General features: G+C 37.3%; 48 protein-coding genes and 1 pseudogene (2 of these 49 running past the window's edge). 20 read left to right on the top strand and 29 right to left on the bottom strand.

Annotated features, from left to right (window positions below; translation table 11 throughout):
• From EHQ24_RS09170 to EHQ24_RS09145, 6 genes are all read left to right on the top strand, one after another.
• A protein-coding gene (locus tag EHQ24_RS09170; protein ID WP_135601362.1) for an ABC transporter permease crosses the window boundary here: on the top strand, positions 1-266 show its end. It extends 1,681 nt beyond the left edge of the window; 266 of the gene's 1,947 nt are visible here — the last part of the coding sequence; its start codon lies beyond the left edge, outside the window; it ends in the stop codon at positions 264-266.
• Positions 263-889 carry a TetR/AcrR family transcriptional regulator gene (locus tag EHQ24_RS09165; protein ID WP_135601361.1) on the top strand — a complete coding sequence of 209 codons (627 nt, stop codon included), beginning with the start codon at positions 263-265 and terminating at the stop codon, positions 887-889. The genes EHQ24_RS09170 and EHQ24_RS09165 overlap by 4 nt, the downstream gene beginning before the upstream one ends.
• Positions 890-966: 77 nt before the next feature.
• Positions 967-2,940, top strand: coding sequence for a right-handed parallel beta-helix repeat-containing protein (locus tag EHQ24_RS09160; RefSeq protein WP_135601360.1), 1,974 nt, complete (start codon positions 967-969; stop codon positions 2,938-2,940).
• A gap of 15 nt (positions 2,941-2,955) precedes the next feature.
• Positions 2,956-3,267 (top strand): PLDc N-terminal domain-containing protein, encoded by a 312-nt coding sequence (locus EHQ24_RS09155; protein WP_135601359.1) that lies wholly within the window; start codon positions 2,956-2,958, stop codon positions 3,265-3,267.
• Positions 3,268-3,286: 19 nt separating this feature from the next.
• Positions 3,287-4,354, top strand: coding sequence for a multicopper oxidase domain-containing protein (locus tag EHQ24_RS09150; RefSeq protein ID WP_135601358.1), 1,068 nt, complete (start codon positions 3,287-3,289; stop codon positions 4,352-4,354).
• A 23-nt stretch (positions 4,355-4,377) separates the two neighbouring features.
• Positions 4,378-4,902, top strand: a complete 525-nt coding sequence (locus tag EHQ24_RS09145) for an SCO family protein (protein ID WP_425270090.1) — start codon at positions 4,378-4,380, stop codon at positions 4,900-4,902.
• Here the strand turns inward: EHQ24_RS09145 and EHQ24_RS09140 are convergent.
• The 11 genes and pseudogenes from EHQ24_RS09140 to EHQ24_RS09090 form a co-directional block, all read right to left on the bottom strand.
• The gene (locus EHQ24_RS09140; protein ID WP_135601356.1) at positions 4,880-6,796 is read right to left on the bottom strand and encodes a sensor histidine kinase; all 1,917 of its coding nucleotides are present in this window, start codon (positions 6,794-6,796) and stop codon (positions 4,880-4,882) included. The genes EHQ24_RS09145 and EHQ24_RS09140 overlap by 23 nt on opposite strands.
• A gap of 9 nt (positions 6,797-6,805) precedes the next feature.
• Positions 6,806-7,285 (bottom strand): annotated as a pseudogene (locus EHQ24_RS09135) (energy transducer TonB); the annotation flags it as partial.
• A gap of 170 nt (positions 7,286-7,455) precedes the next feature.
• Positions 7,456-7,857 (bottom strand): ExbD/TolR family protein, encoded by a 402-nt coding sequence (locus EHQ24_RS09130; RefSeq protein WP_135601354.1) that lies wholly within the window; start codon positions 7,855-7,857, stop codon positions 7,456-7,458.
• A 2-nt stretch (positions 7,858-7,859) separates the two neighbouring features.
• Positions 7,860-8,474 (bottom strand): MotA/TolQ/ExbB proton channel family protein, encoded by a 615-nt coding sequence (locus tag EHQ24_RS09125; protein ID WP_135601353.1) that lies wholly within the window; start codon positions 8,472-8,474, stop codon positions 7,860-7,862.
• 1 nt (position 8,475) lies between these two features.
• Positions 8,476-8,979, bottom strand: coding sequence for a hypothetical protein (locus EHQ24_RS09120; protein ID WP_135601352.1), 504 nt, complete (start codon positions 8,977-8,979; stop codon positions 8,476-8,478).
• Positions 8,979-11,495, bottom strand: a complete 2,517-nt coding sequence (locus tag EHQ24_RS09115) for a TonB-dependent receptor plug domain-containing protein (protein ID WP_135601351.1) — start codon at positions 11,493-11,495, stop codon at positions 8,979-8,981. Before EHQ24_RS09115 ends, EHQ24_RS09120 begins: the two co-directional genes overlap by 1 nt.
• Positions 11,467-11,808, bottom strand: coding sequence for a hypothetical protein (locus EHQ24_RS09110; protein ID WP_135601350.1), 342 nt, complete (start codon positions 11,806-11,808; stop codon positions 11,467-11,469). The genes EHQ24_RS09115 and EHQ24_RS09110 overlap by 29 nt, the downstream gene beginning before the upstream one ends.
• Positions 11,805-12,194, bottom strand: coding sequence for a hypothetical protein (locus EHQ24_RS09105; RefSeq protein WP_244310361.1), 390 nt, complete (start codon positions 12,192-12,194; stop codon positions 11,805-11,807). Before EHQ24_RS09105 ends, EHQ24_RS09110 begins: the two co-directional genes overlap by 4 nt.
• Before the next feature lie 8 nt (positions 12,195-12,202).
• Positions 12,203-12,574 (bottom strand): LIC20211 family lipoprotein, encoded by a 372-nt coding sequence (locus EHQ24_RS09100; protein WP_135601349.1) that lies wholly within the window; start codon positions 12,572-12,574, stop codon positions 12,203-12,205.
• A gap of 127 nt (positions 12,575-12,701) precedes the next feature.
• A complete protein-coding gene (locus EHQ24_RS09095; protein ID WP_135601348.1) occupies positions 12,702-13,439 on the bottom strand; it encodes a LytR/AlgR family response regulator transcription factor in 738 nt (245 codons plus the stop codon).
• 9 nt (positions 13,440-13,448) lie between these two features.
• Complete coding sequence (locus EHQ24_RS09090; protein WP_135601347.1) at positions 13,449-15,374, bottom strand: PP2C family protein-serine/threonine phosphatase; 1,926 nt, start codon at positions 15,372-15,374, stop codon at positions 13,449-13,451.
• A 91-nt stretch (positions 15,375-15,465) separates the two neighbouring features.
• On the opposite strand from EHQ24_RS09090, the gene EHQ24_RS09085 reads away from it, so the two are divergent.
• From EHQ24_RS09085 to ahpF, 3 genes are all read left to right on the top strand, one after another.
• Positions 15,466-16,383 carry a hydrogen peroxide-inducible genes activator gene (locus tag EHQ24_RS09085; RefSeq protein WP_135601346.1) on the top strand — a complete coding sequence of 306 codons (918 nt, stop codon included), beginning with the start codon at positions 15,466-15,468 and terminating at the stop codon, positions 16,381-16,383.
• A gap of 107 nt (positions 16,384-16,490) precedes the next feature.
• Positions 16,491-17,054 carry an alkyl hydroperoxide reductase subunit C gene (gene ahpC / locus EHQ24_RS09080; RefSeq protein WP_002973446.1) on the top strand — a complete coding sequence of 188 codons (564 nt, stop codon included), beginning with the start codon at positions 16,491-16,493 and terminating at the stop codon, positions 17,052-17,054.
• Positions 17,055-17,098: 44 nt separating this feature from the next.
• A complete protein-coding gene (gene ahpF / locus EHQ24_RS09075; protein ID WP_135601345.1) occupies positions 17,099-18,658 on the top strand; it encodes an alkyl hydroperoxide reductase subunit F in 1,560 nt (519 codons plus the stop codon).
• On the opposite strand, the gene EHQ24_RS09070 is transcribed toward ahpF, so the two are convergent.
• The gene (locus EHQ24_RS09070; protein WP_135601344.1) at positions 18,644-21,019 is read right to left on the bottom strand and encodes a PAS domain-containing protein; all 2,376 of its coding nucleotides are present in this window, start codon (positions 21,017-21,019) and stop codon (positions 18,644-18,646) included. The genes ahpF and EHQ24_RS09070 overlap by 15 nt on opposite strands.
• Before the next feature lie 43 nt (positions 21,020-21,062).
• Positions 21,063-21,491: a hypothetical protein gene (locus tag EHQ24_RS09065; RefSeq protein WP_244310360.1), complete on the bottom strand. Its 429-nt coding sequence runs from the start codon at positions 21,489-21,491 to the stop codon at positions 21,063-21,065.
• A gap of 152 nt (positions 21,492-21,643) precedes the next feature.
• Between EHQ24_RS09065 and EHQ24_RS09060 the strand changes: the two genes are divergently transcribed.
• The 3 genes from EHQ24_RS09060 to EHQ24_RS09050 are packed head-to-tail and all read left to right on the top strand — an operon-like array spanning position 21,644 to position 30,541.
• Positions 21,644-26,713 (top strand): alpha-2-macroglobulin family protein, encoded by a 5,070-nt coding sequence (locus EHQ24_RS09060; RefSeq protein WP_135601343.1) that lies wholly within the window; start codon positions 21,644-21,646, stop codon positions 26,711-26,713.
• Entirely contained in the window at positions 26,710-28,899 is a 2,190-nt protein-coding gene (locus EHQ24_RS09055; protein WP_135601342.1) for a transglycosylase domain-containing protein, read from the top strand. Before EHQ24_RS09060 ends, EHQ24_RS09055 begins: the two co-directional genes overlap by 4 nt.
• Positions 28,886-30,541 carry a sulfatase-like hydrolase/transferase gene (locus tag EHQ24_RS09050; protein WP_244310359.1) on the top strand — a complete coding sequence of 552 codons (1,656 nt, stop codon included), beginning with the start codon at positions 28,886-28,888 and terminating at the stop codon, positions 30,539-30,541. Before EHQ24_RS09055 ends, EHQ24_RS09050 begins: the two co-directional genes overlap by 14 nt.
• Here the strand turns inward: EHQ24_RS09050 and EHQ24_RS09045 are convergent.
• Positions 30,538-31,209 carry a TetR/AcrR family transcriptional regulator gene (locus EHQ24_RS09045; RefSeq protein WP_135601341.1) on the bottom strand — a complete coding sequence of 224 codons (672 nt, stop codon included), beginning with the start codon at positions 31,207-31,209 and terminating at the stop codon, positions 30,538-30,540. The genes EHQ24_RS09050 and EHQ24_RS09045 overlap by 4 nt on opposite strands.
• 233 nt (positions 31,210-31,442) lie before the next feature.
• Between EHQ24_RS09045 and EHQ24_RS09040 the strand changes: the two genes are divergently transcribed.
• On the top strand, positions 31,443-31,853 hold the full coding sequence (locus EHQ24_RS09040; RefSeq protein ID WP_167483071.1) for a DUF5329 family protein: 411 nt from the start codon (positions 31,443-31,445) through the stop codon (positions 31,851-31,853).
• A 285-nt stretch (positions 31,854-32,138) separates the two neighbouring features.
• On the opposite strand, the gene EHQ24_RS09035 is transcribed toward EHQ24_RS09040, so the two are convergent.
• Positions 32,139-32,987 (bottom strand): NmrA family NAD(P)-binding protein, encoded by an 849-nt coding sequence (locus EHQ24_RS09035; RefSeq protein ID WP_135601340.1) that lies wholly within the window; start codon positions 32,985-32,987, stop codon positions 32,139-32,141.
• 146 nt (positions 32,988-33,133) lie between these two features.
• On the opposite strand from EHQ24_RS09035, the gene EHQ24_RS09030 reads away from it, so the two are divergent.
• Positions 33,134-34,030 carry an AraC family transcriptional regulator gene (locus EHQ24_RS09030; RefSeq protein WP_135601339.1) on the top strand — a complete coding sequence of 299 codons (897 nt, stop codon included), beginning with the start codon at positions 33,134-33,136 and terminating at the stop codon, positions 34,028-34,030.
• Here the strand turns inward: EHQ24_RS09030 and EHQ24_RS09025 are convergent.
• The 5 genes from EHQ24_RS09025 to EHQ24_RS09005 all read right to left on the bottom strand — a co-directional run bounded on the left by EHQ24_RS09025 (position 33,998) and on the right by EHQ24_RS09005 (position 40,563).
• Positions 33,998-34,867, bottom strand: coding sequence for an RNA polymerase sigma factor (locus tag EHQ24_RS09025; protein ID WP_135601338.1), 870 nt, complete (start codon positions 34,865-34,867; stop codon positions 33,998-34,000). The two genes, EHQ24_RS09030 and EHQ24_RS09025, sit on opposite strands and share 33 nt — an antisense overlap.
• Positions 34,867-35,241, bottom strand: a complete 375-nt coding sequence (locus EHQ24_RS09020; protein ID WP_135601337.1) for a DUF1304 domain-containing protein — start codon at positions 35,239-35,241, stop codon at positions 34,867-34,869. Before EHQ24_RS09020 ends, EHQ24_RS09025 begins: the two co-directional genes overlap by 1 nt.
• 114 nt (positions 35,242-35,355) lie before the next feature.
• Entirely contained in the window at positions 35,356-36,813 is a 1,458-nt protein-coding gene (locus EHQ24_RS09015) for a hypothetical protein (RefSeq protein WP_135601336.1), read from the bottom strand.
• 388 nt (positions 36,814-37,201) lie between these two features.
• Positions 37,202-38,818: a hypothetical protein gene (locus tag EHQ24_RS09010; RefSeq protein ID WP_135601335.1), complete on the bottom strand. Its 1,617-nt coding sequence runs from the start codon at positions 38,816-38,818 to the stop codon at positions 37,202-37,204.
• Between the two features lie 314 nt (positions 38,819-39,132).
• Positions 39,133-40,563 (bottom strand): glycogen/starch synthase, encoded by a 1,431-nt coding sequence (locus tag EHQ24_RS09005; RefSeq protein ID WP_135601334.1) that lies wholly within the window; start codon positions 40,561-40,563, stop codon positions 39,133-39,135.
• Between the two features lie 70 nt (positions 40,564-40,633).
• Between EHQ24_RS09005 and pckA the strand changes: the two genes are divergently transcribed.
• A complete protein-coding gene (pckA, locus tag EHQ24_RS09000) occupies positions 40,634-42,226 on the top strand; it encodes a phosphoenolpyruvate carboxykinase (ATP) (protein ID WP_135601333.1) in 1,593 nt (530 codons plus the stop codon).
• Between the two features lie 105 nt (positions 42,227-42,331).
• Here pckA and EHQ24_RS08995 read toward each other — a convergent pair whose 3' ends face one another.
• The 3 genes from EHQ24_RS08995 to EHQ24_RS08985 form a co-directional block, all read right to left on the bottom strand.
• Positions 42,332-42,748, bottom strand: a complete 417-nt coding sequence (locus tag EHQ24_RS08995) for a DUF1761 domain-containing protein (protein WP_135601332.1) — start codon at positions 42,746-42,748, stop codon at positions 42,332-42,334.
• Positions 42,749-42,837: 89 nt separating this feature from the next.
• Entirely contained in the window at positions 42,838-43,602 is a 765-nt protein-coding gene (locus EHQ24_RS08990; protein WP_135601331.1) for a helix-turn-helix transcriptional regulator, read from the bottom strand.
• Positions 43,603-43,667: 65 nt separating this feature from the next.
• Positions 43,668-44,582 carry a hypothetical protein gene (locus EHQ24_RS08985; RefSeq protein WP_135601330.1) on the bottom strand — a complete coding sequence of 305 codons (915 nt, stop codon included), beginning with the start codon at positions 44,580-44,582 and terminating at the stop codon, positions 43,668-43,670.
• A gap of 352 nt (positions 44,583-44,934) precedes the next feature.
• Between EHQ24_RS08985 and EHQ24_RS08980 the strand changes: the two genes are divergently transcribed.
• The 5 genes from EHQ24_RS08980 to EHQ24_RS08960 all read left to right on the top strand — a co-directional run bounded on the left by EHQ24_RS08980 (position 44,935) and on the right by EHQ24_RS08960 (position 50,305).
• Positions 44,935-45,549 (top strand): TetR/AcrR family transcriptional regulator, encoded by a 615-nt coding sequence (locus tag EHQ24_RS08980; RefSeq protein WP_244310358.1) that lies wholly within the window; start codon positions 44,935-44,937, stop codon positions 45,547-45,549.
• 239 nt (positions 45,550-45,788) lie between these two features.
• Positions 45,789-47,399, top strand: coding sequence for a bifunctional 3-(3-hydroxy-phenyl)propionate/3-hydroxycinnamic acid hydroxylase (locus EHQ24_RS08975; RefSeq protein WP_135601329.1), 1,611 nt, complete (start codon positions 45,789-45,791; stop codon positions 47,397-47,399).
• Positions 47,396-48,517, top strand: coding sequence for a VOC family protein (locus EHQ24_RS08970; RefSeq protein WP_135601328.1), 1,122 nt, complete (start codon positions 47,396-47,398; stop codon positions 48,515-48,517). Before EHQ24_RS08975 ends, EHQ24_RS08970 begins: the two co-directional genes overlap by 4 nt.
• Before the next feature lie 16 nt (positions 48,518-48,533).
• Positions 48,534-49,484 (top strand): fumarylacetoacetate hydrolase family protein, encoded by a 951-nt coding sequence (locus EHQ24_RS08965; RefSeq protein WP_135601327.1) that lies wholly within the window; start codon positions 48,534-48,536, stop codon positions 49,482-49,484.
• Entirely contained in the window at positions 49,481-50,305 is an 825-nt protein-coding gene (locus EHQ24_RS08960) for an SDR family oxidoreductase (RefSeq protein ID WP_135601326.1), read from the top strand. Before EHQ24_RS08965 ends, EHQ24_RS08960 begins: the two co-directional genes overlap by 4 nt.
• Positions 50,306-50,315: 10 nt before the next feature.
• Here EHQ24_RS08960 and EHQ24_RS08955 read toward each other — a convergent pair whose 3' ends face one another.
• The 6 genes from EHQ24_RS08955 to EHQ24_RS08930 all read right to left on the bottom strand — a co-directional run.
• Positions 50,316-50,957 carry a nuclear transport factor 2 family protein gene (locus EHQ24_RS08955; protein ID WP_135601325.1) on the bottom strand — a complete coding sequence of 214 codons (642 nt, stop codon included), beginning with the start codon at positions 50,955-50,957 and terminating at the stop codon, positions 50,316-50,318.
• Positions 50,958-51,063: 106 nt separating this feature from the next.
• On the bottom strand, positions 51,064-52,149 hold the full coding sequence (locus EHQ24_RS08950) for an MBL fold metallo-hydrolase (RefSeq protein ID WP_167483070.1): 1,086 nt from the start codon (positions 52,147-52,149) through the stop codon (positions 51,064-51,066).
• A 147-nt stretch (positions 52,150-52,296) separates the two neighbouring features.
• A complete protein-coding gene (locus EHQ24_RS08945) occupies positions 52,297-55,671 on the bottom strand; it encodes a chitobiase/beta-hexosaminidase C-terminal domain-containing protein (RefSeq protein WP_135601323.1) in 3,375 nt (1,124 codons plus the stop codon).
• A gap of 293 nt (positions 55,672-55,964) precedes the next feature.
• The gene (locus EHQ24_RS08940) at positions 55,965-56,489 is read right to left on the bottom strand and encodes an RDD family protein (RefSeq protein ID WP_135601322.1); all 525 of its coding nucleotides are present in this window, start codon (positions 56,487-56,489) and stop codon (positions 55,965-55,967) included.
• Positions 56,490-56,629: 140 nt separating this feature from the next.
• A complete protein-coding gene (locus tag EHQ24_RS08935) occupies positions 56,630-57,136 on the bottom strand; it encodes a DUF1993 domain-containing protein (protein ID WP_425270089.1) in 507 nt (168 codons plus the stop codon).
• A gap of 59 nt (positions 57,137-57,195) precedes the next feature.
• Positions 57,196-57,671, bottom strand: partial view of a hypothetical protein gene (locus EHQ24_RS08930; protein ID WP_208725746.1) — the 3' portion only. The gene runs 463 nt beyond the window's last position; 476 of the gene's 939 nt are visible here — the last part of the coding sequence; its start codon lies beyond the right edge, outside the window; it ends in the stop codon at positions 57,196-57,198.

The raw sequence follows: 57,671 nt of genomic DNA, 5'->3' as shown, positions 1-57,671 counted from the left end.
CCCTTGGTGCTCGTGAGTCCGACATTCGTATGCAATTTTTAATCGAATCTACTTTGACAAGTTTGACTGGAGGGATTGTTGGACTTGTATTTGGAATCCTTGCTGTCATTTTTTTGCAGGAATACTTCGGTTGGACTATTGTTTTATCCTTTCCTTCTATTGGATTTGCTTTTCTATTTTCCATATCGATCGGAATACTTTTTGGCTGGTGGCCTTCCGAGTATGCTGCTAAACTTAGTCCGATTGTAGCTTTACGATCTGAATGAACATCAAACTGAATCCAAGAAAAGTTCCGCAGCAAAAACGTTCCAAGGAAAGGTATCAAAAAATTGTAGATACCGCCATTGAGCTATTAGGAGAAGTTGGGTATGACGATCTGACGACTGATTTAATTGCAGAAAGAAGTGGGATCTCTGTTGGTTCTATCTATCAATTTTTTCCGAATAAAGAATCCATCATTTACTCACATGCAGAGTCCTGTTATTTTATCCTTCATGATTCTTTTTTTAAACTTTTGGATGAAGAACTGAAAAAGAAAAAAAAATTCTCCCCTGATTTTATTGCGTTCACTTTGTCCGCATTTGAACAAGCATTCAATGAAGTGAAAGGGTATCGTTTGATTAACTCCATTTTGTATACAAACCAAGCATTGTTACAATTGGATATTGAAAGTAATGAACGTTTTGCCAAGTCGCTTGCGGAAAAAGTGATCCTCCAGCTCTTCCCAAAAGTGGATAAAAAATTCGCATACTACCGCGCCCTGATGATCGTAGAAACAGTGGACTCTGTATTTAAAATTGCTCAAAGAAAGGAAAAACCATCTGAAAAAAAGGCAGTCCTCTCGGAACTGAACAATCTTTTGTTTGTATATTTTTCCTCTTTCCTTTGAATTCCCATTGACAAAGTTTTAACACAGTTGTAGAATTCTCGAAATGTGAGGAAGTCCTCATGTTCTGGGAAATACCTATGCAAAAGACAAAAAAGATTCTATTAGGAATCTTCCTTACGGGATTCATAACGTTTGGTATGAATCATTGTAATTCGGAAGATCCGGCCAATTCGGCGTTTGTCCACGTTACCATGATGGACAATGCCTTTCACCCGCCTGTCATTCGCACATTCAAAGGCGGTAAAATTCGATTTGTGAACGAAGGAAACAATCCTCACAATGCCATATCCATCACCAAGGATTGGACAACAGAAAAAACATTTGGCAACTTAGCGATGTTCCGCGGTGCCCATACAGATGTGTTTTTTCCGGAAGAAGGTGTTTACCCTTATTTTTGTTCCTTCCATGCTTCTCCTGATGGTAAAATTGGAATGACTGGTGTTGCTGTGATTGGAGATGCCGCTTACAATCCACAAACAAACATAGCTAAATCAAAAATATCCAAGAAGTGGTCAGGAGTGACTCGAAAAGTTCCATCTCAATACAAAACCATTCAAAATGCTGTGGACGCAGCGTCACCTGGGGATCTTGTATTAGTTGCAAAAGGAATTTATAAAGAAGAAGTAACTGTTACCACTCCTTCGATTGTGATTCGTGGAGAAGACCGTAATGAAACCATCATTGACGGTGAATTCTTGCGTGGTAATGGAATTATGGTTGTGGGTGCTGATGGTGTGGCTGTTGAAAACCTTACCACCAGAAATGCAACACTCAATGGTGTTTATTGGACGGGTGTAAAAGGATATCGCGGATCATATCTAACTGCATACAATAACGGTGATTATGGTATTTATGCTTTTGATTCCGAAGATGGACTTATGGAACATTCGTATGCTTCTGGATCTCCTGATTCGGGATTTTACATCGGACAGTGTAATCCATGTAATGCGATTATAAATGATGTAATTTCAGAGAACAATGCACTTGGTTATTCGGGAACCAATTCAAGTGGAAACTTGTATTTGTTATCTTCTATTTGGAGAAAAAACCAATTGGGAATTGGACCAAATACATTGGATCGCGAGTTACTTCCTCCACAAAAGCAGATTGTGGTCAAAAAGAATATTGTTTATGATAACAACAATACCAATGCTCCTTCCAAAAAATTAGAATACCCATCCATTGGAAATGGTATCGCACTTCTTGGGGCACTTGAAAATCTTGTGGAAGACAATTTAGTTTTTAACCACAACAATTATGGTATTTTAGTCACCATGAATATCGATGAAAATATTTGGATCTCCAATAACAACGTCGTGAGGAACAACAAGGTTTACCATTCCGGTCGCGGAGACATTGCTCTCAGTGGGCCTGTGAATGTGGGGAACTGTTTTGAAGGCAATTCTTATGGAGTTTCGAGCCCACCGCTATTAGAATCACTTCAGTCTTGTTCTGGACTTCGTTATCCACATATAGGTGATATGTCGTCTAGTATTGGTTTGCTAGCTTTATTTGTTCAGGCGAACCTTCGTGAATTTGTATTAGGTTCTTATAAAAACCAACCCATTCCTCCGGCACAATCCAATATGCCAAAGGAAAGTTTGGAATCTATAATTCCTGCACATGATGTCTTTGAATCAAACAAAGGATTGATTGATACAGCGGAACTACCGAAACTCAGCCAAGTGGAATTTGACGCAGCAACTAACAAAATGTATACTTCTGGTTGGAGAGTCCATTTCCCGGGAACATTAAAAACATGGTATTTCCATATCATGGGTTATTTGTTGCCGTTTGCTATTTTTGCCGCTTGGACAGGACTTGCCATGTTGGATCGATTCTCCGCTAAAGGTGCAAAACTAGATTTTTACTTTTGGTTGGTATTACTCGTTCCTTTTATTGGTTCTTTGGTATATTTGTATTCAAAGGAATCCAAAATTTCACGAGTGGTTCGAAATACCGTAGTCATTGGTGGAATTTTACTTTTTTTAACAATACTAGCTTATGCTGGCTATGCGATGACGGCAGTAACAGAACCGTCTTTAACTTAATATAGGAGTTTATTTATGGAAACAACATTTGCAACCCCAAGTTTTTGGACATACTTTATCGGATCTTACGCGTATTACCTCCCCTTTGTTTTAACAATGGTTTGGGCACCTTTGGCTTTGTTTGGACTTTCTAAACAAAATGGAATGGATACTACAAAACAAATCATTTGGTCTCTGGTAATTTTAGTAGTTCCTGTGGTTGGGCCAGCAGTATATTTGTTAGTTGCTGACACCGAGTATGAGAAAAAATTCAAACAAACAGCAGTCGGCGGCGGCCTAGGTGTTTTGGTTCTTGTTTGGGTTTTGAGTTTAATTTCTCACATTTAGTTTTTAAGAGAGTTTGATTATGGATCGGAAGAGTTTTTTAACTGCATTAGGATTTGGAATTACGGGACTTGTTGGATCTCTTTTTGGATCCATAAAATTCAATTCTCGTAACTCTGATGAAATTTGTGGACCTTCCGATTCTAATTCTTCAAGTGCTGTGAACTTTGGAGTGGTGACCACTCCCACAGTCAGTGATAATTACCAAAATTCGATTGGGGCAGGTGGGAGTTTACGTGGAACCAATACTTATGGAAGTATGGCACACCCACCATTTTTCATCAAAGAAGAATACACCGAACGGTTTTACTATCCACCTAACTATAAAAATTCGAACTCGAAAGTGAAAGATTTTAACCTCAATCTTTTTCCTTTGAGTATGAATATTGCTCATAATGTAAATTATCCTGCTTGGACATTTGATGGTTTAGTTCCAGGCCCAGTGCTTCGTGCCAACTTAGGAGATACACTTCGGATCCATGTTAAAAATTCAAGTCCCGATCCTCATTCTTTACATTTTCATGGAACACACGATCCTATGGAAGATGGTTGGGAACCAATCCCGGCTTTTGGAGAAAGAACCTATCAGATAGAAGCGGGGCCAGTGGGCCTTCATCCTTACCATTGCCATGTGCCACCACTCATGGTTCATACCGCCAAAGGTTTGTATGGTGCTCTTCTAGTAGACCCTCCTACCAAAAGACCACCTGCTCATGAATTTGTTCTGACATTTTCTGGATGGGATACAAAAGGTAAAGGGCGAAACGATTATTATACATGGAATGGAATCGCAGGAATTTATGATCGTTATCCGATGAAAGTTCCTGTGGGGGAACGCGTTCGGTTTTATATCCAGAATATGATGGAAAGAGAACCCATCATTACCTTCCATTTACATGCTCAAACATTTGATATCATTCGTAGTTTAGGAACAACGGTTCCTGATGGACATTCTGATGTGGTTTCGATTGGACAAACAGAACGTGTTGTGATTGAATTTGTGCTTAAGAAAAAAGGTCGTTATATGTTCCATCCACACCAAACACATATGGCTGAAAATGGAGGAATGGGTTGGATCGTCGCCGTATAACAATTTTTAGCTTAATATTTTTGATGAGTTTGGGATTGTGTTGTCAATCCAAAGAAGATAAAATCAAAGAAGAATGGAAACATTTATCCTTTGTAAGACCAGATGGAAGTGTACTCGAACCTAAGTTTTGGTCTGAAAAAAAATCTGTATTGTATTTTGGTTTTTCACATTGTCCCGATATGTGTCCTTTGGCTTTGACAAATTTTGGAAGGGCTTCGCTGATTCTCGGTGAAAAATCAAATCGGTTCCGATTTATTTTTGTTACCTTAGATCCGGAAAGAGATTCTCCTTCTACTTTAAAAAACTACATACAAAACTTCCCTGGTAAAAATTTAACTGCACTTTCTCCCAATGCTGAATCATTAATAAAACTAACAGATTTGTTTGGGATTGTTAGAGAAAAAGTAGGGACTGGAAATAATTACAGAATTGATCATTCAAATTTTATTTATGTGTTAGATGAGGACTTGAATACACTGACAAATTTTCCTGGTGGAGTTTCAGCCAATGCATTAGCAACCAAACTTAGGGAACTTGCTGAACTTTAGATGTTAGTATAATTTCTATTTCTGTTCTTGCACCTTCCGGAAAGTTCCGCGTCACTTCAAAACTAAACTCTGAATATAAATTCCTTAATCGTTCTTTGATATTCCCAAGAGATCTTTCCAGGAGTTTTGTTTTGTCTGCCAGGAGTTCCTCTGGAATTCCGATTCCATTATCATAAACCACAAAACTAAAAACAGAATCTCGGATCATTTTTGCATGAATGAAAAGTTGGAACTGTTCTTCTGCTGAACCTCTAAACCCATGTTTAAAAGAATTTTCTATGATGGGTTGGAGAAGTAATGGGGGCAGGATTACCGAAGAAAAATCCCCAGACTTTTTAAAATCAATTTTGACAGTATCATAAAATCTTAATTTTTGAAGATGGAGGTAATCCTCTAAAAAATTCCATTCTTCTTCAAAAGGAATCCAATCTCTGTCAGTTCTATCAGAGATAAATCGATAGTTATTAGCGAGACTCAAAATGGCATCGCCAATTAACTCTGGTTTAATTTTATGGAGTGCGTGGATCGTGTTTAAAGAATTAAACAAATAATGCGGGCTCATTTTTGTTTGGAGAGTTTTGAGTTGGCTTTCTTTTAGGGATTTTTCAGCTTTTAATAAATCTTCTTTGTATACTTGTGCTTTTTGTCTGTTGGCAAAGATCGCACGTTCTAATGCAAATCCTTGGGATATCACTCCGAAAAGAACACCCCAAAGAACTACTTTATTTGTAGAGTTATCGTTCGATTTGATTGCGAGAAAAATTTCTATGATTACTAGGAGGAGTGTAACGCTAAATCCTATAAAATGACCAAATGCTTCAGGATTGCCTTTTTTCCAAGACTCAAAGGTAATGTAGATCGGTCCTAGAATATTCAAAAGATTGAATAAAAGGAAAAAACTTCTGCTACTAATTAGTAACGAATGAGCACTATCAACAAAAGGGAGTGAAAAAACGAGTATGGTCGTCGCAGAACAAATAACAACATCTATATAAATTAATATATCGAGAACTTTGTATCTTCCGCTTCCGAAAAGGCGACGCACACCTGATAACATTGGAATAAAAACAAAATTTGATGCAACCGTAGTGAGTATAAATAAAGTTTCTGAGTTTGTAAATAGATATCGGATGAGTACGTTGGATGTGAGACCAAGAAGGCCAAAACATAATGAAAATGCGGCAAAATCAAGTAATATATTATATTGTTTTTTATATTCAATAAAAAATACCAAAGCGCAGATGATACCAATCATTAAGAAGAATGAATGGAAAAAAATTGGTGTTAGGTTTTTTAAAGCAATTTCTCTATAGAGTGCTGTTTGTTTTCCAACTAAATTCTCCACGATGGTAATCACAAAGAGAATTCCTTTTTTGTGATACAACCTTAGGTAATAGTAGTTTGAATCATCATTGGGGATTTTTACCCAATTAAATTTTGATTGGAATATGTTAGGGAGCCTTTCCTGGTCTAAAAAATTTCCATATTTAAAAATAGAATCTCCATATTCATTAAATATCTCTAAATTTAAACCACCATGTTCGATTAAAAAATATAGTTCTTCCTTTGTTTTGTGATTCGGCAATGCCTTTGAACGTAACCAAATAAATTCTGAATCCGTGATTCGTTGGAGTTCAGAATCATTGATCCAACCAGAAATAGATTCCCAATATACTTTATGCATTTTTTGAAAATCGATTTCGCCATCATCATTTGTCGGGATATCACCAACAAAGTACTCCGTGTTTTCTGCAAGATAATATTCTGCTAATGAACTATCAGTTGGTTTGGTGATGGAATAAACATAAGAGGAAATAGAAACAGAGAATACGAGAAAAAGGAGGCAGATGGATAGAGTTGGTTTTTCTAAAAATCTGCCACCTAGGTTTAACATACCGAGAGCTTAGTCTTCTAATGAAAACAAAATAGGCAATCTGTGCGCCATTTTCTTAGGTTGACCTTGGACATATCCTGGGCTGAAACGTACGCGTTTGATGAGTTTCAACGCAGCTTCTTCAAATCCATAACCAACTCGGCCAGAAACAATTTTTGCAGATTGTAAACTACCATCTTCATTCACTTGAACAAGTAAAACAACTTGTTTCTCTACAATATTGGCAGCTTTCGCTTGGGGAGGAAAATACTCTCTTAAATCAAAGTCAATGATTGCCGTAGGCATTTTGTCTCCATTGAATGAAAACAAATATCCATCTTTATCAGTTCCGTTACCAGAGAGTTGGTTTGGATTGATATCCGAGTTATCTGGTTCATCGGCTTTGTCTTTGTTACTACCCTCCACCCATTCTTGTTTTTCGATGGGTGCAGGGGAAGATGTTCCACCAATGAGTTCAGGAGGAATTTCTTCAAAACTAACATCTACATCTTCAAAGTTAGATTCTTCAACGACTTCATCACCACGCAATTGACTTATCTTATAACCAGCGTAAGTTGCGGTATGGACAAATAAACTCCCAATCAAACAAACATGAAACAAACGTTCCCTATTTTCTTTGATAGAAAATTTAAATAATTTCCATAACTCCGCTAAACGGTTCATTTTTTTACACTGAGGGCAATTTTAGTAACACCCGCTTTTCGGATGATTCCCATCAGCTCCGTAATTTTACCATAAGGAAGGCTTTCATCTGCAGATAGAGTTAAACGCATATTAGGTCTAATTTTTGCCTCTCTTTCGAGATTACGAACTAAACCGGTAACGTCAGTATCTTTTCCTTCCAAAAGGAGAGCGCCTGTTTTTGTAATGGCAACTTGTACCGACTCGGCAACGTTCGGATCAGCAGCTTGCACTTTTGGTAAATTGATATTTAAACTTTCTTTCTTTAGAAAGTTTGCTGTTACCATAAAAATGACAAGAAGTACTAAAATCACATCCACCATTGGGGTGATGTTTATACTTCCAATTTCTTCGTCTTGTGAACCTGATGCTCCAGCCATAATTATACCTTTGTCTTATTCATTTGATAAGAGAGTAGTTCTTTTTTCAGAATTTCTAAATTCTGTAAAATCACCTTGGACTTTCTTGAAAAATAATTGTTTGCCATTACTACTGGAATGGCCACTGCAAGACCAGCCGCTGTTGCGAGTAGAGCTGTTGAAATGGAACGCATCACCACTTCTGCTCCAGAACTTCCCAAAGTTCCCAAACCATAGAAGGCTTTGATGACACCTAATACGGTTCCTAAAAGTCCAATAAAAGGAGCGTTGTTACCAAGTGTATTTAAGATAGGTAATCGTTTTTCTAATTCCAATTTTTCGGATAAAATTTGGCCATCTAAACTTTCATCCAAACCTTTTCTGCCTAATTTTAATTGTTTGAGAGCAAATTGTAGGAATCTTGTATAGATAGATTCTTCACCCGCATCTGTTTTCCAGTGAATTTCTGGTTCTTCTTGTAATGATGTTCTAACTTCAGTTAGATAATCTTCGTTTTTTTTACCTAAAGATTTTTTATAATAAATGAATCTCTCTGCAAATACGGCGAGTGCAATCACACTCGCAATTCCCATTGCAATAAAGATTAATTCCTCACCTATTTCTACATACTCTTGCATATTAGTCTCCGTTTTGAATGTTGTTAAATAATAGATATAATGGAATTTGATCTGCACTGATTTGGTTGTTTGTTGATGAAAAACAAGATCGTAAACAAGCATTCACTCCTGAACCAATTAAACTTGATTCTATTAACGCAGGAATTGTAGACTTAGTACAAACTCCTGAATCAGTTTTAGATTTCCAATCAGTCACCTGGCAATTGAAGGCACAGGTTTGTGCAATCCCTGACATATTTTTATATGCTGCGTTTGAAAGCATTGTTTGGCATGTGCTTGTTTTTACTGAAGCCGTAGTTTCCGTAAAAGTCGTACCAATTGCAGTGGCATAAGCTTTGAAACATAAATCTTTGTTTGTAATCATTGATTCACATGTTTCTTGAGGTGCGTTTGCCGTCATAAGGTATTGTAACAATACAGTTTCTTTGTATGAATCTTCAAACTTTTTAGGTTCAGAACAAGAGATACCAAATATTAGACAACTGATAAGAATGAAATGTTTCATTAGAAATGCACCTCCATCCCAACGTTAAAGAAAGGAATGACGGTTCCACCTGGAAGTTGTAAGGTTCCGAAGGTATCACTCTCTCTGGGATTCGTAGCTGAGAATGGTCTTGAGTTATCATAATCAAAACCGTTTTTGTTTTTTCTCATATATACGTTTACGATTTCTAAATACCAATTTAGATATCCCCACGAATAGTTTTCAAATATATCAAATCGAATGTCTAAACGATGGAAGTCAGTACCCCGTTTTACATAACCATACTCAGAGGTATACGGATTATTAGAATATTGTGGGTTCCAATAAGTTAGTCCATTAAGCGGATTTGAAAATTTACCACCGTCATCACCAATCACAGGCCTTGAAGGAACAGATGTTAAATAACTCCAACGACCACCAATTTGATAACTCTCTGTGACTCGCCATCCATAGATAAAATTGGCAACGTGAGTTCTATCCCAAGGTGCCAACTGCTCTTTTGAATTTGGAAAGTATGCAGCTAAAATTTTTCTCTCAATACCACCAACTTGCGAATTGTCACCTTCGTAAACTTGGTATAAGTTTGTATTCTGAAAGGATTGTGACCAAGTATAGGAAATCCAGCCGAACCAATCTCTTGTTCCCGGGCGTGCATTTTTTCGAATTAATAGTTCGTATCCATGTGACCAACCAGTTGCTCTGTTTGAATAATTTAAAGGACGATTGGAAACAATTGGCTGAGTCAACCATTGTCCTTTATCTGGATTTAAACCAACGGGAGTGGAAACGTATGGATCATCGATGATGGTATCAGTGAAGTTGTTTTTAAAAACTTCCATTTTAACCTGCCAAACTTGATCAATTTTTTGATCAATCCCTGCACTGATTTTCCTTGCTCTTTCAAATCGTAAATCTGGGTTTCCTGTTTCTGCATTGAAGTTGGTTGTAAGAGGAAATCTTGAAACGTCTCCGCCACTTCCATAAAAAGTTAGACCTTGTCCCACCTCTGGGAATGTATAGGAAGCTGTGGCCCTTGGAGTCAAAGCTCCATTACCAGTGACTTGAACATAATCGTAACGTACACCTGGCTCAAAAGCAAAGTTTCCATATTTGAAATGTAACGTTGTATATGCGTTGTAATAAGGAGTATTTCCTTGAATGTTAAGAGGACGACCAACAAAGTCAGGGTTTGCTGAATTGTATGGGTTAGGTGCCGGATTGGTTGGATCTCGTAAAGCTACCTCCGTACCATAATCTCTGAAGGAAAATTTTCTAACTTCAGTTCCAAAATCTATTTTTAGGAATCGTGTCGCTGTCCAATACGCATCCTGACGAACCCCAACATAACTACCCCGTTGGTATTGTTTTCCTTGGATGGATCCAAAACCAACATTATACTCACCAATAGGATCAAAGTTAATCAGTGTAATACGGTTTTGAAACTTGTCACCAGGAATCCAAGTATAACGAAGCGCTGTCGTTCGAAAACTTTGTCCAAAACTTGCCCTTGCTCCACTAAGGAGTGCGAACGAAGCTGCCGTTGGATCATTTGATGGTTTGTTAGGTACATCAATGGCAAAGTTGTCTTGGGCTGAAAGGTTATAAAAAGCAATTTGATGTTCTGGCGTAAAGTTATGAACATATTTGATTTGTGAATCGTTGTAACGTGGAAGACGGATTCCTTCAGGTAATAAACCAGTGGCTCCTAAGGTTTTGTCCAGATATCCAAGTTTACCAGCAATGGCAAGATACCCTTTTCCTCCAGAAGTGGGAGTGGCCGCATAAGCAGTAGTATTCCATAAAGAGACTTGAAAGGCACCTTTGGTTTTTTGAACTGAATCTACAGTTTCAATTTCGATGATACCACCGGTCGCATTATTGAAGTTTGCTGGATAGGCGCCAGAATATAAGTCAATGGATTTGATTAAATCATTATGAATGACCGATGTTAACCCATCTAAGTGGAATGGATATAAAATTGGGAGGTCATCATACAGATAGGTGTTGGCATTGGGATTGGCACCACGAACGATGATTCCATTGGCACCACCACCAAAACCGATATTGGGAATGACTCCAGGAAGTGTTTCCAAAGCACGAAGAGCCTCGCCAAAGGTTCCTGGCATCCTTTTGATTTCTTCGTAACGAACTTTAGTTCTGGATGCAATGGTTTTTTCTCTTTCCCCTTCGACTACGATTCCTGTTCTAGGAGCACTCGCTTTTTTTTCTGTGTAGATTGTTCTTGTTTCATCTTCAGATCCAACAGAAATTCTGATTTCTTGAATCCCCGTATCACGTAATAAACGTAAGGTGTAATCACCTGGAGATGGAAAATCGAGTGTAACATTTCCTTCTGTATCAGTCTGTGCAAATTTTTTGGTTTCAAAAATCAAAACGGATAAATTTTTCTCTGCGATTTCTTTTTTCGGATTGATGAGTTTGGCGCGAATACTCACGGCCAAAACTGGAGATCCTAAACAAAGAAGAAAAATCCCAAATATGAATCGATTATTTAATTTGAATTTTACTGAGTTCATTGAAGTTTAAATACCATGGGAGGTCTCCCGTTTCTTGTTCGAGGTAAATGAGGGTACAGGGTAAAGGATATCCAAGGAATGGACATTCCGTACGAGTAATCGCGATCGTACAAAAATCTAAATTTCTTTGGATTGGTTTGTTTAAAATGACCAGCGGTGGGTTAGGAATGGGATTCCCACATTTTTCTGAGGCAAATTTTGCCGCTGCATATACTTGGCTCTGTGCATCATCTGTTTCGACACGATCTACTGATGGGCCACAATTAAAGAGAAGTCCGATAACAAATAAAAAAAACAATATTCGAATCTTCATTTGTCACCTTTTGGTGTTGGAGTTTCTTCTTGTCCAACCACATCTGCAGTCACATTAACAACGGTAACAAGACCCAGTGGGAAGTATGCTTTGTCTTCTCTTTGGATTTGGATATTGATGAGAGTTTTTCCAGTAGGATATTTTTCTAAAATTTGACTCATCGCGAGTTCCACGTTAGGTGCTTTTGTCACAGGAAACATTCCAAGTAAATAAAAAGCGGAATCTTGTCCTGTCCCTTTGCCTAAAATTTTATAATCTGTAGAACGGACAACTGTTGCAGAATCATATAAATAGATGTCTTTGGGTACATGAGAACCGATGCAACCCATCGCCATTATTGTGGCCGACAAAAAACTTATAAAAATTTTGAGAATGGTAGTTTTCATTTGTGACACTATCTTTTGTTTTTAGTATTAGATTGTGATGAAAAACGAACCAAGTCACCTTTCACAGTGAATCTGTATCTAGTCACTGGGCCAAAAATTGACTTATCATTCCAATAACGTATATTAACTAAAGCATCTCCCGACTCTTCTTCCATTAACTTCCCATACAAATCAGTAATGGGTGGTTCTGTAAGAGGGACACCAAAAACAATGAAATCAAGAGCATACCATGTAAAAGTTTTCTCAACAGTTTTTGTAGTTTCATAAGGAGTGTTTGGGATTGGTTTGTTGCTTGTGGCAATTCCAACAGAGGAAGAAGCACAATTAGCTAAAATAATAGAGAAAATGAAGATAACTGTATTTTTTATAAAATGTTTCATGAGATGGACTCCGTTCGTATCTAAATCCCATTTCTCGTCCTTTGGTCAATGGATAATTTACGTTAACGTTCATTAACTACTTAACTGGGAATGAACGCTACATATTCCGGAGTGAAATAGGAATCGGTTATAATTTGAGGGCTTCTTTGAGATTTTGCGCAAAAGAACGACCCACAGGTAACGTGGTTTCGTCTTCGTTTTTTAATTGGATGGTATAAGATCCACCTTTATCATAACGTAAACTTGTAACAAAATCTAAATTAACTAAAAACCCCTTGTGGATTCTGATGAATCGTTCTGAAGGTAATTTTTCTTCAATTTCCTTTAGTAATTTCGAAGTTTCGTAATCTTTTTGTGATGTATGAACCACACAACTTTTGTTATTTGCTGATATAAAATGGATGTCGTTTAGGGGTAATAAAAACACTGCCGAATCAGATTGGATTTTGAGATGGGTTTTCTTTTCTTCTTTAGAGGAATTTGTTTGTTTTGATTCTTGTAGAAAACGAAGTGCCTTATCTACGGATTTTCTAAATCTTTCAAAGGAAAAAGGTTTAAGCAAATAATCGGTTGCATCCAAATCGAAGGCATCCACAGCATGTTCACTATAAGCAGTAGTAATGATAAAAAATGTAGATTTGCTATGTTCCTTTCTTAAAATATCCATCCCATTCACAGCAGGAAGGTTTATATCCATAAAAACTAAATCAAATTTTTTTTCCTGCAGAAGGTTTAATGCTTTGTCTCCACTTTCTGCCATACCAGCAAGTTTTAGTTCCGAACAGTTCATAACATAATCCATCATGAGCATCCTTGCTGGATATTCATCTTCAATGATTAATACTGAATAAGTGGAGGAGTCCATGGATTTAAGTTATGTTATATCGATAAAGAAAAAAGTGACATCGTCCTTTAGCTCTTCTTCAGAGAATTTTGAGATTTGAACAATAATTTCTTTAGACAATGATTTTATATCCTTGTCTTTTCCTCTTTCTAGAAGATCAAGTATTTTGCTTTCACCAAACAATTTATTTTCGGCGCGAGCTTCCGTGACTCCATCTGTAAAAAAGAAATATCGATCTCCAATTTCCATTTTGTGGATCGATTCACTATATTTAAAAGTTTCATTCCAACCAATGATGGGGCCTTTTACATTCATTGTTACAAATTTACCTTTGATTCGATTGTAAATCAGTGGATTCGGGTGACCTGCAGAGGAAAAAATAACTGTTTTTTCATTTGTGTCAACGAGAGCACAACAAGCAGTGATAAAATATCGACTCACAAGTGAAGTGAGTGCTCGGTTCATATGTTCCAATACTTCTTTGGGAGAGGTGATGTTTTTGGTTGATTCGCGGAACTGGACTTTTACCATGGAAGAGACAAAAGCAGCGGGAACTCCGTGCCCTGCCACATCAGCAATTAACAAAAGCAGACGATTTTCGTCTAACTCCACCCAGTCGTATAAATCACCTCCCACTTGTTTCATCGGTAAATAAGTGGTTTGGATACGAATCCCCTTGGTTTTTGGATGTTCCTTTGGCAAAAGGTAATTTTGTAATTGTGATGCAAAAAACAAATCTTGTTCTAAGTCTTCGTTTTTTTTTCTCAGTTCGATTGTACGTTCGCGAACGCGAATTTCTAAATCTTTAGTTAAAACAGAAAGTTCTTTTTCGTTTTTTGCATGTCGATAAGAGATCGCGACACCGGAAAGAATCATTAGGATGAGAAAGCCGTATTGGGTTAAATATATATTTTTTCCGGATGTAACATCGATTAAGATATCAATAGTCGCGCCAATACAAATACAAATAAATCCAACTGTTAAGAAGTAAGCTTCTGCCTTTTTTTCTTTTGCGGCTCGGATCACTCCTCGGACAACAAAAAATACAACAAGGAGTAACGAAAATTCCCAAACTCTTAAAAGCAAAATTCTAGTTGGAATTTCAATGTTCCAAGTTTGAAAAAATGCTAAAGAAAGTAAGAAAAAAATCAACAACCGTTCTTTTAGATGAAATTTAGTTTGGAATAAGGAATAACTAAATAAAAAAATAGAAACAGGTAGCAAGGTTTGTGCGGTGAAAAAAACTTTTAACCAAAATAGAAAAGAAAAGTTTGTATATGTATAAGTAATATTTAAAAGAGGGAGTCTCCACATTACAAATATGATTGTGGATAATAAAAGATAAAAATTTGCTTTGGCCTGTCTTTTTAGAACAATTGAAAAAATTTGGTAAGCACCAATCCCAAAAAATAACATGATAAAACAAAAATCGCGTCCGTCTTCATTGATGATGAATTCTTGTAATAAATCGTAGTTTCCCATAACAGGAATTTTTCGGAAAATTCCACCTTGAAAGGTTTTATTTCGGAAATGGATTTCGAGTTCTAAATGGTTTATTTCGTTTTGTTTGAGAACGGAACTTGGGATAAAATACAATCGTTTGTAATACCAATTGGGAGAATATAACCCATCTTCTGTGACACTACCAGTTTCTCCGAGTAATACTCCGTTGATAAAAAGTTTATCAACTTCTTGGACTCTGTCTAAATAGATACCAAGTGGTTTGTTATTTGGTTCGTAGTAAAAGTCTGTTTTGTAAGTTCCGTGAATTGGTGGGTTTAGTCCCTGGAGGGAAAGGCCTTTCCCAACTTGGATGGGTTTTGTTTCTCCTTGGGACGTAAATGTCCAATCACCGGACATAGTTGTCAGGTTTTGGGAACTTACTTTTAGTGGTTCCGAGGAAAGCGAAAGTACCGCAGTAAGTAAAATGGGAAAAATAAATGAGAGAAATCTCATCGGTCTCGGTTAATGATAGTTGTGTACAAAGAGAAAGCAAGTTGATTTTCCATCGACCATTCACTTTAGTTATTTTTTTGGAGAGGATCTAATGACCATTACCCAACTTCGATATATTGTTGCATTGGATCAGTTTAAAAATTTTGCAAAAGCCGCCGAACATTGTTTAGTTGCTCAACCTACCTTAAGTTTACAAGTTCAAAAAGTAGAACAGGAACTTGGATTTGAACTTTTTGATCGGAAAAAAAATCCGGTCATTACGACCAAATTGGGGAAAGCCGTAGTGGAACAGGCAAAAAGTACATTGAAGGAAGCGGATAAACTTTTTGAAATTGCCGGTCAATGGAAGGACGAACCTGCGGGAAATATATCCATTGGAATCATTCCCACTGTTAGTAATTATTTAATTCCTTCCATTTACAATCGTTTACAAACCGAATTTTCGAAGGTAAATTTTCGAATTTCTGAACTTCCCACTCTATCCATTATCGAAAAATTGGAATCAGAAGAAATTGATTTAGGAATTCTTGCCACTCCGTTAAAAATTCCAAATATCGTAGAACACCCGCTTTACTACGAGCCCTTTGTTGTTTATTATCCAAAAGATGCAAAAGAAAAATCTAGTTCCGTTTCCATGAAACATATTGAAAAATATCCCTTACTTGTGCTAGGTGAGGAACATTGTTTTCGTCACCAGTCTTTGAAAATTTGTAATCGCAATTCACTAGCAAAAATTGAAAGTGGAAGTGTCGAAACTTTGAAACGAATGGTTGATATGGGGATTGGAGTAACCTTGTTACCAAAGTTATCTGTCGATCCATCTTCCGAACGTATTGTTCCCTTTGATTCTCCCGAACCCGCCAGAGAAATTAGTTTGGTATACAAAAAGGGATTTTATAAAACTAAAATTCTAAAAAAACTAACGAATTTGATTATGAATGTAATTCCTAAAGATTATCATTCGAAGGAAAAATTCAAAATCATTGGAGTGTCACTCAACCAAGATTAACATAAAAATAAGTTAATAGTTTTTGTAAATCATGCCATTTATAGTATTTATTTTACAAATGATCTGATTTGGGATATATTCTTCTTAACATCAAAGGAGGATATTCAATGTCCAATATCAACACTCAAATTCCTGACTTCACTACGGAAGCTTTCCATAACGGTGCTTTTAAAAAAATTAGCAAAAAAGACGTTCTCGGAAAATGGTCCGTATTTGTTTTTTATCCTGCAGATTTTACTTTTGTTTGTCCTACGGAACTTGGCGACGTCGCAGACTACTATGAAGAACTTCAAAAAATGGGAGTGGAAGTATACTCTGTTTCCACAGATACACATTTCGTTCATAAAGCATGGCATGAAGCAAGTGACACAATCAAAAAAATAAAATTTCCAATGCTCGGTGATGCTTCCGGCAAAATCACACGTGGATTTGGAATTATGATTGAAGAAGATGGCCAAGCACTTCGAGGAACCTTCGTTGTGAATCCAGAAGGTGTGATCAAAACTGCTGAGATCCATGACTTGGGAATTGGACGTTCTGCTGAGGAACTCGTTCGCAAAGTACAAGCAGCGCAGTATGTTGCAAACAATGACGGTGAAGTTTGTCCTGCAAAATGGAAACCAGGTAATTCCACTTTGAAACCAGGTCTTGACTTGGTAGGAAAAATCTAAACTAAATTAGGCGGGGTAAAACCCGCCTAAATCGGGAGGTTTATATGTTAGATGAATCAACAAAGGAACAAGTAAAACAATATTTCGAAAGAATTAAAAACCCGGTAAACATTCGTTTGTTTTCTGGAGATCATGAAAAAAGAGGGGAGTTGGTAGAATTTTTAAACGATATCGTATCACTCAGTTCTATGATCACTTTAGAAAATTCGAACGATAAAAATGATGGTCTTCGATTTGCAATCGTTGCGGATGGAAAACCAACAGGAATTGAATTTTCTGGAATTCCTATGGGCCATGAATTCACTTCTCTCATTCTAGCGATTTTACAGTCAGGTGGAAATCCCATCAAACTAGAAGAAGGGATCTTATCCGCTGTTTCGAAATTAAAGGAACCTTTACATTTTGAAACCTTCATTTCTTTAGATTGCCATAACTGTCCTGAAGTCGTACAAACTCTCAATAGTTTCTCATTGGTAAATCCTTCAATCTCTCATAATATGATTGATGGAGCTATGTATCCTGAACTTGTGAAGGAAAAAAATATCCAAGGGGTTCCGGCTGTTTTTCTAAATGGAAAACGTTTCCTTTCAGGCAAAGCTGAAGCTTCGGTTATCTTTGATAAACTTTTGGAATTGTATTCTCTTCCCGAATCCGAAGAGGAAAATTCTGATTTAACAAATCCTACAGTGGTATATGACGTAACAGTCATTGGTGGTGGACCTTCGGGTGTGACGGCAGCAGTGTATTCAGCAAGAAAAGGTTTGAATACTCTTGTCATAGCAGATCGGTTAGGTGGACAGGTAAAGGATACTCTAGGAATCGAAAACATTATCTCTATTCCCTATACAACTGGACCAGAACTTACGAATGTATTGTCAGAACAGTTAGATAAAAATCAAATTCGTAAAAAAGAAAATGTTCGTGTATTAAAAATTGATCCAGGGAAACTAAAAACCATTCATTTGAATACAGGAGAAAGAATTGTTACAAAAACGATCATTCTTTCTACCGGTGCAAAATGGCGAGAGCTTGGTGTTCCGGGAGAAAAGGAATTTGTGGGAAAAGGCGTTGCGTATTGCCCTCATTGTGATGGTCCATTTTTTAAAGACAAAGATGTGGCTGTGGTTGGCGGTGGTAACTCTGGTGTAGAAGCAGCTCTTGACTTAAGTGGGATTGTAAAATCTGTCACCTTAATTGAGTTTGGCGATAAACTCAATGCAGATAAGGTTTTGCTCGACAAAGTGGCTGCTTCTTCTAATATCAAAACCTTAGTTAAAGCCCAAACGATGGAAATCCAAACCAATACAGAAAAAGTAACAGGTCTTACTTACAAAGATAGGAGTTCGGAAAAGTCAGAAACCATTCCCCTGGAAGGAGTGTTTGTTCAGATCGGACTCGTACCAAACAGTGGTTTTGTGAAAGATTTAGTGGCTACCAACCGATTTGGAGAGATTCTAGTAGATGAAAAATGTAAAACCAATGTGGATGGGATTTTTGCTTGTGGGGATGTGACAAACACACCTTATAAACAAATCATCATTGCGATGGGTGAAGGTGCAAAGGCTGCCATTAGTGCTTTTGAATACCTTCTACATGCGGCTTGAAGACAACCATTTTTCAATGGTGAAATACAGATCGGCAGAGGAAATTGGTTTGGTCAGGAAGTCATCCATTCCCGATTCCATTGCCGTATCTTTCACAGAAAAAAATGCTCCTGCTGTCAAGGCGACAATGGGAGTTCTATGATTTAATTTTTTTTCTAAGGTTCTGATTTCTACAGTTGCCGTATAACCATCCATCACTGGCATTTGTAAGTCCATAAAAATTAGGTCTGGGATTTTTTTCTGGAACTGGTTTACAGCATCGGCTCCATCAACGGCATATCTCAATTGAATGTTGGGATATCTTTTTAATAACATTTTAGAAAGTAATCTTTTGTTTAAATCATTATCTTCCACGATTAATATATCATTTCGGATTAAATTATTTTCAACAATGACAGACTCATCTGGTGTTGTTTGTTTTTCTTCAAATAAATTGGAAGATACAGATCCAGAAGAATTTATATGTAAGGACAATACAAAATAAAAGGTACTTCCCTTCCCGAGTTCACTTTCAAATCGTAAATGAGAATTCATTTTTTGAATGAGTTCACTTGTGATGGTAAGTCCAAGTCCGGAACCTCCATATTTTCTAGTAATGGATGTATCAGCTTGTGAAAAGGAATCAAAAAGTTTTGTCTGTGAACTGATATCAATTCCGATTCCTGTGTCCTTTACAGAGAATTGAATGTCGATCATTCCGTTTGATTCTTTGATTTGTTTTACGGAAACTTCCACTTCCCCTTCGTGTGTAAACTTAATCGCATTTCCAATTAAATTGGAAAGCACTTGTCTCACACGCAAAGGATCTAAGGAAACAAACTTTGGTAATGATGGATCTAAATTTAGTTTTAAAAGAATGGCCTGGGAAGCCGCTGAAATTTGGAAAAGATCTACCGTTGACTGAACCAAATCGATAAGATCTGTGCTGATAAGCTCCAGTTCCATTTTGCCTGAATCAATTTTTGAAAAATCCAGGATTTGATTTACTAAAGATAACAAACTTTTTCCAGAAAGATAAATACTTCGTAAATATTCCTTTTGTTCGTCAGTGAGTGACGCATGTAACAAAAGTTCTGTGAATCCAATGATTCCATTGAGTGGAGTTCTAATTTCATGGCTCATATTAGCCAAAAAATTACCTTTCGCTAAGTTTGCTGCTTCTGCCATTTCTTTTGCTTTTCGCAAAGTATATTCTATTTTTTTAATTTCGGTAAGATCGGAATTAGAACCAACCATTCTAATTTTATTACCGGAGGCATCTCTTTGTATATAACATCTAGACAATACATGAGCATAATTTCCTTTTCTTTTTTTCATTTGAAAACTAAACTCAAAAGTTTCCCTTTGCGAATGCATGATGTTATCTAAAAATTCGGTTACCCACTCTTGGTCATCAGGATGGATTAGGCTTTTCCAGTAACTGATTTGGACGTTTTCCGGTTTTTCGTCGTTTCCAAACTCTAACCACCATCTTCTGGAATAAATGACTGTATCGTTTTTTAGATCCCAATCAAACCATCCATCCGAACTAACTTCTAAAATTAGAGCATAACGTTCGTTTGACTCTTTTAAAGCACCTTCGGCTTTTTTTTGTTCTGTGATATCTTTGCTTGCGCCAATGATAAATTTAAATTTTCCGTCAACTTCGATAGGTGTGAGCGCAGTAGTCCAAACTTTTGTTCCTGCTGGCATAGGAATACTTTCTTCATAGGAAATTGTAGATTTTGCTTTTATGGCATTTTTGAAATTTCTAATGACAGGTGCACCTAAGACTTCACCTAAAAGGTCGATAGGTGTTTTTCCTTGAATGATAGATTGAGTGAGGCCAGTGGCAATTTCATAGGCAGAATTGATTCTACGAATGACAAAGTCCCCCGAATCCATTACTTCGACTAAAAACATGGAGTCTTGACTTCCGTTAAAAAGAATATTATTCTCGAGTAACAGTTGTTTGATATCTAAAGATTCGTTTTTGATAAAATCTTGTAAAAAAAGTAATTCGGAAATGTCTGTGACCACTCCATCAAATCGTAAGATTTTTCCAGTTTTATCTCTAATCAGTCGACATTGACTTTGTACAAATTTGATTTGGTTGTCTTTAGTAAGAATTCGATATCGAATACGAAACTTATTTGTTTCGTTTAAGGAACCAAGTGCCTCTTCCACTATATGGACGTCCTCGGGATGAATCATTCTTTTCCATGCGCCAAACTCTTGTTTGAAAAACTGGATGGGGAACCCGGTGAGAGTTTCCACGGAAGGGCTGACATAAATGATTTCTAACTCGGGAAAACTAGCGGAAAAAACTACCTCCTCCATTGCGGAGAGAATCTGCATTTCCAATGAAGGAGAAGGTAACATACCACCCATTCGACGAAAGTTTCTCGTGAATTTGCTGGCTAAATTATGATTTTCTAATAAGAAATGGGAGAGCTAATTTAGGGGTAAATTTGTTGTAACTCATTCCCAGAAATTCGGTTTGACTGATGATCCGAAATTCGTCTATGAAGAACGGCCAGGGAAAAGGGGCATTTTTGCCATATTGCAGAATGAGGCTTGGTTTTTCGTCAAGTTTTGATTTCCCTATGGATAAATTCATGGGGTAACGCATTTGGAACTCGGTTTTGTTAGGGGGTAAAAATAAATTGTAGGCAATTTCGGAGCCATCGAACGATTTTCCCCACCAGTGCCGAAACGACATAAAATTCAAACTGAAACTAGCACCTGTTTGAAACCACTTAGGGCCAATCCATTCTGCTTTAAAATTTCCGACGGGAAATGACTCAGGTGCATTTAATTCTAAAAATTGTTTTTTGATTTGAATGAGAGACATCGTCATCAATCAAATTGCAAAAAATCAAAAGCATAGCGAAAATTCTGATAGATTCAAAAAAATATGGAAAGATTTTCCATTTCATTCAGGAAAGTGTTGGCAAGAGGAGGTGTACATCATAGAACAGAGAACATTCGAATTCTGGAGTTCTCATGCGTAAGTTGGTATTGGCCTTTTGTTTATTATTTTTCCTTAGCTCTTGTAATTCCATCACTGGACTTTTTCGATCCATCAAACGGGTTATTTTTCCAAGTAGTTGTCGAATCGAAGTCAAACTCGACACAACCGATCTCAAATACTTGGAAGACCTTTGGGACTACCAAATTATGGTTTCGGAAGATACCAACTTAATCGAATTTGCATCCGCTGTCGAAATTTCTCCTAAACCATCAAATCCAAAAACAGAATTTTCTGATTATGTTAGCCGTGATTTTTCTTTGGACCATTGGAACTTTGATCCAGGTGTTGCTTATGAAATTAAAATTGGAAAATTTTATGCGGAGAACGATTGTTTCTTAGAGACCCCAGTTAGTTTCAAACTCCCGGTGATGGCAAAAAAACCATCCTTCTATTTATCACGGGAGAATATTTTTGAATCCAATTTAAACAAAGTCCTTCCTATCTCCATTTCGAATGTTCCTGAATTTGAAATTCGTTCCGCGGAGTTGTCTATCCCGGTTCTTGTGAATGCAGTAGCAACATTAGGAAACCGTTATTATGAATTTGAAAACAACTTAAGTTGGAAAAAAACTGTATGGAAGTCTGGAATCAAAGTGAACTCGTTTGGAAACCAAGGGATGGACATAGATCCCTATTTTGGTTCCAAACCAAATTCTAAGGGATGGGTAGCATTTCAGTTAGGTGCCCAAGTCATTGGTGAAAACAACAAAGAAGAATTTAAAAAAGAGTCCATTTTTTTACAATCTACTAACTTAGGGATCACAACAAAATTAGATCCAAATACACTTCATGTATGGGTTCACTCTTTAGCAAAAGCAGAGCCAGTAGCAAATACAAATATGAGTTTGTATGAAAAAGGAAGTCTTCGTGGCACTTGTAAAACAGATAAAGACGGACATTGCACTTTACCTGCCATCAGCGATACAAAATCACTCGATAAATCCGTGTTAATTGCGGAGGATTCTTCTGGAGATAAAACCTTCCTACATTTTAATGAAACACATATCGAAGGTTATAGTGACTATTATACAGAAAACAATGTAAAAGGTAAAATTTATTTCGATAGAAAACTTTACAGGCCAGGTGATCGAGTTGAAATCAAAGCAGTGCTTGCTGACAGAAAGAATGGAAGTCTTGTTCCTTATGCTTCTAAATCGGTAAACTTACAAATTCGAGACTCTCGTGGAAAGGATGTATCGAATACAAATCTAAGTTCTACGGGTCAAGGTGGAGTATACGCAGGTTATACGATACCATCAGATGCACCGCTTGGTCATTATTCTGTATCTGTTTATATCCCTGGTAAATCTTATTCTGTAACCTATGATACCTTTCAAGTAGAAGAGTTCCGTCCTGTAAATTTTATGGTGAATGTGAATTTGGCAAATGCTGTTAACAGAGACCAAAATGTAAAAGGTGCGGTCGAAGGTAAGTATATGTTTGGGGCTCCTATGGGAGGAGCAAAGGTCAGTTATTCGGTATTAAAAAGAAAAAGATATATCAACTTTGACTCTTTTTCGAATTATGATTTTTCGGATACATGGTATGATTATGAGGATGAATATTCTGATAGTCATTCAGATTATGTAACTGGATCGGAAGGAGTTTTGGATAGTAAAGGTTTATATAGTTTAGATATCCCCGTTCAAAACTTAACTCGTAAGTTTGTGACTGATGGCGAAGATATAGAAATTGCCGATCCTTTTAATTTAGTAGTAGAATCTTCCGTATTTGATGTAGACGGAAAATCAGTCACCAAGTCTTCCAGTATTCCTTACAATCCATCCGAATCTTATGTTGGTTTAAAATGTAATGATAGATACCAAGCTTTGGACAAACCATTCCAATTTGGAGCTATATCGGTCAACTTACAAGGTAAAGCCGTTGCCGGTGTGGAACTAAAAGCATATATCATATATAATGATTGGACTTCCGTTTTGTCAAAGGGTCTTGGGAAATTTTTCTTCCGTAGCAACCAACTAACAAAAAAAGTTGTAGAAGTTAAAAAGTTGGTATCGAAAGTCGAAGGCGTTTCTTTCGATTATCGTGCAAAAGATCCAGGTAGTTATACTATTTTAGTTTTGAACAAGGATAAAGTTTTTTCGAGAGTTGATTTTTATGCTTACGAAAAGGAATCCTATTATACTTGGGACTTTCGTGGAGACGACTCCATTGAATTACGCACCGATAAACAAGAATACAAAATTGGAGATAAGGCAAAAATTCTAATCAAATCTCCACTTCAGAATTCTCGAGTGATTGTGACTGTAGAAAGAGATTCTGTATATTTCAAAAAATCATTTTTGATGAAAGGAAATAGTGCACCTCTTGAAATTCCCATTGAAGAATCGTATCTTCCGAATGTGGATGTCAATGTTGTTATGTTATCAGGAAGGTTGCCGGTTCCCGAAGGCCTTTCCTCTGATGATATCAAAGAATTTAACGAACAAGACTTAGGTGCTCCGAAAGCAAAAACGGGATCAGTCACTTTGAAGGTTAATTTGGCTTCTAGAACGGCCCCTGTAGTCATCAAAACAGACAAACAGGAATACCAACCGAGAGAACAAGTAAAACTATCAATCCAAACAAATCCTGGAGCAGAGTTGACTGTCTCAGTTGCTGACAGAGGTGTATTGGATTTAGTAGGTTATTCCTTCCAAAGCCCTGTCCAAATGTTCTATCAGTATTGGTATAACATTGTCAAAACATTTGAACTTCGTAGTATGATCATCAAACATTATATATACGAGAACAAAGGTGATAGTCCTGGAGGAGATTACGGCGAAGACTCTGGCGGAGGATTTTCGGCAGAATCGGAATCGGGGGCAAGGAAAGATTTTCGTTATACTGCTTATTGGAATCCAGTTGTGATTGCCGATAGCAGTGGAAATGCTGATTTGAGTTTTGTATTACCAGACAACCTAACTACATTTAGAGTAATGGTGGCATCTTCTTCCAATGGAAAATTTGGTGCATCCAATTCCGAATTTATTGTCAAAAAGAACCTGGTTCTACAAAAAACGGTCGCAAGGTTCATTCGTGTTGGCGATAGTTTAGAGTTAGGTGGAAGTATTACCAATAACACCAAGAAAAAAGGAAAATTTAAATACAAAATCGATTCAAAATTTTTATCCGAAGACAAAGGTTGGATTTCGATTGAACTTGCTGCCGGTCAAACCAAAGAAGTGCTTAGAACCTTCCAAATTTCCGAATCACAATATATCAAACTGAAACAAAGCCAACCTAAGGAAGATATTCAATTATCGTATCAGATCTCTGTGGAACCGGAAACAGGAGCAGAGTTTGCCGATTTAAAAAAATCAGACCTTAGTGATTCACTCATTGTTACGATGCCTATCAAAGAATTTGATCCAGTAACATCAGTTCAATTTTCGGGATATACAGATTCGGAACACAAAACCCTAATATCTTTTCCGAAAAAAGAATCCATATTACTCAATAAAGGTTCACTCGACATTCGTATGTCGGGAACGGCTCTTACGGCATTAAAATCAGCTTTCGATTTTTATGAATCCAATCCTTACTTTTGTATGGAACAAAGGACTTCTGCTTACTTACTTTCTCTTAGTGCGGGTGAGTTACTCAAAGAATTTCAATACAAAGCGCCCGCAAAAGATTCTTACGATTTCACTCAAATCGAAAAATTGTTTTTAGATGAGATGTCCGAGTTCCAAACCACTGATGGAAGTTTTAGAGTTTGGAAAGGTTATGGTAGAACAGGATATCCGTATTTAACTGCTTATATAACATCCGTGATGCAGATTGGAAAAGAAAAAGGGAAAAGATCCAATCCTAAGGCTTATGATTTAGCCATCCAATACTTACAAAATTATGTAAAAAATCCTACGGAAACCTCTATAAATTCCTATCAAACATTGAGTTTGATCTACTCTGTTCTTTCAAAAGATAAAAAGGACATCCGTTCTTTAGAAAAAACATTGGTCGATCATTTCGAAGAATTGAATTTAAAATCTCGCGGAATTTTTCTTACTGCTTATGCTGAAACACATAAACTCGAATCTTCAGATTCGGATCCCGTGTTTAAAAAATTATTCTCTGAATATTCGAATTTTATAGTTTATGATAAAGAATTATTCACCCTAAAACCTCTGAAAAAAAATACAGATGAATACTATTATTATTCATATTATAGTTCTTCAACGGTTCTTGGAAATTATTTACGATTGTTGCTGAAAGTAGATTCCAAAAATCCAAGGATTGTTGATTTAGTAAAATCGATAATGGTTGACAGGCAAAATCAGTTTTGGTCAGACAGTCATAGTGTCGGAACCATTGCACTTGCTTTGGCGGAATATAGAAATCGTTTCGAATCAACTTCCATAGATACAGAAGGCCAAGCAATCTTTGGAGAAAAAACTTTAATTGATGAGTCTTTTTCTTCTTCCTCAGATTCCATCTATAAAGAAGAAATCACCTTTGACAGGTTATTTGAAGGAAAGGATCCATCGGGTCGGCCATTACTATTCAAACGAACTAGTGCTGAGGGAAGATTGTATTTCCAATCTAGGTTAATGTATGTTCCCGTAAAGGATACCACCACACAAAAGTTTAATGGCCTTGAAATTAGAAAAACTTTATATAGAATCGACGGAAGAAATTCTAATGGAGATCCTATTTTAAAAGAAGTCACAAACCTGGAACGTGGGTCTACCTACCTTGTAAAAGTAAAAATACTCAGTAATTTGGAGCAGGCTTTTGGGATGATTGTGGATCCAATTCCAAGTAATACCGAAATTGTGAACACTTCGTTTTTGACCGAAAAAAAATCAGATGCCGAAGATACGGATGTTACAAATACTTATTACGGCGGATATAAAGAATATAGAGATGATCGTGTTATCTTTTCGGAAGATTACATAAAAAAAGGAGAAACGGAATTTAATTATATTTTGAGACCGGTGGCGAAAGGAAATTCCATTATGCCGGCCTCTAAAACATTTTTGATGTATCATCCTCAGTTTTATGGGAATACCAACACCATCCGAGTGAAAGTGGAGTGAGTTCTATAAAAAAATATATCATATATTCAGTGTTAGTGGGATTCTTTGTAATTCCACTAACGATTTTTTTATTAAGACCTATTTATTTTGAATCCTTCCAAAACCATACAACAGTTCGTATCCTTACCAAAGAAGGAACTCTGATTGGTAGAGGAAAAAATAAAAATCAAACCAAACAAGATTGGGAAAGTATTCGTGAATACCCAGACTTTGTTCCTGAAATTTTAAAAATAGCCGAAGACAAAAGATTTGATGATCACCACGGAGTGGATGTATTTGCGGGCATTAATTCCCTCGGTTCCTATATTTTTTCGAAAGGAAAACGGGGAGGTGCGTCCACAATCACGATGCAATTAGTTCGTATTCAAAATCCGGAAATTCGTTCTTATCCTTTTTTCATGCGGAAAGGTTTTGAAATTTTGGAAGCACTTCGATACGAAGTTTGGTTGACCAAATCAGAAATTTTAGAAGCCTATTTAAATTCTGTTTCCATCTATTCAAATACCGTTGGATTTCCTTCCGCATCACTATCGTTATTTGGTAAACACATTCGTTTTTTGTCGATTGAAGAAACTGTTTATCTTACAGTTCTCATACGAAAAAATAAACCTGAATTAAAAGAACTTTTGATCCGTTATCATAACCTCCGAGATAGAATCAAATATCCAATACCAAGGTTAGAGAATCCAAATGAACTAAAGGTTGGATACACAACACCAAACTTTGCTAGTTCTTCAGAACAGTGGAAAGGAGAAAACCAACATTTCTTAAATTGGATTCGCATTTTAATTTCAAAACCATCAGAAGAATTTGTTTCTTCCTTATCTTCTGAATTAAACTCCGAATTACATGCCATAGTAAATTCAGAATTGGAAGGATTGGAAAGATGGAATGTTTCCAACGCCTCTGCCATTGTTTTGGAACGAGTTCCTGGCAAAAAAGATGAATTAGAACTCAAAGGAATGATTGGTTCAAAAAATTTTTTTGAAGATGGAAATGGAATGGTAAACGGCAGTTTGGCCTACAGAGATGCAGGAAGCACTCTCAAACCTCTGTTATATGCAAATGCAATTGATAAGGGATATTATTCAGTTAACTCAATTTTTTCTGATGAAAAATATTCGTTTTCTTTGAGGCAAGGTGGCAACTATCTTCCTCGTAATGCAGATCTTAGATATTGGGGAGATTTAACCTTAGCAGAAGCTCTGGGAAACTCGCGAAACATACCCGCAGTGACTGCAATCAATCAAATGGGTGTTCTTACATTTTATCGTTTTTTACAATCAGCAGGGTTCGAACATTTAAAAGAATCTCCACAGTTTTATGGACCAGGCCTTGCACTTGGTGCTGGTGGAACCAGTTTACTTCAGCTAACGCGCGCCTATGGGTCCTTCCCTTTGAAAGGAATTCTACCTAAAATTCGTTTGGGGAAAATTGATAAGGAACCCTTATACTTTGGTGAATCTAAACAATTATTTTCTCCAGAAACTGCAGAGGAAATAAAGTTTGTTTTAAGGGATCCTAAACTAAGGCAAAGAGCATTTGGAAGACGGAGTTATTTGGATTTTCCATTTCCCGTTTCCGTAAAAACCGGAACATCGAAAGATTATCGAAATTCATGGACAGTAGCATTTAATGAAAATTATGTGGTCGGTGCTTGGGTTGGAAATTTTTCTGGGGAACGAACTATGGATGTATCTGGTTCTTTTGGTGCCGGACGAATTGTTCAAAATATCTTTCGAAGTTTGATGAAAGACAAACCAAAACTTGAATATCATTCACAACTTACTGAAACTAGAAATTTTTGTCGATTTACAGGGAAATTGGCCCAAATGAACTGCCCTTCGATTGTACTTCGAGTTAGAAAAAAAGTAATCCTACCAGAACCATGTGATAAACATAATGAAGAATCATCTGGATCTGTTTTAGGAGTTGGATTTGTTTATCCTTCGATGGGACAAATATTTTTATACCATCCATCATATAAAAAAGATACACAAGAGATTCCCGTTCGGATTCGCGAAATTAAAAGTTTAAAAGATCCAAAATTAATTTGGAACGAAAAAGAAGAATTAAAACTATCCGCAAGCGGCGAGTTACGTTTGCCTATTGTTCGTGGAAAACAATCTCTTGTATTGTATGATGGAGAAATGAAAAAGGCATCTGTTGATTTTGAAGTTAGATAAATTCGAAGTGATGTTTCGTACTTTGTTGTTAAGAAATTTTTCTAATATTATTCTTTATGTTTTGTTGTATGTTTTTCTAGGAACTTCCTACTTTTCCGTTTCTAGTTGGCTCTACTTTCATGGATTTTTGATCACAATCTACTCCATCCTTATATTGGTTTTGGATTCCTATTTTTATCAAAAGTATAGATTGAATCAATCCTATCGGGAAATATTCATTCGATCGGTTTTATGGACTTTTTTCGTAATGGTTCTTAGTTACGTGCAGGTCTATCAAACTGCTTTGGATGTTTCTCTTGTTGTATATTTTTTCCAAAATTTTTCTAATTTATATTCAGACATTCCAAATTTTTTATACCAATGGAAACTTTGGCAATGGCTTAGTCTTACTTTTGGGTATTATTTAGTTTTTACCAAATCTGTTTTGGATCCAAAAAAAGATTGGATTAAACTTACCGTATGTATTTTGGTATTTGTTTTTTTTCGTTGTGGACTTGATTTATCCAACCAGATCACCAATCAAAATTCCAATTTACCAATCTCCAATCACCGGTTTAAAACTAATTTAGAATCCATTGTTGGAAAACCAAATTTGTTTTTTGTTTTACTTGAAGGTGTTCCGAGAAAACATCTCAGTAAATTAAAATCTCGTTATATCGATTATTCACAGTTAAATGGCTCTCATTTTTGGGTTCCAATGCCCCATACTTCTAAAAGTCTTTTTACTTGGATGACAGGTGTTTCACAACTTACAAACAGTCGAATGTCAATCAATGAATCATTCATAAATTCTAACCTTCCGAAAGAATTAGAGTTAAAACATGGTTATCATACGGAGATGATTTACACCCAGTCCCTTTACTTCGAAGGTATGGAACAGTTTTTTCCAAAAATTTTTAATGTTGTTTTGGATAAATCAGAATTGCAAAGGCGATATGGGGTAAATCATTCTTCTTTTAGTTGGGGAATGAATGATCGAGTTGTGAATGCAGCGATCAAACAAATTTCAGAAACAAAAAGGAATCCGATTTTTTTATTTTTGGGCTTAAGCCAAACACATAGTCCTTATTTTGTATCCAAAACAAATTCTAAAGGCAAATGGAATTCACCGTATGAACGTTATATGGAATCTCTTTCGGAGGAAGTGGAAGTCTTAGATTCTCTTATATCTTATTTAAAAGAAAACTTTTCAAGGGAAACCATACTCATTCTTTCCGCAGATCACGGGGAATCTTTTGGAGAAGAAGGGGCACACGCTCATAATTATTCACTGTACAATCAAGAAACCGATGTACCTTTTTTAATCTATTTTGTAAAGTCTGGACAGGTTTATATTCCGAAATTGGGAAGTTCCATTCATTTTAAGGATACGATTCTTAACTTATTAGAAACTGGTCCTCGTGTAATGGACAAAACAGTGAATACAAATTTTTTAAAGCCAAATTACCAAATAGATTTGGTTTTAAAAACTTGGAATTCTGAAATTCAGAAATCATGGATTGCTAATCAAAAAAAATACATCTATCATAGTGATAAGGATTTATTATTAGAAATGGATTATGCTGAGGAAAAAAGAACTCCTATTTTCGATTCAAAGTTGAAACAAAAAGTTTTGGATCACATTTATTCTGAAATTCGTTAAATGGTTTTGTTTCCATTCAACAATGTCAATATGGAAGTTCTTAAAAAAGATTTATAATCCAAAACAAATATATCCAAACCATCTTCGGTAACTGCTTCTCTCACTTGGTTGGACGGAAAACCATGTGACCAAGATCCAACAGCCAAGGCATGGCATTGCATCAAAAATAAAAATCCAGACTGTTCATTTAAAAAAGAAAATGTTTGGGAAAGAAGAGGTAGGATTTTGAAAATTTGATTTTTTAGGCTGAGTTTAAATTCGCGAATGGTTTCTACACTGGCATTTTTTTCTAAGATAGTCGGAACTATTGGTAATAGTTTTAAAAATCGAACATGACGATCCATAGAGTCAACAAACCATTTTCCAAACATATCGGCGTCGATGGTTTTTGTTTCTGTTAAAAATGTTTCCATGTCTAAAAACCAAGCTTCATAATCAGCTATATGAACTCGTAAACAAAGGTCTTCCTTTGTGGGAAAATATAAGTATAAAGTACCTTTTGCAATTTTTGCTCGTTTGGCGACTTCATCCATAGATAATTCTGCCCAGTCTTTTTTTTGCAAAAGGAAGGCCGCCGACTGTAGGATGGATGCACGTTTAGAAAGTTTGTCTTTTTCGAGGACAGCTCTTTTTTTGGGCGAACGTTCTGCAACGACTGTGCGGCTCATACTTCCAGTTTGGGAATGTCCAAAAAAATATGCTAGAAAAAAATGCTTATTGACTATAGGTCAATTTAAAGTAACTAAGAGTCATTTATACGTGACTTATAGTCATAAAATTCAGAAATTTTGTTATGATTTACTTAAATCTTTCTATACAAATTAAAATTTACAAATCAACATTCGATACAAGATAAATTTAAATTTTGGTTTCTGCAAAATCGAAAAATTAGGATGTATTTATGAAAGTTCTTCACTCTTTTGGAATCGTATTCTCTATTTTTGTTTTCTTTGGTTCAACCTTTTCTCTTTTAAATGCAAAAACAAGCTCTTGTCCCGAATTGACTGAGGAACAAAAAATTGAAAAACTTTTGGCAAAAGTAGGGAAGGTACAAGGGAGTTTGATTCGTAATGGAGAATCTCATCCGGCAGATGCCGCAGAGAAACATCTACGTTATAAATTAGAAGAGGCAAAAAAATCCTTCTTTGCACCTGATCCTAAAGAATGGACTGCGAAACTTTTCATTGAAAAAATTGCATCGAAATCATTTCTAACGGGAACTCCCTACCTAATCAAATTTTCTGATGGTAAAGAAATCAAATCAAGAGATTGGTTACTTGGTGAATTGAGTAAGATCGAGTCTTGTTTGTAATTTAGAAATTTAATTGAGGATAGTAATTATTTATATTTGTTTCTCCTATGTTAAAGATACAGAATCAAATATAAAAATTGATTCTTTCATGCAGCTAGATTCAATATTGTTAAGGTTAAGAAAGAAACGTTTCTGCCAGTGGATCATCATTTTTACCATTTCGTAAGTTACTCCTTAGAAACGGACTGGAAGATGTGACTGGCGGTGCCGCCAACCACATCTTAATCGCAGATTAAAATTCAATCTTCCTTAAAGTAATCAAATGGTAAAACGAGATGTTTGCACTTATTTCCAAGCATCCGCATTTTCTTTTGCATATTGACTAAAAGAAATGGGATCTTTTCCTGTCAGAGTTTTTACTGTGTCGACGATAGGAGATGCAAATCCTTCTTTTAAGGCACCTGCGATCATCACAAGAAACGCTGCATAATCTTTTGGAAGACCAGCTGATACAAGAGAAGATTCAAATACTTTTGGATCTACATCTACATACCCAATTGTTTTTCCACTTACTTTTGTTAAATGGTTTGCCACTTCATTGTGGTCTATCGATTCAGGCCCTGTTAATGTAAAGGCTTGGTTTTCGTTTTTGGTGGTTGTTAGAAGCACTGCTGCCACGGACGCAATGTCTTTTGCATCAATGAAACTTGTTTTTGCCGATCCACCTGGGAAATAAATTTTTCCATCTTGTTTGATTCCTGAAATCCAGAAGGTATGGAAGTTTTGCATAAACCAGTTAGGGCGAATGATATTCCAAGGAATCCCTGCTCCTTCGAGTAGTATCTCGGTTTTGCGAAATGGTGCTTCTGGTGGTGCGTGTTCGACACCCATTGCTGTCATAAGAACTAATTTTTTAAGGCCTACTTGTTTTGCTTTTTCAATCCAAGGGGCAAGAATTTCGTATTGGTTGGTTTGGCCAGGAGGGCTTAAAAAATAAGCTGCATCCACTTTTTCCAAAACTTCCAATCCTTTGGTGAGTTCGCTAGAATCAGCAAACACCCAGTGTAAGTGAGTAGAACTCTTTTGGGATTCCGGTTTTCTGGATCCTGCAAAGACTTCGTGTCCCGCTTTTAATAATTCGGTGACTAGGTGACCACCTACGAGTCCAGAGCCGCCATATACAAATACTTTCATAGTTAATCCTTGAATTCGGAAAGATTCCGTTATTGTCTTACTAGAATACTCTTAATTTTTTAGACTGTCTATGTCATAAAATATTAAAAATATGTCCAATCGTATAAAATGGTAGACTTTTGGTAGGAATTCGGCGAAAAAAGGCCATGGATCTACTTTCTGATATACTCGCCTCTGCCAGTTGGAAAAACGACCTACTTTCCAAGGGTCAAATTTTTGATAGTTTTGGGTTCCTTTTCCCTTGTGAAAAAAGTGGTGGTTTTCATGTCGTAACACAAGGCAGCTGTTATGCGAGAGTGGAAGGAACAACAATCCCTTTACATAAAGGGGATCTAATTTTTATCACTAGAGGAACCAATCACGAATTGTTATCAGACCCTAAGGCAAAAGTTGTCACCATTGAACGTTTCTTAAGTGACAAGGAGATCCGTATCAAAAAAGAAAATCCTGTTACAACCTTTGTTTCTGTTCGTTATGAAATCCCGCCAGGCCCCATCCATCCGCTTTTTTTGGAATTACCAGAATACATCCATATACCTTACGAAACCATCGAGGCCCATCATGCACTCGGAGATATCATTCAAATTCTTTCTCGTGAATTAGAGCTCAATCTTGGAACAGATTTAATTGTTCAAAGGTTAACGGATATTTTGTTATATTATATGTTGCGCATGTGGCTAAACCAAAATGTAGATTCACAATCTGGTTGGATCAAAGCCTTTCATGATACACAAGTCTTGTACGCACTTGAAAAATTACACAATGGGTATCACAAAGATTGGACGATTGAATCTTTGGCAAAAGAAACAGGGATCTCTCGGGCAAACTTAGCCAATCGTTTTCGTGATGTTTTGGGAATTCCTCCGATGGAGTATTTGGCAAAACTTAGAATGGAAAAAGCCAAACAAATGTTTCAAAAAGGAAATATGGGTCTGGAAGAAATTGCACAGAACGTAGGTTATTCGTCTGCTTTTTCTTTTTCGAAAGCATACAAACGAATTTATGGAAATTCACCGAGCCGAGAGTGGAAACGAGTTGTGTAAAAGTGTGCGAATGTTTTCTAACTGATTTTTTTTAGGTAAGTATTCTGGATGATTTCGAAATACCTCCGCTGCTTTCCTAATTTTAGAAGTATCGGCCATCATTGGTTTTATTTCTTTCCATCTTCCATCTAGTTTCATTTGTTCTGAAAGTTTGAGATAGGATTTGATCCTTCCGGCCCTTGTGGCATAACCGATTCGATTGGGGCAATGGCAGGGGTTTTCTGCTTTTGTGAGACTACATTCTTTTCCAAGAAATGTTTCCATTTGTTTTCTAGACCTAGATAACTTTTGGCGGAAGGCTTCTGGTCGAATTCCCATCACCAAGGCTCCTTCTTCACTGGATGTTTGGAACACTTCCCCTAAAAGATAAGCCATTCGGTAAGGCCTAGAAAGACCTTGTAACATGGAATAGGTGCAAGCTACCTGAACATGTAAAACAAGTTCGGAAACTGGGGGAGAGGATTCTTCATCCATGGTTACAGTTGGGAATTCAATAGGAGGTTGGAAAGGTTTTTGTGTTCGGTGTAATTCTTCGCGAATGGCTCGCAAATGTACTTTCCTTCGTTCCATTTTTGATTTTTGTACATTGATCAAATGGTTACTGGCAATCCGGTAGATCCAAGTCGAAAGTTTACTTTCTTTCCTAAACCCACCTAAGTTTGTAATCACCTTTACCAAAATTTCTTGGGTAGCATCTTCCGCATCTTCTGGATTCCATAAAAATTTCAAAGCCAATGAAAACACCTTTGGTTGGAAGATTTGAATCAGTTCTTCCAAAGCATTGGTTTTCCCAGCAAGTGAACTCTCTAATAGTAAAAGATGCGGATCTTCGATCATTATTTTTTGTTAGCTACGTAATGAACAACAAGAGCAAGGAAAGCTGGTAATCCTTGTGAAAACAAAATGGAAAACTTAGCAGTTGCTGAACCATAAATCCCTGCCACTACCACACAAATCAGAAAAAACAAAATGGTTTGGAATTTTTGTGTTTGGTCTTTGATGAAAAACAAAGCCCAAAAAAGTCCAGCTGCTAAAAATCCATTATAAAGACCTTGGTTTTTTGCAAGCTTAGCAGTGATCTCTGCAGTTTCAGGTGTTAGTTGGAATACTTTCATTCCAAACTCTGATTTCCAAAGGAACATTTCCAATACCAAAATGAACACATGTTCAACAGCAACAAATCCAGTCAGGATTACGGAAAGAATCTTCATATCATTCTCCTAAAGAACGGTTTTTCTATTGGGACAATTGATTTTACCGTTTGTGACAGAATGGGAAGAAAAAAATGAGAAAATACCGCTAGTTTTGTTCTGAAAAAGAGCCGTTTAAGGTTCCTCACTTGCAGGACGAGTTGAGATTTCTGCATAGCGGGTCATACTTGGGAATTGAATCACTGTATCCAAACGAACCAGTCGCCCTTGGCAAACTTCACAAGCTTTGGATTCAAGTCCCACAGGGTACGCTGCACCTGTGGCATTGGTTTCATAATAAGCCTTTGTGAATTTGCCTGTTTGGTCCAATCGAACGGTAAGACTTTGATTTTCATTGGTACCAGGTCCGTTTTCTATGTTACTAAGACTCGAATAACGTTTGTTTTCTTCTGGGCCGAGTAGTTTTACTCGAAGTTGATTTCCAGGCATAAAGGATATTGAAGGAAATACATCGGAAACTGCTTCATCTTCAGTACTAACAAGTGTATGCCAAAGTGGATTCCCAATCCAATCCGTCTTAAAAAAAAGAAAACTCCGATAGAGTTCATTTACGGCTGGTAAAATTGGACTTCCGAAGTTTCCTGCATAGAATCCACTGCCAAAAAAACCATCTTCTCCAGAAATCAGTGCAGTTGAAATCACATTCGTCTGAGATGGGTCACTTGATCCCAAATAACTTACATTAAAGATCTGAAATCCCTCTATAGAAAGGTTGATAATAATTGGTCTAGGCCTAGTATTGTTTGGATAAGGATGGCCGGAAAATCCTGCTATATTTCCATTCGCAACTCCATACAAAAGTATGTTTTGAAATGTTCCAAGTACGGCTGACCGGATCGCGACAGCGTTGTTTGGCGTTCCTACAATGTACTTTTGTCGAATGGGATTGCCGTTCCCGTTAATGATTGCCCAGCCAGTTTCTAAAATGTTTCCACCTAAGGATGTTTGTTCTGGTGGTGCGAATTCAACAAACCCGATTGTATCCGTATATGGGTGAAGTGTTCCAAAAAAAAAGTGAACATTATCTTTTTGGTCAACGACGATTGAGGAATACGCGTCGTCCAAAGCTTCATTACTTTTGTCTAAATATGTTTGCCAGATGCGATTTCCATTTTGGTCGAATCGAACAAAAAACATAGAGTCTTCATTGTTTTTTTCTGATATAGGTGCCGGTAAATTTTGCCCTGAATAAACGTAGGCCTTCACCACAAAATCACCGTTAGTAAACTCAGCAAGATTTGTTGATTGTGGAATATTACTATTGAAAGCTGTGGCAGTCACACCCAAATAATCCAACCATTCAATTTGAAAATTTTTTCCATTGATCAGAGCTACAAAAAACTGAGCCCCCGAAGTATAAGAATAATTTTTTCCTGTATTGGAACCATTCCACTCAAGAGCTTCTCCGGTTGCTCCAAAAACAACAAGGTTTCCATTTTTTAATTTTAATAGATCGTAGGCAAAGACTTGCGCTCCGCCTGAGCCCAGTTGAATTGTTCCTCTCAAATTCGGTGTACAAAGGCTATTTAAATAGGACTCCCATAACCAAGTTTCCATAAAACTTTGAGACATTGGATCTTTAGGATTGTTTAATTTCAGTTTACAGTTGTTAAACTGCATTTGGATTATAAAGAGAATAATAAGTAAAGAAAACTTCCGTATGAAATTGATCAATTGTTCCATCGCCAAACTAATTTTCCTTTCAGTAAAGAAAGGTTTTTTATATTTTAGGTCATACTTTGAGAAGCGATGAATTCCTCAAGTCCTTTGTCCTGATACCAATCGGAATCATTAACATCTTAAAAATATTCTAAATTTGATTTGAATTTTTATATCCAATTGTTAAGTAAAAATTGAATATTCTCTATTATTAATGTAATTAGTGTATATTAAACAAATTAACATTTGGGTTTTTGTTTTTGGTATTAATCCTTGTGAATGTAGTGGATATCTTGATTGTTTAAGGTTCTTCAGATGCGGGGCGTGTTGTTACTTCTATCCTTCGCGCGGTAGTGGCCGTCGCAAAAGAGTTAATCCTAGTATAGATGGTTACCATCCTACCAGAACAAACTTCTGCTTGGTTTGAAATAAAGACTCCATTGGTTCCGTTAGAATCAGTACTCCCTTCGTATAGTTGTAATTGTTGGAAGGCACCGGTAGTCGGATTCATTTTTAATCTGGCTTGGCCGAGAGCATTGACCACGGATCCCGATTGGATATTAGATGAGATTCCCGTATAAGGAGATCCATTGTCCACTGTTAGTAGGTTTCCCACCAATTCTCCTCTGACACTGTTATAAATCAGATTTCCCGGAATCACATCCGGTACATTATAAAGCGTTGATCCTAAGTATTGGCTCCATAACAAATTTGTGGAACTACGATCTGGTTTTAGAATTTGATAGTTTCTTCGGCCAGTAGTTCCTTGGAATGGATGGATTGTATTTGGTGTGGAATCAGTTTCGTTTATCATTCCAACCAAATATACTTCCCCATTGGCCAAAAGTGATTTTCGGATTTTTGAGGTAGTGGCGGCAGTTGTTGGTCCATAATAACTAATTGAATCCAGTCCGAGAGATAAATTCATAATCCCGTAAAACCCTCTTGCTTCGTTCAATCGGGGATGGCCGGAAAATGAAATGAATTCATTGGCAGTATCTCCGGCTATCAGTAGTTTGTCGGAATAGGATTTAAATAGAACGGCATCGGTAGAGTTACCTGGGTTTGGCAAGAACCTTTGGCTGATTCCTTGTCCGTTTCCAGACACTAAAGCAAATCCAAGTTCTTTTTGACTCGCTATGGTAGAATTTGTTGCGGTGGAGGGTGTTGGTAATCCAGGAAAACTAAGTCCCGTGGAATCAACAGTTGGCGTGGACGCTTCTGATACACCTTGGTATAAAATTGCCATTTGATCAGAAGGAGTGATCGTCATAGCATATCCTTTGTTAGAGAGCCTTGTATTGTCTTTATTGGCATAACCTTGCCAAATGATTTCACCGGTATACTGGTTGTATCTAGCAAGGTAAAATGCTAATGTACCTGATTTTGCATTCAGGGTATTGGATCTCCCAGTTCCATTGACGAGTGCAAAAAAACCAAGATCCCCATTGGAAAATTCATCTACAGAAACCACTTCAGGGATTGGCCAATCTTCCACCCCGTAACTCATTTCTCCCAAATAATCTAACCAAAGAATGCGAGAAAAATACCGATCAATGACAAAAACCACTCCGTTTAAAACAGAGTTTTGGTGGTTGGTATGGATTCCGTATGTGTTTCCATTCCAAGCTAAGGGTTCTTGGGTGACTGCTGTGACTACAGTGTTTCCACTCTTTAAAGCTTTGACTGAAAGTGGAATGACTAGTGTATTTCCAGTTCCCAAAGAAAAACTTCCTCGTACATCGGGGATACAGCGTGTATTTAAAAATGCATTCCAAATTGCGGTTTCAAAATAACTTTTAGATCTAGGATCGCTGGGATTGTTTAGGTTCAGTTTGCAATGGCTGAAAAAAAAACCAATCAAGAGAAAATGGAAAAGAACAAAGGTAAAAGTATAAATTCGATTTTGTGACAACATGTTACTTTCCAAATCCATCATATGGAATGAATGATGGAAATTAATTATTGAGTTAGACTTTAAAAAGAACAGATAAGGTGAACTTTCACAAGTCATTTGTGGGTTTTAAAATGAAAAATTATTAGGGGAATTGCGAGGAAGTTTCCAATATGATTTGGACTCATGTAAACTTAAAATTCCATGCGCCAGCGATTGCAGCGGAAATCCTTTCGCGAAGCGAAAGATTGGAGCGTAAAGCGCGGTCGTTCTTAGGTGGGATTAACATCAACTAACAAGTTCGAGGCGCCAAATAATTTAAATATTAAAAGTAAATTTTATAGATTTGATTCAATTGCTCTAGAATAAACTAAATCATATTCTAATTTTCTTTTTTTCCAACTCCAATCCAAATTCATAATGTTTTTTACAACGATTTCGCGGTCGATAGATTCGAATAGGTCTTTGGCGCGTTCGAGGGCATATCCCAACGAACCCACGTCATTTGGTTCAAAAACAATTCCAGTTTTGAATGGTAAAAAAATGGATTCTTCTACTGTATCTTTCAGTCCTCCCACACGAGAAACAATGGGGATGGTTCCGTAAGTATGGCTGTACATTTGGTTCAGGCCACAGGGTTCAAAGAGGGATGGCATCAGAAAAAAATCGCTAGCCGCTTCGATTTTATGGGCAAGACTTTCGTTGTATCCTTTATAAAAATAAAATACATCAGGAATGGTTTCGGAAAGATGGAAAAAAGCATTTTCTGTTTCTTGATCACCTGAGCCAAGAATCACATAACGGTGTGATAGGTGGTGTCTTTCGGACAATGCTTTTAAGAATGTAGGAAATCCTTTTTGGTAGGTAAGTCTTCCGATAAGACCAACGAGAGGGGCATCCAGAGGTAAAGAAGGCCTTCCAATTTCTAGATAGAGCTCTTTTTTATTTTTTAATTTTCCTTCTTTCCAATTCCGTACCGAGTAGGTTTTGTAAATCCGTTTGTCTTTTTTTGGATTCCATTCTTCTGTATCGATTCCATTTAAAATTCCCGAATAGTCAGATGCTCTTTGGTTTAAACAATAACTGAGACCAAATCCATTTGGTTCTGAGAGCGTTTCTTGTCTATAGCCTGGACTGACTGTGGTAATTTGATTCGCAGAAAGAATTCCTGCTTTCATATAATTGCATTTTCCATCATGGTCAAAGGGACTTGTGATGAGTCGAAAAGGATCTTCTTTTAAAAATCCTGTCATCCAAAAGGGATGGTCCCCCTGGTAAGCCAAATTGTGGATGGTGAAAACACTGGGTATTGGTTTTACAGAATCCTTTTGTAAGGCAAGTGAGAGTGCTGTATGCCAATCATGGGCATGGAAAACATCTACATTTAGAATTTGACTTAAAGCATAACAAGCATAAGAAAACATGGCAAACCGAAAGTGTTCTTCCGCATGACCATAAATGGAATCTAGTGGTTGGAATAATTCTGATTCAAAAAAATATAACTTCACACCACCTTCTTCCGCTTCCAAAAACCGTGAGGCTTTGAGAACAGATGCCACCACGGAATCGATTGGGGCATCTTTGGGGAGAAGGGCAGGAAATTTTTGACCAGTCCACTGGGGAGGTTTTCCCAACCTACCAATCAAAGGTAATGCGACATAAACTTCTTCGGTCTTGGCCTGTTCTTTGGTGAGTGAGGCAAGCATATCTGCAAGGCCACCCATCTTGATGTAAGGAAAATATTCTGCCGATGCGTGTAGAATCTTCATTTTCTGTTATTGACACCGACTCGCAAAATAAGAAGCTAGAAAAACACAAAGTGAAATCGAGGAGAGATCCATGTCAGTATCTACTAATCTAAAAGGCCTTGCTGAACTCGGCCTGAAACCATCCGAAGTCTTCCATAACTTATCTTACGAAGAAATTTACCAGCACGAATTGAACAACAAAGAAGGTGTTACTTCTGATAACGGAACGATGATGGTAGATACCGGAATTTTTACGGGTCGCTCCCCTAAAGACAAATACTTTGTCGATGAACCTTCTTCCCAAAATAACATTTGGTGGGGCCCGGTCAATACAAAGGTTTCCGAAGCCATCTTCAACGAACTTTATGCAGAAGTAACCAAATTCCTCGATAACAAAAAACTTTATGTTTTTGATGGTCATGCTGGAACTAACGATGACACACGTATCTCTCTCCGTGTGGTTACAGAAAGAGCTTGGCAACACCACTTTTGCACAAACATGTTCCTTCGCCCAACCAAAGAAGAACTCGCAAAACTAAATCCAGAATTTACTATCATCAACGCTTCTGGTTACAAAAACACAAAATACAAAGAACACGGCCTTAACTCCGATGTATTTGTGATCTTCCACTTGGCAAAAAAAATCTGTATCATTGGTGGAACGGAATACGGTGGGGAAATGAAAAAGGGAATTTTCTCTGTCATGAACTACTACCTTCCACTTAAAAACGTGCTCACTATGCATTGTTCAGCTAACGTTGGTAAGGATGGAGACAGCGCTCTTTTCTTTGGTCTTTCTGGAACAGGAAAAACAACTCTTTCTACTGACCCACTTCGCAAACTCATCGGTGATGATGAACATGGTTGGGACGATAACGGAATCTTCAACATTGAAGGTGGATGTTATGCAAAAACCATCAACCTAGATCCAAAAACAGAACCAGAAATCTATGCTGCGATCCGTCGTGATGCCCTTCTCGAAAACGTTGTGTTTGATGCAGGAACTAAAAAGGTAGATTACTCTTCTGCTGCGAAAACAGAAAACACACGAGTATCTTACCCAATCTTCCACATCGACAACATTCAACCAGGATCCAAAGCAGGTCACCCAAACACAGTGATCTTCCTTACTTACGATGCTTACGGTGTCCTTCCTGCGGTTTCTAAACTTTCTATCGAACAAGCAATGTATCACTTCCTTTCTGGTTACACAGCTAAGGTTGCGGGAACTGAGCGCGGTGTGAAAGAACCACAAGCAACTTTCTCTGCTTGTTTCGGTCAGGCGTTTATGACTCTTCACCCAACATACTATGCAAAGTTACTCGGTGAAAAAATGAAAAAACACAAAGTAAATGCATACCTCATCAACACAGGTCTTGTTGGTGGAAAGTATGGTGTAGGAAAACGTATGAACCTTCCTGCCACTCGCCAAATCATCAATGAAATCCTTAACGGTAACATTGAAAAGTCCGAGTTCGAAAAACACCCAGTATTCCAAGTGTCTTTCCCAAAAACCATCGAAGGTGTGGATTCACATATCCTTAACCCACGTAATGCTTGGGAAAACAAAGAAGACTACGACAAAACGGCAACTGACCTTGCAAAACAATTCATTGAGAACTACAAAAAATACCTCACTGGTTCCAAAGAATTTGACTACAGCCAATACGGTCCAGTAGCGTAAGGGTTAAGCCAAAAATACAAACTACGCCGACTTAGTTTGCTAAGTTGGTAGATTGGTTTGGATCAAAGCCGCTCCTCCGAAAGGGAAGCGGCTTTTTTTATGTGTTTAGAAGTTTTGGATGAGTAGAAAAGAGGCGATATTGATTCCTACGAGGTGGTAGGCGCTGGAAATGATGCCATATAGAATGGGCCTCGGAATGTTTGGATTGATGGCGATAGTAAAGGTATTGGCAGCTAAATATCCAATTCCAATCAAAGATCCCCATCGGAGTGCATCGGCCATTTGGTTGATTTGCAAAGTTGAGAAGAAAATGGCTGTGGTGACTAAATTGAATAGAGTACAAATTCCAGGGCCAATGATAAATATTGCTGTTAACGGTGTAGGTGTTTCGTTTTCTTTTCCGAGAGATATTCTATATGGTTTTTCAAATAAAATGGTAAACCAAACGTAACCTAGAAAAAAATAGACAAGGAATGCCAATCCGATAGCAATCCAATTCAAATTTAATAAAATTTGTAACATAAACAATCTTCCTTTGGTAGATAAGTATTGAATCTTTATAGCGGATTTTCGAAAGGAGAGATTGTAAAAAATCAGGATGGAATAATTTTTTAAGTCAAAAATTCTGTGGGTGTTTTGCCTGTGAAAGATTTGAATTCTTTTATGAAATGTGATTGGTCAAAATATCCAAAATCATAAGCAAGTCTTGTGAAAGAATTATATTTTGGAATTTCTCGAATTGCCGAATTCATTCGGATGATCGATGAAAATTGTTTGGGAGTGTTCCCGATCACGTCTCGAAATTTTTTTTCAAAGGTATCGATACTTAAATTCACAACGGAGGCAATCTCTTTGATTTTAATTGTACCTTGCGAATGACTCATTTGCGAAATCGATTCTAAAATTCTTTGATCAATGGTTTTATTTTTGATTGTTTTTAATAAAAAATTTTCGAGATGATCAATCTTTGCTAGATTGTCCTTTGTTTCCTGTAGTTTTGAGTGGAGGTCATTTAAATCAGTCTTATCCAATAGATCATATCCAGAAATTCCGATCTCATTCAGTTGATACATCGACATATTGAAAAATGAAAATGCTCCCCATGGTTGGAACTTAACGATGATGATCTCGGTTCCTTTGGAGAGTGTATTGTGTTTTACTGTTTTTCTAAGTCCCGATAAAGAGATGGAGGGTAAAGTTTTTAGATCTGATTGGATCCGATAGTGATGATTTCCTTTGAGTTTGATGGTTAAAACAAACGAATGGTGTGGAATGACAGATTTACTAAAATCCTCATCACATTGAATCAAAAGATAATTCTCTATATAAGGGCTGAGCTGTGATTGCGGTTTGTATTCAATGACAGTTGGGATCATGAGAATTGATCCCAATCAAACATAGTTTCTGCCTTTGTAAAGGACGAAACTCCATGGTTATATCGTTAATGTGTATTCGAAACTCCAAAATAGATGGAATTATGAGTATCAACCAATCGAGTATATTTACTTTCACCAAAAACATAAAGTTGATTTGTTGCGCCATAATAAGTATAATTCGTTTGATCCAAGTTAATAGACCTAACTGTTGATTGGTTTCTGCTGAATCCAACGTAGAATCTTAAATGATCATAGAATTTATAAGATAATGAAATTTCTGCCTGAAATCCTAAAATTTCAGTTATGTTATTTGGATTTGTTTTTGTCAGGTAAAAGTATGGGCCAGTTGTGTTTTCATAATACATCGCGTTACTAACTCTTTGGTTGGTGTAATTTCTCCTTCCATAGGTCACATAAGGATCAAAACCTAGATTCAATTCCAATCCATCTAAGAGTTCGATCTTACTTCTTACAGGCACTGAAATTCCATAGGAATTTATTTTGTCAGAGTAGATGTTAGATGCATATTCATAATTTTCAACTTTATAAAATCGATCGATTTTTAAAATCCCGAGCCCAAAATAGAAAACTTGATTCTCCATAGGCAAATAGAAAAAATTAAACCTGTACTCTTGTCTTTGCGCATTACCAAATCCATATGTAGTAGGAAAAAAACCATTGCTAAAATAATAAGCTTTGTAATAAGGATTGTTGATTTTTACATCCATCATATCAAAATCAAAACCAAATTTATTTCCGGTATTTCTATATTTAAAAAAGGGTAAATAAACCAAATCCTTGTTATTTCTCAAATCGGATTGGTTGTATCCAATAGGCCTTGTTGTTTCATAAGGAAAATAAGTAAAGTTTTGTGCTTTTAATCCATATTCGAAAGTTGCGGCTGGTTTTGTTTTTGATTCTTCTGCATAAAGAATCGAAGTGGAGATTAAGAATATACTGATTAATGTTTTTAGTTTCATTGAGTTTTTTAGAGAATTTTCTTTTTTAGACTATTAGCGTCTCGAATTGGTTAGTTGAAAAGGATTATTTCTAAAACCGACCGGGTTCACTCCGGGGTGCGCTCTCGCTCCCGTCTCACCCATGTTTGAGTGAGACCGTGGCCCTCCGGATCCCATGACGCGGGGGACTAAAGTTTTGTCAGATCAAATCTTCCCTTCTATTGCTAAAAGACTAGAAAGTTTGTCTTCGGTGATTCTATGCTTACCCGTATCGATTTCTTAAAACATGAGATATCTCTCAAAAATGTAGTTGTTAAGCAAACGACGTTCAAAATTGATAGAGTTTGTGGCTCTAGGAAAATCCAAAAAAACTTTGCTCCCTAAAAAAGAAAGAACTCGTGCACAGATCATGAATGCTGCATTGCGAATATTTGCAGTAAAGGATGCCGGAGAAACATCCATTGCGGAAGTAGCAGTGGAAGCCGAAGTAGCAAACGGAACCATTTATAATTATTTTAAAACTAAAGAAGAGTTATTGGATGCATCGGCTTTGATGTTAGCAGAGCAGGCTGCTGCAGAAGCAGACATCCTTATGGCTGACATTCAAAACGAAGTGGAACGTTTGGCGTTTGGTGCGGTACATTTTTTACAAAAAGCAAGAAAAGATTCCGATTGGGCCTGGGCTCTCATTCGTGTGGCGGCTGTGGCCCCTAGAATGAGCGAGATCCTTAGAGCCTATCCCCTTCGAGATTTGAAAAAAGCGGTCACATCTGGAAAATTCACAATTGATTCAGAAGAGTCCGCCTTGGCTTTGTTTGTTGGAGCCATCCACTATGGAATCCGAAATATCCTAGAAGGAAGGGCCAATTATAAAACACATGATGTGGATATGATTGTTTTGGTTTTGAGAGCTTTCGGTCTTTCCCATACAAATGCAAAAAACTCTGTCACCCGAGCCTATGATAAAGTTTGGAAATCCAATCCATAATGGAAATCCTATAACCTTTCATTCTAAAAATCCCTCAAAATGAATGCGGCTTAAATAGTTTCTTCTTACCATTTAAGTCGCCCCATATCTCCCCCCGACCTTTTTTTCATCTCGATTTCCTATTCTGTTTTCCTTTATTTTCGGTAGTTTGTCGTATTCCCAATAGTTTGTGGATTTTAATGTTATTGACTATATTTTCATAAATGAGAATACTCTCAAAAAAGGGGAATTCTGGATTTATGGAATATCTGGCAGAAAATAAAAATCTCAATACTCCCAATGTGGTCATAGTTGGTGCAGGTCCTGTCGGGGTTCTCACAGCCAATCTTTTGGGCCTCCAGGGCATTCCTGTACTTTTGATCGACGCCAATCCAGGGATCTTAGAAATACCAAGAGCCATCTCATTGGACCAAGATGCATTGAGAGTTTTGCAGGCAGCGGGATTTGGGGATCAGATTGCGGCCTCTATGCCAGCCATTTCTGGGATAGAACTGATTTCTCCCTTTGGTGGTTGTTTTGCAAAAGTCAATTCTGCAGGTTCACTGGATTGCCATCCACGTTTAGTTTCCATTTACCAACCTGAATTGGAGAGGATACTCAGGAATGGTTTAAAAAGATTTTCTCATGTTCGTTTATGGTCAGAATGTACTTATATTTCTCATATTGAATCAGAATCCAATATCATAGTGAATGTGAAATGCCAAGGTGGTGCTTGTAAAATTACCACAGGTTTTCTGTTAGGTTGTGATGGAGCACGTAGCACCGTTAGAGAAAATCAAGGTTGGTCAATGTTAGGTTCTTCCTACAAAGAAGATTGGCTGATATTGGATGTATCCAATCTTCCAGATCTACTAAACAAAGTGGAATTTATTTGTGATCCCAAACGACCGGTTGCCCATGTTCCTGGACCCAATGGTTCTCAAAGATGGGAATTCCTTCTTCACGAAGGAGAAACAAAAGAAGAAATGGAAAAACCAAACAAGGTTCGTGAGTTAATGAAACCTTGGGGTGATGTTTCCCAAATGGAAGTGGAAAGAGTCGCAGTTTACCGTTTCCAAGCAAAAACAGTGGATCAAATGGGAAAAGGAAGAGTGTTTTTGTTAGGTGATGCAGCTCATCTCACTCCTCCCTTTGCTGGCCAAGGGCTTGTGAGCGGAATTAGGGATAGTATGAATCTTTCTTGGAAGTTGGCAGCAGTGATAGGTCAAACGGCAACATCCAAAATTCTTTCTAGTTATCACACAGAACGAAGACCACATGCAAAGAAAACAATCCGTTTGGCAGTGTTACTTGGTTCCATCATTATGACTAGAAGTAAACTAAAAGCAATCTTTCGTGATTTTATATTTAAGTTTTTATATTATACGCCAATCAAACGTTTCCTTTTTGATTTGCGAATTCGACCAGAAAATTCATTCAAAAAAGGTTTATTTTTAAAAAATAATCAACTTACAAAATCAAGTATAAAACCTGGAACCATATTTCCACAAGCGCCTGTTAAGTTGCCAAATGGAGTTTTTAAATTTTCGGATGATCTTTTGGGACAATCACTTTCTATAGTAGGTTATGGAACACATCCATTGACCGTTTTGGATGCGGATTCAAAAATTCTTTGGGAAAAGATGGGAGGCAAAACATTGTTTTTCTCTAACCAACAAAGAGTCTACAAGTCTGATTCTTTGCCACCTTGTGCCGAAGATGTGACTTCTACTTTTTTATCTGTTTTTGGTGGATTGGACAGGTTCCTCATTTTACGTCCTGATCGAATTGTTGCCGCAGTATTTACCAAAGAAAATGCAAACCAAACACTCCGCGCGTTCTATAATATTTATTTAGAGAAAAATGTATGAAACAGTTCATTTCCACTTCACCTTGTCCTGTCCGTGTAAAAAATCCATTGAGTAAAGCCGCTGACATTGCCTACCTTCGGATCGGAAGAAAAAATCTTAAAATTGCCACTGAGTATTATCTTGATTTTGGTCTCAGTTTACTCGAAGAAACGGAACATAGAGTTTTGTTTCATGGATTCAATTCCCCATATCCTTGTTTTTCTATAGAAAAACACCACGAGGATGTTTTACTTGGAGTTGGTTTGTACATTACTTCTTTTGAAGAATTTGAGAAGTTAAAAGAATTGAAAGGGGCGAAGTTTTTACAGAACGGAAGGTTCGGAAATTCATCAAATTTTCCCATTGCCAATTTAACAGATCCATCTGGACTTTCCGTTGATGCTGTATTAGTTTCTAATTTCTTAGAAAACTTACCTAATACAAACAAAAATCAAAGAACTTGGAATACACCAAATCAGACAAAAAGGATCAATAAACCCTGTCCCTATGACAAAGGTGCAGCAAAGATAATGCGTTTGGGCCACGCAGTTTTTCTCAAACAAGAATTTTTTAAAAATGCACAGTGGTACTGTGATACTTTTGGAATGATTCCTTCAGACATCCAAATCCTTCCTGATTCCAAAGAACCAGTCATTGTTTTTTTACGTTGCGATTTAGGCGATAAGTTAACCGATCATCATACAATAGTGATTGCCACTGGTGCTGATGATCGTTTGGAACATTGTGCATTTGAATTGGAAGATTTGGATGAAGTGGCCAAAGGAAGAGAGTGGTTACAGGAAAATGGTTGGAAACCTGCCTGGGGCATCGGAAGGCACCTTTTAGGTAGCCAGATCTTTGATTACCATAGGGATCCAAAGGGAATGCTCGTTGAACATTACGCAGACGGAGATAAATTTGATCATACAGTTCCCGTTGGTTACCATTTTGTGAATCGTAAAAGCCTATACCAATGGGGGCAGGATATGCCAGAAAGTTTTTTAGATTCAAAATTAACCTTGGATAAAATTTTTTCTCTCGTCAAAGGGATGTTTAATGGTCGGGATATTAAACTTGAAAATCTAATCACTCTTAAAAAAACAATGAAAATCTCACCTCGAAACTGGGTTCGGTATTAACAAAAAGGAAAATGATATGGCTACAAATTATGTACGTTTTGAAAAAAATAAAAAGATAGACTGGGCTAAATCGGAAAATGGGAAATTTTTTCCACTTTCCGTTGGTGATTTGAATACAAGGGAATTTTTGGAATACGTAAAATCAAAACCTAATAATCCAAAATCTCCCACTGATTCTGTGGACGAAATCACTCTACTTTCTCCAATCACAGCACCCTGCCAAATCATTTGCCAAGGGGCAAACTACAAACAACATTTGATAGAGTCTGGACTAAATCCGGATGAAAAAAATTATAATTTATTTTTCACAAAATCAGATGCTTCCTTGTCTTCTCCCATCGGTGAAGTGATTCGACCAAACCATGTTAGGTTACTAGATTACGAAATTGAACTTGGTTTGGTATTCGGAAAACCAATCACTAAACCTTTAGAAATCAATTCCTTCAAACTTTCCGAATATGTTTCTGCTTTGTTTATGGTCAATGATATTTCGGCCAGAGATATCCAACTTCCACAAATGCAGTGGTACAAAGGAAAATCTTATCGTAGTTTTTTGCCTGCAGGTCCAGTGCTTGCGGTGTTAGATGAAGGGGATGATTCTTTATTAGAAAATTTAGAACTTACCTTACTTGTCAATGATCGAGTACGCCAACACGATACGATCGCTGGTTTGGTATACAAACCGGAAGAAACCATCCAAGAGTTATCTCAATTTTGTAACATTAACCCAGGCGATGTTTTGTTAACAGGAACTCCTTCTGGATGTGCACTCAGAGCACCAGGGAAATTGGTTCAAAAAATTGCATCCTTACTTTCTGAAAAAAAGAAATGGGACTTATTTGTAAAAGGCCAACTGAAACGAACCGAATACTTACAACCAGGTGATACCATTCGTTCTTCCATAAGAACTGCGGATCGTAGAATCGATTTAGGCGATCAAGAACTAAAGGTTGTCCAAGAAAAATGAAGTTAACGAAGGGATATAATAGTAAGTTTTGGAAGGATAAAGTAGTTTGGATCACAGGAGCTTCATCGGGAATCGGAGAGGCATTGGTTCACGAATTAAAAGACAAAGGTGTCAAACTTGTTCTTTCTGCCCGTCGTAAATCGGAATTAGAAAGGGTACGAATCCAAGCCGGTTTGTCCGATGATGATTGTTTAATTTTACCTTTGGATTTAGAAAAATTTACTACACTCAGCGAACTTCCTGGACTTGTGATTCGAAAATTTGGACGTGTTGATGTGTTAATCAATAATGGCGGTATCAGCCAACGTTCGTTAGCACATGAAACAAATCTTTCCACTTACCAATCAATTATGAATATCAATTTTTTTGGGAATATCTCACTTTCATTGGCTCTATTGCCATATTTCCAAAACAAAAATGCGGGTCATATTGTAAGTATAGCCAGTATTGCAGGAAAATTTGGAGTTCCTTTTCGCACCGGTTATTCAGCTTCTAAGTTTGCTTTGACTGGATTTTATGAAGCCCTTCGCGCAGAAAATACAAATCATAACATAAAAATTACTTTAGTGTATCCTGGATTCATTAAAACCAATATATCAGAAAACGCATATTCTGGTGATGGTTCCAAACATGGAAAGGTTGATCCTGGAATTGAAGAAGGGATCGATTCTCGGGTGTGCGCAAAAAAAATAATCTCTGCGATTGAAATGGGAAAACTCGAAACTGTGATTGTTCGCCCTAAAGAAAAATTTGCGATTTTTTTACACAAATATTTTCTTGGTTTGTTTTCCAAGTTGATTCCAAAAGCAAAAGTTGTGTAACCAGTTCACATTATGGTTGTTTTGCGTTTGTAAATTTTTCACATCCACTCCATTCCCAAGCCTTTTGTTTTAAGATTTTTTCGTTTGCACTTCCAGACGTGATTACATTTGGATCAAGAGAAAGACCACTTCTTTCTAACCCAAAAGCAAGATGGCGTAGTTCTTTTGGATATTTACCGAGGGGCATAAATATATAGGCAGCCCAAAATAGAAAAGACGGGCCTACAGGATCGAATCGATCCTTTTCATAAATACCAGTTCTTTTGTGGATACGCCAGCGACCATCTTCATCCAATTCAAATTGGTCATAAAATCGAGTGTAAGAGGTTACATCCAGTTCGATTGGCCCCGCGTAACTCCGAACCATAATCATCACATCTGCTTCACTCAAGGCACGGTTTCCACATAGGGTGATCCTTGGAGATGAAATCCAATGTTTTGTTGGAGGTGTTCCGCTATCTACCATTAGGCGAGATTTTTCTACAAAACTTTTCGCAGTCCCATCAAACCAACTGATGGAGATCTTAGCATCTTTTTGGAAAAGGTCTTCTAATTCTTCCCACCGAGCTGAGTCTCGATAGGCAAAAGAAGAAACATTGGATGCAATTTCTAATTTTGATTTGGATTCTAAAATATGTAAATCCTCCGGCATTGAAGGACTAGCAGAAAACAAAATTAATAGTAATATTGTTTTAATTCTGAAACGATTATATTTATGTTTAATAAAGTTTTTCACGATTGTTATACCATTTGCTAAATTACGGTGTGTTCAGTTCATAATGGAATCCATCATCCGCTATAATCACTTCACCTTTGTAAACGTTAGAAACTCCTTCTAAAAACATTGGAACAGTAATGAAGTTCCTGGGAAGAAAAGGTCCGAGCGTCGGAGTGATATGAGTATAAACTAATGTTTTGACATTTGCTTTCTGAGCTATCTCAGCTGCATCCAACGGGGAGGAATGATAATCCATAACACGGACTGCCGTTGTAGCTGCAATTTGCATCGAAGTATCATCTGGATATTGATCTGTGACTTCTAGAAATTTTTTTAAAATTTTTTTATTTATAGCCTCGTGAACTAGGATGTCGGCATTTTCTGAGAAATGTTCAAGATTTTCACTTTTCCTCGTATCACCACTGATAACAATTGATTTCCCTTTGTGTTGGATCAAATAACCAAACGCAGGTTCTACTGGAGAATGTGATACTGTAAAACAATATACTTTTAACCCATTCAATCCTTCGAATAACAGTAACTTTACTTTTTCTTTAGGTGTTAGTATTTCTTTTCCGATTGCTTTTGCATATGAAATTGAAGAGGTTCCATCTCCATTTTTATGGCGATATGATGCATCAAAGGACATAAATTGATTAAAACCATCTACAACTTTAATCGTTCCTTCTGGACCTAAAACAGGGAGATTGTGTTTCCTTCCTAACCTCCAACTACTATTGACCATCATCGGGACATCTGCAATATGATCGGAATGAAAATGTGTAAGGAAAATTGCATTCATCTGATCCATAGGCAGATGTTGTCTTTCGGCAGCAATGGAGGTTCCTGAACCTGCATCGAAGATCAAAAAATTTCCATCGGTTATGATTGCAGTTGAAGTTTGCATCCTTTTTTCATCAGCTCGGGGTGAACCTGTTCCAATTGTGATGAGATGGATTTTTCCATCGGAAAGCCATTTTCTTTCGCTGTGTTCAGCAGTATTTTTGATGATTTGTTTTTTGACCAAATGATCTGCGATATAAGTATTATGAAAGGAACAGGAGCTAGTAAATAAATAGAGAAATCCGATTACAAGTTTAGGTGCATATTTTGGGAGAAATAACACAAAATTCAATTTCGGGCTTTTAGACAAAAAAAATAAAAATCGGAGATTCTTCATAATTGATAAAACTCTCAATTATGAAGAAAATGTCAACTATGTTAAAAGGAAGGTGAAACCATAATTGTTTCTGATACTTTATGCCGGTAGGTTTTACCAGATAAAGAGACTAGAATTACTGCTATTAATATTGTAAGTCACTACCAGTAATTTTCCGTTGAATGGGTTGACGACAATACTAGGATCCATACCGGATTGTGCACCTTGTCCTGCAGAAAGATCGGTATGGGAACAAGCGGTTCCATCTAAGTTGCAACGAAATAAACTGGCATTAGAGTTGTTAAAATTACTTCGGGACACTACTAGTATCTTTCCGTTCACCTTATCAACTACTGACTTAAGGGTAATTCCAGAAAGTGCGCCTTGCCCAGCAGAGATATCCGTATGAGAACAAGCGGTTCCATCTAAACTACATCTATATAAACTTGGTTTTGAATTGTTGGAATCATTCTGAGCCACTACTAATAACTTTCCATTGATTGTATCGATGGCAGCATTAGGATATACTCCAGAATCAGTCCCTTGTCCTGCAGAGATATCGGTATGGGAACAAGTGGTTCCATCCAAGTTGCAACGATATAAACTTAACTTTCCTGTGTTAGATAAATTCCATGTCGCTACCAGTAACTTTCCATTGATAGGGTCAATGATGGCACTCGGCCTAGCACCAGAATCGGTCCCTTGTCCTGCGGAAATATCAGTATGGGAACAACCGGTACCATCCAAGTTACAACGGTATAAACTTAGTTTCCCATTGTTGGTATTATTCCATGTTGTAACCAATAGCTTTTTATTGATCACATCAATAACTCCATTAGGCCTTAGTCCAGAATTATTTCCTTGCCCCGCAGATATATCCGTATGAGAACAACTTGTCCCATCCAAATTACAGCGAAACAAACTTAGTTTGCCTGTGTTGGCACTACTTTCTGCTGTCACTAGCAATTTCCCATGAATCGGGTCAATCAAGGCATTGGGAGCACCAGTTATCCCTTGCCCTGTAGATATATCGGTATGTGTACAACTGGATCCATCTAAGTTGCAACGGAATAAACTTGGCCTCGACGAGTTTGCACTATTTCTTGTAATTACTAATAGCCTTTGCCCGACATTGTCGACTACGGCACTAGGTGAATTGCCTGAAAATACTGGTTGCCCTGCAGAAATATCTACATGAGTTCCTGTAGCACTCGTCCCTGGTGGAGTTGCTGTTGTCAATGCACCCGCTTCTAACAATGAAACAGTACTAGATCCTCCTGCACTGCTTGCCACCACTCTAAAGTAATACAAAGTCCCACTTGAGAGTCCCGTGATCGTTGCATAAGGATCATTCACTGGCCCAAAGCTAGCGGAAGCGGTTGTGACCCCAGGACTCGTACTATAGTACACAGTGTACGATGTTGCTCCAGTCACAGGCCACCATTGGACAACGGCACTGGTTCCCCCAGCTTGTGCTTCCACAAAAGTAGGAGCATCCGGTGGGCCCACATGGAAACTAGCGTTCCCGGCACTGCTTAGGTTTCCTGCCAAGTCACGAGCCAAGTATTTGACTTGGTTGCTACCATTGGATAAAGCCACTGGAGAAGAATACACAGTTCCATTCGTAACAGAACCGCTGCCGTCAAACGTAGGTTCTGTGCTGTTTAGAGTATAAATGATTTTATCACAACCAGATCCACCAGTGTCGGAACAACTGAGTTGGAGTTGAGTTCCTGAAGCAAAAGGCCCTGAACCAGAGGAAGGAGATGCCATCGTGACAATAGGAGCCGTAGAATCTTTACTAGTTGTGCGAGTTGTAGATCCAAAACTACCAATTAAGTTGGCCACACAAATGCGGATGGCATTATCTCCTTCTACAAAATGAGAGTTGGCAATTGTAGAAGTGATGTCTGTCGTTGCAGCTGCATTTCCCGTTACATTCGCATTACTTCCTGTATTGGTCAGAGCCGTTCCAGTAGAACAACTACTTCCTCCCAAGCGAATTTGATAAGTCCCCGCTTTGGAACTTTGCCAGCTTAACGATACATTCGAAGATCCATTGATGGCTGCAGTATGGGAATTCACAGTGATGGTTGCGACTTGAGTGTCCACGGTATAGTTTTGTGAATTGACATTGGAAACATTTCCCGCTTTGTCCCGAGCCACAAACTTTGTATAGGTGATGGCACCATCAGTCATGGCAATGGCAGCGGTGTATAAAGTTCCACTGGAGACGGTCCCCGTTGTTCCTTGAATGGCCGGATTTGTCGGACTCGAACCAGCTTGGATCGCATAAGCAATCTGATCACATCCAGCCCCACCTGTGTCGGAACAAGAAAGAGAAACAGAAGTGGCTACCCCATAACTTCCAGCACCTGGATCCGCAGTCACAGTGGGCGCTGTATCATCTCGTTGCAAACTAACAGATACAAATCCTGTGAGTCCATTGGAAGCGGTTACGCAGATGCGGTAGGTCTTTGTGCCTTCACCAGTAAAATTTGTGTGAGAGCGAACAAATCCTTGGTCTACGTTGGCAGTAGCAGATCCTGTTGTCGCAATAGTTCCCGTATCACAAGAGCTTCCTTCTCTTACAGTAAAAGATCCAGATCTGTCCGACCTCCAAGTGGCTGTGGAACTGGATATGGCTCCTGCAGAAGCACTAATAGCAGCCGAAGATTGGTTGACAATCGTAAGAGCTGGGATTTTGGTATCGATCGTATAAACGATGCTAATGGGTGCAGAAAGATTTCCTGCAAGGTCACGACAGATGGCTTGTAGGGTATGACTTCCTTCTGTGGATAAAGAAACTGCTTGGGAAGACTTTGTAATGATGGTTCCTTGTTTTGGTGAAAAACTAGGAGTCGATGCATCCAAAGTATAAACAATCGATCCTGGTGCTTTGTTATCGGAACAAGTGAGAGTTGTGGTTTGTGTTGTAGAAAAAGTGCCGGTTAACAAAGAACTGGTGATGGTTGGAGGAGTGGTGTCGCTGAGGATCGTCACAATCGCAGTATCGTTGGGTGTTCCATCCCCATCGGTATCAAAACCTAATGGGTTTCCATTTGCATCCACAATGATGACTACAGGATTTCCCGTTCCCCCAGGGCCTGTGGTGAGAAATCCGGGTGGATTGGGACTAATATAATAATCAGCGATTCCGTCCCCATTCGTATCAACAGCATCAGGAATCCCATCGCCATTGGTATCGATTAAGATTAGGTTTGGTGTGGTTCCACCCGTAAGATTGATTCCTTCGGAAACACCATCTCCATCAGAATCGACCAAAGTTCCATCTGGTTTTCCATCACCTGACAGATCAACTGCGGTTCCTGGAGTTAGGTTTTGTGCAGAGGAAGAAGGGGAACCGCCGATCAGACCAAACAATAAAGCAAATATATTAGAGTCTGTTTGGGAGTTTGTACCAGGAATGGGCAAACAGTAACTTGTGATGATTGAAAAGAAAAGAACTATATAAATATTGTTTCGCATAAAGAAATTCACTTTGCCTAAATTTTAAAATTAAGATTTGAAAGTGAAACTCTTCATTGTGCTTTTCTGGGCAACAAAATTAGCTTAAATTAAAAGAAATCTCAAAAATTACCGTTAAAAACGTTCTGAAATCAGTGAAAAAACGTTTTTAACGTTTTGAGAGGTAGATGGGATCGAGATACAGTATTATGAAGATCTTTTTTGGAACCCAAAAAGTATTTTTGTTAATCAAAATTCGTTCCATGTTTATGAAAACAACTCTGTCGTTTCAACAAAATGAACTAAACATTCAATTAAATATAGTCTTTTATTAGTCGGTAGTATGAATTCAATAATATGAAAAAACAAAAGGCAATCAATACCATTCTACCTATCGATATGGGTTTGAAAACTAGTTTGAGTTTTAAAACTTTATCCCAATGTGTAGTTCCATTTCTGTATAAATAAAATATGTTAAATAGAACAAATAAAGTTGAAATTTTGGGAATCATAAAGCCTAGTCCAAAGCAACAAACGTAAAATGAACGGTTGAAAATTGTTGTGATGGGAATCTGTTGGTTTTCATTTTCCTTCGATAATAAGTGGATGTTAAAAAGTTTTTTCCCTAAACTTCCATTGGCAAAAAATTGGAAGGAGGTATCATATATCAGGAATAGAATAAAAGTCAATATATATGGGAAAATTTGGTTTAATATTTCTCCCTTAATAGGAACTGAAATAAAATCTATCAAATGAACCGATAATATATCTGCGGCTTTAATATCAAAAAATTTCGCGAGAATACGAGCTGTATAGTGAGTCTTATTTTTTTGCTTCAATTTACTGAGATACCTTGTGTAATGTTATATTCAGAGAATATAATTAACAAATCTGAAAATAGAAACGCCAATATTTAAATTTCATTCAAAAGGGCTCTTCGAGTCAGAGCCCTTAGAAATCTTTAAAAAACAGATTCCATTTATTTCTTAAATGGCATTTCACCTAAATAATCTTTTTTCCCAACTTCAACACCATTATGCCTTAGAATCGCATAGGCAGTTGTTATGTGGAAATAAAAATTAGGAATTGCGTGGTTTGTAAGATATTCAAATCCAGTTAAATATTTTCCTTCCCATCTTGGCTGTGAAACTTTGATTTCACTCGCTGACTTAAAATCCTCTTCTTTAAAAGTATCTAAGTATTGGATCACAGAACCAATTCGATTTTTTAGTTCTGCTAAATTCGTTTCGGAATCATCGTGAACTGGTGCGTCTTTTCCTGAAATCCGGGCGACACAAAGTTTGGCTGTATCACATGCAATTTGGATTTGTTTGGTTAACTGGAATTGGTCGGGGAAAAGTCGTGAATTAAGTAAATTCTCAAAGGGAAACTTTTTTGTTTCTGAATAGGCTTCTGCTTTTTCTAAAATTTTGACTAAATTCCCAAGTCCTTTTTTAAACGATTGGACAGAGATTTGATAAACGATGGATTCATTCATAGTTCTATTCAATTTGTAGGACAGTGTAGAATCAATCTATAAAATTGCTAAATAGCAATTCCGCCAGACAGAACCAGTTCTAAAAATCCAAAATTTTGAGAAGCACGATTGGATCCACCACTGGTAAGAACATCTGTTAGGTCAATGTATCCACCCTTACCACCTAATTCTATAAAGTATGTTCGAGAAAACTCATAACGAGTCGCAACATATCCGGAAACACCGTAACCTGAAAGATGGAAGTTATTGTTTTGGCCTTTCCCTAACACGCGTACGTCGCTACGACAAACTACCGGTCCAGCCCCAATTGTAGAAACTAAACTAATACCGCTGAGTCCATCGGAAGAAGTATAAAGAGGTGTGATCCAACCAAAGTCTAAAAATAAATAATTGAGTCCATCAGTATGTTCATACTTTAGGATATCAGGTGTTAAAGCAATGGTTTGTTCTCCACCATGATAACCCGCCATTTCCTGTACATGTCCAGGAAAGAGATAAATAAAAGCGGCCGCCTCCGGTGACA

This window comes from Leptospira noumeaensis (assembly GCF_004770765.1).
In the GTDB taxonomy this organism is placed as follows: domain Bacteria; phylum Spirochaetota; class Leptospiria; order Leptospirales; family Leptospiraceae; genus Leptospira_A; species Leptospira_A noumeaensis.
Note: the sequence above shows the minus strand (reverse complement) of the source record. Positions and strands in the feature narration are given on the sequence as shown.

What these genes read in the sequence shown, in the direction of transcription:
- EHQ24_RS09070 (WP_135601344.1), bottom strand. Translation starts at nt 21,019, where the DNA reads ATGTTACCTTCTCCTTCATTGGAAATGCAGATTCTCTCCGCAATGGAG.
- EHQ24_RS09095 (WP_135601348.1), bottom strand. Translation starts at nt 13,439, where the DNA reads ATGGACTCCTCCACTTATTCAGTATTAATCATTGAAGATGAATATCCA.
- EHQ24_RS09120 (WP_135601352.1), bottom strand. Translation starts at nt 8,979, where the DNA reads ATGAAACATTTCATTCTTATCAGTTGTCTAATATTTGGTATCTCTTGT.
- EHQ24_RS09115 (WP_135601351.1), bottom strand. Translation starts at nt 11,495, where the DNA reads ATGAACTCAGTAAAATTCAAATTAAATAATCGATTCATATTTGGGATT.
- EHQ24_RS08990 (WP_135601331.1), bottom strand. Translation starts at nt 43,602, where the DNA reads ATGATCCCAACTGTCATTGAATACAAACCGCAATCACAGCTCAGCCCT.
- EHQ24_RS09040 (WP_167483071.1), top strand. Translation starts at nt 31,443, where the DNA reads ATGAAAGTTCTTCACTCTTTTGGAATCGTATTCTCTATTTTTGTTTTC.
- ahpC (WP_002973446.1), top strand. Translation starts at nt 16,491, where the DNA reads ATGTCCAATATCAACACTCAAATTCCTGACTTCACTACGGAAGCTTTC.
- EHQ24_RS09035 (WP_135601340.1), bottom strand. Translation starts at nt 32,987, where the DNA reads ATGAAAGTATTTGTATATGGCGGCTCTGGACTCGTAGGTGGTCACCTA.
- EHQ24_RS08985 (WP_135601330.1), bottom strand. Translation starts at nt 44,582, where the DNA reads ATGAAACTAAAAACATTAATCAGTATATTCTTAATCTCCACTTCGATT.
- EHQ24_RS09065 (WP_244310360.1), bottom strand. Translation starts at nt 21,491, where the DNA reads ATGTCTCTCATTCAAATCAAAAAACAATTTTTAGAATTAAATGCACCT.
- EHQ24_RS09160 (WP_135601360.1), top strand. Translation starts at nt 967, where the DNA reads ATGCAAAAGACAAAAAAGATTCTATTAGGAATCTTCCTTACGGGATTC.
- EHQ24_RS08960 (WP_135601326.1), top strand. Translation starts at nt 49,481, where the DNA reads ATGAAGTTAACGAAGGGATATAATAGTAAGTTTTGGAAGGATAAAGTA.
- EHQ24_RS08955 (WP_135601325.1), bottom strand. Translation starts at nt 50,957, where the DNA reads ATGCCGGAGGATTTACATATTTTAGAATCCAAATCAAAATTAGAAATT.
- EHQ24_RS08970 (WP_135601328.1), top strand. Translation starts at nt 47,396, where the DNA reads ATGAAACAGTTCATTTCCACTTCACCTTGTCCTGTCCGTGTAAAAAAT.
- EHQ24_RS08975 (WP_135601329.1), top strand. Translation starts at nt 45,789, where the DNA reads ATGGAATATCTGGCAGAAAATAAAAATCTCAATACTCCCAATGTGGTC.
- ahpF (WP_135601345.1), top strand. Translation starts at nt 17,099, where the DNA reads ATGTTAGATGAATCAACAAAGGAACAAGTAAAACAATATTTCGAAAGA.
- EHQ24_RS09045 (WP_135601341.1), bottom strand. Translation starts at nt 31,209, where the DNA reads ATGAGCCGCACAGTCGTTGCAGAACGTTCGCCCAAAAAAAGAGCTGTC.
- EHQ24_RS09155 (WP_135601359.1), top strand. Translation starts at nt 2,956, where the DNA reads ATGGAAACAACATTTGCAACCCCAAGTTTTTGGACATACTTTATCGGA.
- EHQ24_RS09090 (WP_135601347.1), bottom strand. Translation starts at nt 15,374, where the DNA reads ATGAGATTTCTCTCATTTATTTTTCCCATTTTACTTACTGCGGTACTT.
- EHQ24_RS08945 (WP_135601323.1), bottom strand. Translation starts at nt 55,671, where the DNA reads ATGCGAAACAATATTTATATAGTTCTTTTCTTTTCAATCATCACAAGT.
- EHQ24_RS09015 (WP_135601336.1), bottom strand. Translation starts at nt 36,813, where the DNA reads ATGTCTCAAAGTTTTATGGAAACTTGGTTATGGGAGTCCTATTTAAAT.
- EHQ24_RS09030 (WP_135601339.1), top strand. Translation starts at nt 33,134, where the DNA reads ATGGATCTACTTTCTGATATACTCGCCTCTGCCAGTTGGAAAAACGAC.
- EHQ24_RS09005 (WP_135601334.1), bottom strand. Translation starts at nt 40,563, where the DNA reads ATGAAGATTCTACACGCATCGGCAGAATATTTTCCTTACATCAAGATG.
- EHQ24_RS09130 (WP_135601354.1), bottom strand. Translation starts at nt 7,857, where the DNA reads ATGGCTGGAGCATCAGGTTCACAAGACGAAGAAATTGGAAGTATAAAC.
- EHQ24_RS09020 (WP_135601337.1), bottom strand. Translation starts at nt 35,241, where the DNA reads ATGAAGATTCTTTCCGTAATCCTGACTGGATTTGTTGCTGTTGAACAT.
- EHQ24_RS08995 (WP_135601332.1), bottom strand. Translation starts at nt 42,748, where the DNA reads ATGTTACAAATTTTATTAAATTTGAATTGGATTGCTATCGGATTGGCA.
- EHQ24_RS09060 (WP_135601343.1), top strand. Translation starts at nt 21,644, where the DNA reads ATGCGTAAGTTGGTATTGGCCTTTTGTTTATTATTTTTCCTTAGCTCT.
- EHQ24_RS09145 (WP_425270090.1), top strand. Translation starts at nt 4,378, where the DNA reads ATGAGTTTGGGATTGTGTTGTCAATCCAAAGAAGATAAAATCAAAGAA.
- EHQ24_RS09085 (WP_135601346.1), top strand. Translation starts at nt 15,466, where the DNA reads ATGACCATTACCCAACTTCGATATATTGTTGCATTGGATCAGTTTAAA.
- EHQ24_RS08965 (WP_135601327.1), top strand. Translation starts at nt 48,534, where the DNA reads ATGGCTACAAATTATGTACGTTTTGAAAAAAATAAAAAGATAGACTGG.
- EHQ24_RS09105 (WP_244310361.1), bottom strand. Translation starts at nt 12,194, where the DNA reads ATGAAAACTACCATTCTCAAAATTTTTATAAGTTTTTTGTCGGCCACA.
- EHQ24_RS09165 (WP_135601361.1), top strand. Translation starts at nt 263, where the DNA reads ATGAACATCAAACTGAATCCAAGAAAAGTTCCGCAGCAAAAACGTTCC.
- EHQ24_RS09010 (WP_135601335.1), bottom strand. Translation starts at nt 38,818, where the DNA reads ATGTTGTCACAAAATCGAATTTATACTTTTACCTTTGTTCTTTTCCAT.
- EHQ24_RS09110 (WP_135601350.1), bottom strand. Translation starts at nt 11,808, where the DNA reads ATGAAGATTCGAATATTGTTTTTTTTATTTGTTATCGGACTTCTCTTT.
- EHQ24_RS09125 (WP_135601353.1), bottom strand. Translation starts at nt 8,474, where the DNA reads ATGCAAGAGTATGTAGAAATAGGTGAGGAATTAATCTTTATTGCAATG.
- EHQ24_RS09100 (WP_135601349.1), bottom strand. Translation starts at nt 12,574, where the DNA reads ATGAAACATTTTATAAAAAATACAGTTATCTTCATTTTCTCTATTATT.
- EHQ24_RS09025 (WP_135601338.1), bottom strand. Translation starts at nt 34,867, where the DNA reads ATGATCGAAGATCCGCATCTTTTACTATTAGAGAGTTCACTTGCTGGG.
- EHQ24_RS09150 (WP_135601358.1), top strand. Translation starts at nt 3,287, where the DNA reads ATGGATCGGAAGAGTTTTTTAACTGCATTAGGATTTGGAATTACGGGA.
- pckA (WP_135601333.1), top strand. Translation starts at nt 40,634, where the DNA reads ATGTCAGTATCTACTAATCTAAAAGGCCTTGCTGAACTCGGCCTGAAA.
- EHQ24_RS09140 (WP_135601356.1), bottom strand. Translation starts at nt 6,796, where the DNA reads ATGTTAAACCTAGGTGGCAGATTTTTAGAAAAACCAACTCTATCCATC.